The organism is Maribacter zhoushanensis (assembly GCF_029350975.1).
In the GTDB taxonomy this organism is placed as follows: domain Bacteria; phylum Bacteroidota; class Bacteroidia; order Flavobacteriales; family Flavobacteriaceae; genus Maribacter; species Maribacter zhoushanensis.
The window spans coordinates 230,299-287,969 of sequence record NZ_JARKMR010000002.1 but is presented as its reverse complement, the minus strand read 5'-3'; the positions used below and the strand labels follow the sequence as shown (position 1 = coordinate 287,969).

Here is a 57,671-nt window from a genome sequence, read left to right as displayed (position 1 = left end):
TGAGCAAAATCGGCTATATACTTATCATCGGTAGCACGCTCCTTATCTTCTTTGTTATCACTTATTGTAACTAGAACAATGGTAATCTGATCTTTAAGCTTTTTTGGAACTAGTTCATGATAAGCATCTATAAACTGCCACCCGTCCATAACAGGCATTCTTAAATCTAACATGACCATACATGGCAATTCTAATTGCTCTTGACCTTTACCAAGAATGAAATCAATAGCTTCTTGACCGTTTAAAGCAGAATTGATATTCACGTCCATATCCAATTTATTGATGAAGATGGAATGTAAAAAGTTACTTGCATCATCATCATCTACCAATAAAATAGTATTTAACCTATCTAAATTATTCATTTGAGCTGTTATTTAAGTTATCATCTAGCTTTGCACCCCAAAGTACAAACTAAATATAAAGTGTTTAATAAATATCTAACTTACCACGCTATGCTTTTATTGCCCAAATCATCTAATATTTTATTACAAGACGAAAAATGTTGATTTCCAAACCAATATCCGCGATTGGCACTTAGCGGTGAAGGATGACCAGATGTCAATAAAATATGCTTTTTTGCATCGATTAGTTTTGCTTTTTTCTTAGCAAAACCTCCCCACAACATAAAAACAATGTTTTCACTATTTTCTGAGAGTTTTGATATAACTGCATCGGTAAAAACTTCCCAACCATGTTTTTGATGGCTTCCAGCTTCATGAGCTCTTACGGTAAGCGTTGCATTTAATAACAAAACACCTTGTTCAGCCCATCTTTCCAGGTTTCCGCTTTCTGGATAAGGAATATTTAAATCGCTCTCTATCTCTTTAAATATATTGATTAATGATGGCGGATGTTTTATACCATCTTTTACTGAAAAACATAAGCCGTTAGCCTGATCGGGACCATGATAGGGATCTTGCCCTATAATTACAACTTTGGTTTCTTCAAACTTACAATGATTAAATGCCGAAAAAATGTCAGTATACTGTGGATAACATGCATGTGTTTCATATTCATGTATTACAAACTTTGTTAAACCTTGGAAATAAGGCTTTTCAAATTCTTGTGACAACTGTTTCTTCCAACTACTATCCAAATCAGAATTCATCATATATTTATTTTCTAGCTCCGCACCAAATTTACCATTAACCTTTTGAAAATTCAATTTCAGGAAATCATTGACACGCTAAAACTAATTATTATGTTTTATAACCTAATTCAAAATCGGATATGTAAGCATTTATAAGAATTTCATTGTCAATGCGTACCTTTGCAGCTCATTTAATTAGAACGTGGCAAACATACATTCCAAAACATTACAAGATTTAGAATTCCCTTCTGTACTACAACAAGTTTCAGCTCGTTGCCATACGGAATTAGGCAAAGAAGCGGCTCTTGAAATTGCTCCGTTCATTACAGACGAGTTCATCAAAATAGAGCTTGGTAAAACAGCAGAATACCTATCATCACTTATTAGTGAAAACCGGATTCCTAATCACGGGTTCGATGCCATTAATGCCGACCTGAAACTGCTGAAAATTGAAAACACAACACTAGAGCTACAAGGGTTCAAAAGAATTGCAAGTATCTGCACTACTGTAGTCCAACATCAAAAATTCTTTAAAAAGTTCAAGGAATACTACCCCCTATTTTATGATTTCGCTTTAAAATTGGAGCAAAACACTGAAATACCTGTTTTGATCAATAACGTAATTGACAGATTCGGAGAAGTAAAAGACAATGCATCTAATGAGTTATTTGTTATCAGAAGGCAAATAAATGCCGTTCGTGGAAAAATCAGTCAAAGCTTTGGTTCTGCCTTAAATTCTTATCAATCATCTGATTATTTGGACGAAATAAGAGAGTCTGTTGTTGAAAATAGGCGCGTTTTAGCTGTTAAGGCAATGTATCGCAAGAAAGTGAAGGGAGCCGTAATGGGGACTTCAAAAACCGGAAGTATTGTTTACATTGAACCTGAAGCTGCTTTAAAATATAGTCGCGAACTCAATAATCTAGAATTTGAAGAGAAAGAAGAAGTACAGCGCATACTAAAACAATTAACGAACCAAATAAGACCATTTAGAGCGCTTTTAAGCGATTATCAAGATTTTCTGATGCAAGTGGACGTTATTGCCGCAAAAGCTAAATACGCAGAAGATATTAACGCTTTATTACCAAAAATCAACTCTAACAACAGATTGTTCTTAAGGGACGCCTTTCATCCTCTGTTGTTTCTAAATAACAAACGAAAGGGAGAAAAGACTTATCCCCAAACCATTGAGCTGCATGATGAAAATAGAATTATAGTTATTTCTGGTCCTAACGCAGGTGGTAAGAGTATTACACTAAAAACTATTGGCTTACTTCAAGTAATGCTTCAAAGCGGAATGTTAATTCCTGTTCACGAAAGAAGTGAAGTTTGTTTCTTTAAAAAGATTTTAACAGATATTGGAGACAACCAAAGTATTGAAAATCATCTAAGTACGTACAGTTACCGTTTAAAGAACATGAACCAATTTTTAAAGCGTTGCGACAACAACACTTTATTCTTAATCGATGAATTTGGTACAGGTAGTGACCCAGAACTTGGCGGTGCACTTGCAGAAGCCTTTTTAGAGGTTTTCTACGAAAGGGGCTCATATGGTGTAATTACAACCCACTACGCCAATTTAAAAGCACTGGCAAACGAGTTACCACATGTAACCAATGCAAATATGCTTTTTGATGGCAAAACGTTAGAACCTACTTTTCAATTAATTTTAGGGCAAGCTGGTAGTTCTTTTACTTTTGAAGTCGCTCAAAAGAACGGTATCCCCTATTCATTGATCAATAAAGCCAAGAAGAAAATAGAGCGAGGCAAAGTTAGATTTGACGCCACTATTGCCAAACTACAAAAAGAGCGTAGTAAAATGGCACAAACCGGCTCTAGGTTAAAAGAAGAAGAAGTCAAGGCTAGGGAAGAGAATGAAAGGCTAGAAAAATTAAACGCCAAAATAAAATCAAAACTTGAAAACTACCAAGAACTCTACGATCATGATCAACGTATGATACAACTGGGCAATAAAGTAAATGTTGCCGCAGATAAATATTTTCAAGATAACAAAAAACGACCTTTAGTTTCTGAGTTATTAAGAATCGTTGAAACCGAGAATAGCAAGCGAAAGAAGAAAACTGCGAACCAGGCTAAGGCTGAAAGAGCTAAAAAAGCAAAAGTAGCCCAAGAGGTCCAAAAAGAGGTCAAGGTAATTCGTGAGAAAAAGAAGGTTGAAAAGAAAAAGGCTATTTTCAAGGAAAAGAACAAGCCTAGACCTGTATTTAAAATAGGGGATCGTGTACGTATGTTAGATGGGAAGGCCGTTGGTAGTATTGATTCACTTGAAAAAGGCAAAGCTATTGTCAACTACGGCATATTCACTACCAATGTTAGTGTAGACCAATTGGAAATGGTTCAAAAAAAGAAATAACTCTCTATTACAACAAGTTACAATTAATCGTATACGATTAATTAGAGTGTAAAAACCAGTAATAGCCCATCATTATAAGATTATTTGTAACTATTTCTTGAAACAGATTTTATAAAAATGTTATGAACGGTTGTTTAAATATTGTTTTAATTTTGTCCTGTGAATTCTAATAAAAAAATCATTCTTTTTGATGGTGTATGCAACCTATGCAACAGCAGTGTTCAGTTTGCTATTAAGCGAGATGAAAATGATATTTTTAGATACGCTGCCCTACAGAGCGAAACAGGTGAAAAATTATTAGCTGAACGTAATATCGATACTAATGAAGTAGACTCCATAATTCTTATTGAACCTAATATTGCCTATTACACAAAATCTACGGCAGCGTTGGAAATTGGTAAGGACCTGAAAGGACTTCGTACAATTTCCTCCATTTTACTATGGCTTCCGGAGTCTTTCAGAAATATCGTATACGATTTTGTTGCCGCAAATAGATACAAATGGTATGGTAAAAAAGAAGCTTGCATGATACCTACCGAAGAATTAAAGAGCAAATTCATTTAGAAATTACTATAATATCCTCTTAAAGCTATTTTTAATCCTAATTTCAAAACTTTTACCCCTATCACTTTTTAACTCAACACATTTAATTTCAATTATTTATCTTATGTCGGTAGGTGATAAAGATTAAATTACATGAGTAAAGAACACAAGAAAAGTTATAAAAAAAAGAGATATGTGATTCCGGCAGTTTTAATTATACTGCTTATTGTAATACGTCTATCCCTCCCCTATTTTGTAAAGGATTACGTTAATAAAGTTTTAGCAGACATACCTGGTTATAACGGTCATGTTGAAGATATTGATCTATCTATTATAAGAGGAGCATATACCATACACGGTATGTATCTGAACACTGTAAACGGTAATAGCGAAATTCCTTTTTTAGATTTTAAGAAGACCGACATATCCGTTGAATGGAATGCCCTTTTACATGGAAAAATAGTCAGCGAAATTGAAATGACAGAACCTACTATTCTCTATGTATTTGAAGACCAACAAGACACAACCGGCGTAGCCGACACGGAGGATTGGTCTAAAGCACTTACAGATCTGGTCCCTATAAACATTAACCAGCTTACTTTAAAAAATGGAAAATTCGCTTTTTTACAATTACAAGCGGATCCAAATATTGATTTACACTTATCTAATGTTGAACTATCAGCATCTAATCTTAGGAACGTAGTTGAAAAAACAAGAACCCTACCTTCTAACCTACATGCTACCGCTACATCTATAGGAAATGGAAACGTCATTTTAAACGGAGATATGAACTTGGTTAAAGAGATTCCTGATATGGACTTGTCATTTAGTCTAGAAAATGCCAATGCAAATGCTTTAAACGACTTCACAAACTTTTACGCGGGTATCGACTTTGACGAAGGTTCTTTTGATCTATTTGGAGAATTAGCTATTGCCGATGGTTATATGAAAGGTTCTTTTAAACCTATTTTAAAAGATGCCAAGCTCATTGGAAAAGAAGACGGATTCCTGAAAACACTATGGGAAGGTTTTGTAGGCTTTTTTAAGTTTGTTTTAAAAAACCACAAGAAAGATACCCTAGCTACAAAAATACCTGTAGAGGGAGACCTTAACAACGTTAAAACAAAGATTTGGCCAACAGTCTCTAGGATATTTAGAAACGCTTGGGTACAAGCCTACAAAGAAGTTGTAGATGACGATCTTAACTACGAAGATGCTACCAAAGGTGCTGACAAGTTAAACGATAAGAAATCTAAGTAAAAAGTATCTATTTCTTATAGTTATCATCCCAATTCTTAACTTTTGGCTCGTTTAGTTTACCAACGGATTTTGCTACCATCATAGAAACAGATGCATCACCAGATACGTTTATAACCGTTCTGCACATGTCCAAAGGTCTATCAACAGCAAAGATCAAAGCTAAACCTGCTTCAGGGATTCCCGCTTGAGCAAGCACGATAACCAGCATGACCATACCTGCTCCCGGTACCGCGGCACTTCCTATAGAAGCCAATGTTGCAGTGACAATGATTCCCAATTGTGCGGATAAACTTAACTCCATACCAAAAGCTTGTGCTATAAATACCGCTGCAATAGCTTGATACAAACTTGTTCCATCCATATTTATAGTCGCCCCAATAGGCAGTACAAAACTTGTTACTTCTTCGTCTACGCCCAAATGTTCTTCAACCCTTTCCATAGTCACTGGCAAAGTCGCAGCACTTGAACTCGTAGAAAAAGCAAGGAGTTGGGCAGGTGACATACCTTTCATAAAAGTACTTGGTGAAGTTTTAGTAAATAACCAAACCATAATAAGATACACCCCTAACATCAGTGAAAGTCCTAAAATAACACAGAATGCATACCATGCCAATGCTTTAAACAAATCTAAGCTAGGCGATTCTACAATCAAAGCGGCTAACAAAGCAAATACACCGTATGGTGCAGCCAGCATTATCAAATCTATCAGCTTTAATATTACCTCATTAAATCCATCAAAGAATTTTTTAACAGGTGTTGCCTGTTCTTCAGGTATCAATATTAATCCTATACCGAAGAAAATGGCAAAGAAAATTACTTGTAACATGTTGCCATTATCAGAGGCTGCTGCAAAGATGTTACTTGGAACTAGGTCTTCTAAAGCCTGTAAAGGTCCGGCTTCTTTCTGTTTATCTGCCTTACTTTTAATAGCATCTGCATCGCCTTTATAGTTTTCAACTAATTCCATTCTAGTAGCCTCAGTAATAGATGATCCTGGTTTTACAATATTAACAACACCTAAACCAATAGTAACCGCTATAACTGTTGTTGCGATATAGATACCGATGGTACGACCGCCCATTTGAGAAAGTTTGGAAATATCCTTTAAATCGGACACCCCTTTTATCAAAGAACCCAAAATAAGAGGAACGGCAATAAGCTTTAATGAGTTGATAAAAATATTACCAAAAGGTTTGATCCAATCTGAAATAAATTTTGGTCCCCAATCTAATTGAACCATGGCTAAAGCAAATAAAACCCCTGCTAACATTCCGATTAGAATTTGCCAATGCAACTCAAGCTTCCTCATATAATAATTAGTTTAGGGAAGTAAGATAGTATTTTGCTAGGAAAAGTGCTAAAAACGCAACCTATAATTTTATAGTGCGGTTCAATAGGGTATAATCTGCTAAAACCAATGCAGTCATAGCCTCAACTATAGGCACGGCTCTAGGCACCACACATGGATCATGCCTACCTTTACCTTGTGTTTTAACCGTATTACCTTCTTTATCAATTGTTTCGTAACCCTGAATAACGGTTGCAACAGGTTTAAAAGCTACGTTGAAGTAAATATCCATTCCGTTACTTATGCCGCCTTGTATACCACCACTATAGTTGGTTTTTGTAGAACCATCTTTATTAAATTGATCGTTATGCTCACTACCTTTCATCTTAACGCCTTCAAATCCGCTTCCGTATTCAAAGCCTTTAACTGCGTTTATGGACAACATCGCCTTGCCTAATTCAGCATGAAGCTTATCAAAAACCGGTTCTCCCAAACCAATCGGTACATTTTTGGCAACACAGGTAATAATTCCACCAATGGTATCTCCATCTTTTTTAATAGACTTGATATAATCTTCCATTTTTAAAGCCATTTCTGGATCAGGACAACGAACAGCATTAGATTCTGTTAATGACAAGTCTAGTTCCGTATAATGCTTACCCAAACTCATATCCCCAACTTGAGATACAAAAGCCTGAATTTCTATACCTTTTAAAAACTGTTTTGCAATGGCACCTGCCACTACTCTACTGGCAGTTTCACGTGCAGAACTTCTACCACCACCTCGGTAATCTCTAAATCCATATTTCTTATCATACACGTAATCTGCATGAGATGGTCTATAAGAATCTTTTATATGCCCGTAATCTTTAGATTTTTGATTAGTGTTATGAATTGCAAACCCAATTGGGGTTCCCGTAGTTTTTCCCTCAAAAATTCCCGAATAAAATTCTACTTCATCTGGTTCTTTTCGTTGGGTAACAATAGCAGACTGACCTGGCTTACGACGATTTAGATCATTCTGTATGGCATCAAAATCTAACGCTATCTCTGACGGACAGCCATCTATAACTCCACCAATTGCCTTTCCATGTGATTCTCCAAAAGTGCTTACCCTAAATATATTCCCAAAGGTATTTCCGGCCATAATACGTACGTTCTAATATAATATAATGCAGTTTGTAAAACTTACAATTCAACTGACATCAAAGGTAAATGTTAAATGCTGGAAAGAAAAATTTAAAAAGCGCTTAATATTAGCTTAACCTTACTCTTTTGTGATAATGATTATTTAACCTTATGATTAAAAATTGTTGACCAAGTAAGTAGCTGTCACGCATGCCTTTAGGTTTAATTTTGCCTTAAAAATTATCCCCTTGAAAAAACGCCGTCTTGAAATAGCTGTTTTATCAGATGTTCATTTAGGTTCATATGCATGTCATGCAGAAGAATTATTGACCTATCTATCTAGTATAGACCCAAAAATTCTTATTCTAAATGGTGATATACTTGACGCAAAGAAAATGCGCAACAACTACTTTCCCCCTTCCCATTTAAAAGTAGTAAAGAAGATATTCTCCTTGGCTGCCAAAGGTACCGTTGTTCATTATATTACCGGTAATCGTGATGAGCCTTTTCGTAAGATTGACGACCTTTATATGGGAGCAATCCAGGTATCCAATAGACTTACATTAAAACTTAATGGAAAAAACACACTATTCTTTCATGGTGATATTTTTGATTTTTCATTTCGTCACTCCCAATGGCTACTAAATTTTGGAGGTGCAGGTTTTGACATTTTACTAAAACTTGCAAAACTTAAGACCAAAGCACTGAAATTATTTGGAAAGAAAAACAAACCGTTTTCTAATCCAGATTTAGAACATGGTAATCGTGACCCTGAACAAATTGCACTATTTGAAAAGAACGTAGCCAAAATGGCTATTAAACAGCATTATGACCATGTAGTATGTGGACATAGCCATGCACCGAACAAACAACTTTTTGAAACAAAAAAAGGAGAATGCCTATATCTAAATTCCGGAGATTGGGTAAAACATATGACAGCCCTTGAATATTCTTTTAAACGTTGGAAACTCTACCGTTATGAAAATGACAAGCTAGCTTCATTTTATATGGATGAGGAACTTAAGTCTATGGACATGAACGAACTCATTGCAACAATAACCGATCGTAAAGAAAGAAAACTAAAAAATAAGAAAGAGAAAGGCGGACTAACAGATTAATAATTACACTAAAGCTTCTTTCAATATACTTACCGGGTGTTTTGCTATTCTCTTAGTACCATCAAATATTTGATGTCTACAACTTGTACCATTGGCTGCAATTATTGTTTCTGCCGATGATTTGTTAACTGCAGGGAATAATTTTAACGACCCAATTTTCATACTAGTTTCATAGTGGTCCTCTTCATAACCAAAAGAACCAGCCATACCACAACAACCAGATGCTATAATGGTCACCTTATAGTTTGTAGGTAGATTCAAAACATCAAAAGTTACTTTTTGATTACTCAATGCTTTTTGATGGCAATGATTATGAATTTTTATATCTCTAGCTTCATCCGTAAAATCAGACGAGCTTAAATTACCATCAGCTATCTCTTGTGCTAAAAACTCTTCAATTAAAAATGAGTTATCAGCTATTTTCTGCGCTGTCTCTTTATCAGCTGTCATACGCTTGTATTCATCTCTAAAAGATAAAATGGCCGACGGCTCCAAACCTAAAACAGGTAAACCTGCATCTGCAAACTTCTTTAATTCGTTTACATTCTTAACCGCCAATTTTTGAGCTTGTTTTAAAAAGCCTTTAGAAAGGAAAGTTCTTCCACTTTCCGCATAATACAATTCTACATTATACCCAAGAGCGGTTAATAGCTCAATAGCATCTTTACCTACCTCTATATCTAAATATTTGGTGAATTCATCAATAAACAAGACTACTTTTCTCTTCAACTTAGTATTTTGATTACAAGTTTTTTGAAGATGTTTATTGAAATTAAAACTATAAACTTTTGGCAAACTTCTTTCTTTTGCAACTCCGCTAGTTTTTTTCAGCAAACCTCCAAAAAAGTTAGAGTCGTAGATAGCATTCGTAAGTCCAGAAACCTTACTTCCCAATCCGTTCAGCTTGGTGTTATAAGCAAACAACTTACCCCTTAAAGAGTAGCCATTAGCCTCTTGGTATTGATATAAAAATTCTGCTTTTAAAGTAGATACATCTACATTACTTGGACACTCACTTGCACAAGCCTTACAACTTAAGCAAAGATCAAATGCTTCTTTAATTTCAGGACTATCGAAACTATTTTTAGCAGCACTATTTGGGTTCGTTAAAAACTCTCTTAATGTATTGGCCCTACCTCTAGTAGTATCTTTTTCATTTTTAGTAGCATGGTAGCTAGGACACATACCACCGTTCATATGATGTGTTTTTCTACAATCACCACTTCCATTACACTTTTCAGCAGCTTTGAGTATACCCTCACTATCAGAAAAATCTAGTAATGTCTTAATCTCAGGCTCTTTGCGGTCTACTTCATATCTAAATGACTTATCCATTGGGTAAGCATCTACTATTTTCCCTGGATTAAAAATACCATTTGGATCAAAATACGACTTGACCCTTCTCAATAGCTGGTAATTATTATCACCGATCATTATGGGTATAAACTCTGCACGCACAATGCCATCGCCGTGTTCACCACTAAAAGAGCCTCTGTATTTTTTTGTAAGTCTGGCAACGTCTGTTGTAATATCCCTAAAAAGACCTACATCGCTAGATTTCTTAAGATTCAATATTGGACGCAGGTGCAATTCACCCGCTCCTGCATGGGCATAATACACTGCACTTTGCCCGTAACCTTTCATAATAACAGAAAATTCTGCAATGAAATCCTTTAAATCTGGCAAGGCAACCGCAGTATCTTCTATACAAGCTACAGCTTTCATATCCCCTACAATATTACCTAACAAGCCCAGACCTGCTTTACGCAATTCTATAGCTTTGGGTATTTGATTTCCATACAATACAGGATTAGCATAACTAAGCCCAGATTTAGCTATGGTCTGCTGTAACGAGGCCACAGCTTCATTTAACTCTATTTCTGTATGCGCCGATACTTGTAACATCAGTAACGCAGCTGGATCACCTTCTACAAAAAACCGATTAGCCAATTGCGCACGGTTATTCTTGGTACAATCTAAAATGACCTTATCCATCATTTCACATAATTGTAACGGGTGTTCCATTACTGGAACCACATCCATTAAACAATCTTCTAAAGACGTATAATGAGTAACCACCATTGCCGATAATGCCGGTGGAAGGTCATCTAATTGAACGGTAATTTCAGTGGTAAAAGCCAGTGTTCCCTCACTACCACATAATAATTCTGCCATATTGAAATAAGGCAATTCACCACCTAATACATCTGATTTCAATAATTCATCTACCGCATAACCAGTACTTCTTCTATGAATTTCAAGCTTTGGAAAATGCTCTCTTATTTCAGATGCTATATTACTATCATCAAGTTCTTTAAATACACTATTGTAAAGTGATGCTTCAAATGTGTTTTCTTGTTGTTTTTGTTTAAATTCAGCCGTAGTTATTCTGCCAAACTCGGCTTCACTACCATCTGACAAAATAGTTTTCATTGAAATAACCTTGTCTCTTGTTACCCCATATTGAATAGATGTGGTACCAGAAGAATTGTTGCCCACCATACCACCGATCATACATCTATTTGATGTTGATGTATTAGGTCCGAAAAACAAACCATATGGTTTTAAATATTGATTTAACTCATCCCTAATTACACCCGGCTGAACGGTTACTTGTTTTTTATCTTGATCTAAGCTTATAATTTCTGTAAAGTGTTTAGACACATCGACCACCAATCCATCGCCCACACATTGCCCTGCTAACGACGTACCTGCCGTTCTAGGTATGAGTCCTATTTTTTCATTGTTGGCAAATTGTATAATTTTTTTGATATCCTCAACACTTTTTGGGAAAGCGGCCCCTAAAGGTATTTTTCTATATACAGACGCATCTGTAGCATAGATTGTCTTGGTAAGATTATCAAATCGTACATCTCCCTCTATATCTTGTCGTAACTTTGACAGCGAATTATTATCCAACGTAACACAATTTTGATTGCTAAATTAAGTTTTATTGTGTGAGCTACATTATAAATTGGCTCATTTTTCATCACAAAAAAGAATAACTATATGAAGATTTTAAAAGGTATTACGGTATTCATTTTTATGGCAACCTGTTCGCTATCTGCACAAGAAATATCTAATCATGCCCTAGGACTACGATTAGGGGATAGTGACGGATTCGGGGCTGAAGTCAGTTATCAAAAGTCACTTACACGTGACACTAGAATGGAATTTGACCTAGGATGGAGAGATAGCAGGAATTTTAACGCTTTTAAAATAGCGGGACTATATCAATGGGTGAGACCTATTGAAGGTGATTTTCAATGGTATTATGGCGTTGGTGGCGGATTAGGAAGTGTTGACTTCCCTGGAGATGACGGCGGATTATTTGTGTTTGCCGCTGGTGATGTGGGTATAGAATACAATTTTGACTTTCCTTTAATTCTGTCATTGGATTTTAGACCTGAGTTGGGCGTTGTAGGTTATGACGGCTTCTCCGATAATTTTGATTTTGATATTGGACTAGGTATACGCTACCAGTTTTAAGCTTAATAATTGTAATATTAAAAAGACCTTTAACCATTGCGTTAAGGGTCTTTTTTTATATCCTATATATAAGTACATTTGTAACTTAATCTAAGTGAAATTTATGAAAAATAGTATTTTAATACTGCTTGCAGGAGTCTTATTGTTCAGCTGCAACTCAAAACCAGAAAGCTTTACTTTAAACGGTAAGTTGAGAGGTGAAATGACAGATGGCACTCGTGTTTTCTTGAAGAAAATAGGAGAAAACAATCAACCGATGGAAGTAGATACCGCTACAACTACGAATGGTGAATTTACTTTTACCGGTAAATCTGATATCCCTGAGCTTCACTACATTTTTGTTGAACAATTACCAGGTTACACTGCCGTAATTCTTGAAAATGGAGAAATACAATTTAGCGCACAAAGAGATAGTATGGGGTTTGCCGATATTAGCGGTACTTTTCAGAATGACACTTTTGCAGACTACATGGAGCAATCAAGAGAAATTTCTCTTCAGGCACAATCTATTCAACAAGATATGAAAGCTGCTTCAGGAGAATCAGCATTAGCATTGCAAGATGAAATGAAAGAACTTCAAGAAGAGTACAAAACCTTTGAGCTTGATTATGTAAAAAGTCATCCTAAAGCATTAATATCTGCTTTGGTACTGGATAGAGCTGTTGCGACTAAAGCAGTTGAATTAGAAGAAGCAGAAGAAATTTATACAACACTTTCAGAAGAAATAAAAAACTCTAAACCTGGTAAACAAATACAAGAAGGTATAGAAAAATTAAAGGCTTCTGAAGAAGCTGGCAAAAATTCAAGCATTGGCGCTAAAGCTCCAGAATTCTCAGGACCTAGCCCTGATGGAACTGAACTTGCCCTAAAAGATGTTATGGGAAAAGTAACCTTAATCGATTTCTGGGCAGGATGGTGTAGACCTTGTAGAGCAGAAAACCCTAATATTGTTGCAGTTTACAATAAGTATCATGATAAAGGATTAAACATCTTAGGTGTTTCTTTAGATAGAACTGATGAAGCATGGAAAAAAGCAATTGCAGAAGACGGATTGGTTTGGAATCATATCTCTAACATTGCATACTTTGACGATAAAATTGCTAAGCTTTATAATGTTGACGCAATACCTGCTGCATTCTTATTAGATGAAAACGGAGTTATCGTTGCTAAAAATTTAAGAGGACCAGCTTTAGAGGCTAAAGTTGCCGAACTACTGAACTAAACCTTATATCACAAAATTAAAAAGCCCGAACAGCAAATGTTCGGGCTTTTTTTATATGTTTAAAATTGATTGATTAGAATGAACCCCTAACATCTCTAAAGGTTCCTTCAACCGCAGAATTAGCTCCTCGGTTAACCCTTCCAAAGATATTTACCACAGAATCATCTCCTATAAACTCTATAGTAGCACCTTCATTAAGATTAAGATCTCCATAAATGGTCAAGTTACCTTCTACCCTTAATGTTGCTCCAGAATTGATGGATACATTTCTTTGCCTGTTATTTCTACCAACAACCAACGTTCCACTCATTTCAAATAAACCACCGGTATTTAAATTAACACCATTTTGTACAGTCCAAGATCCGCAAAGCAGCAAATTACCGCCTATATTCATACTATTGAACCTCTTTGACCCTCTATAAGCAAAATTGTCTCCGCTATTTACGTTTAAGTTTGAACTACCTGAATAAGCATTCAAATCCTCACAACGTGCTACCAAACTATCATCTGGTCTATTTAATTTTATAATTTGAAAACCTTGTTTTCCGGAAGCAGCAAAAATATAATCACCTTTTGTTGCCACATAGTTTATTGAACCTGTTAACTCAATTACACCAACACCAACAGTATTATTATCATTAGTTTCAGAAAGACTTAATCCGCCAGCACCATTTGCCATTAACAGCACATTTTCATTCACTGCTACACCGTTAGTTACAATTTCACCTGGTTCAGCATTTTCCGGACTTGTTAAAATTGGCAGGTATTCTACAAAGCTACCTGAGGTTGCGTTATATACACCGGCTCCTTTTATCCCTTCCGAAACAACTATATTTTGATTAAAGAAATCTAATGTACGCTTAGCATCTATTCCAAAATCGGAATCAATAGCTATACTACGGGTAGTGTTTAAATTCTGATCCAAAAAACTAACACCTTGAGCAGCATCTAAAACAGCCATCTCATTACCGTTATATGCTACTGAACGTAAATCTGAAAATGCAGCTTCGTTCAACACACTTAAATCATTTTTATCATAGACAACTACAAAGCCATCCTGTCCGCTGGTTACTACCGCTTTATTATCTATAATACGCACATCAGTAGCATTAAAGCCTTCTTGAAAACCATAAGTAATGTTAGACGTATTCATTCTGCCACCACTTACCGCAATTTTTGCAACCAAAGAATTAGCCGTAGCCGTTACCGATTGCTCTGCATCTACACCACCTGCAACATAAACATATCCATTATCATAGGCTATAGAATTTAAATCTGCATTGGTATAATAAACTCGTGAGGTTACCCTTGGACTTGTAGGATCACTAATATCAATGACATCAATAGCACCAACATAGTCTTGACCAACCGTATTATAGGAGACATAACCATAATCACCATCTAAGGCAACATGAGTAGCAGCTAAGTTTTCTCCGTTGGTAAAAGTTGGCGGTTCAATTTGCGCAACTAGAGAAAGTGGATAATCTCCTGCTTGCTCATCTTCATCTTTTCCTGTAACACTTGTTCTTTTTGCACTAGCTATTGGATCTTCAAAAATATCCAAGACACCGGCTTGTTCAAAACTAACGCTATTATCTAGCTTAGATTGATCGGTTTCACTTACTAAATTATCTTCAGGATTTTCAAAAACAGTAGTTTCATCACTACAACTTGCTATAAATAAAGACGCAGTTACAGCAGTAAAACATACTTTTCTTACAGATAGGGGTAATTTCATTTTGATCGGGGTTTTTGCAATAACGACCCGACCTTTGCGATTGTTGTCTATACACAGGGAAATACGATGAAATGCACTTTATTAGGGTAAATCATACACTTTATCCATAAAATATTGTAAAGTAGCTTAAATCTTACCCATTTTTTCTAGAACTAATAACAATACAATTGGCAAAGCCAATAAGCCCACCATAAGAGTATCTGTCTGTAATAAACTTGGCATAAATAAAAGTGTGGTTAAATAGCCACCTATTGCACCGCCAAAGTGTGCAGTATGCCCAATGTTACCCAATCTTTTCTTCATTCCATAAATTGAATACAATAGATAACCTATACCCACAACATATGCAGGGACAGGAATTGGTATAAACATAATACCTAATCTCATATTTGGTTGAAGAAGAATTGCCGAGTACAAAATACCGGTTACCGCACCACTTGCCCCAACTGCAGAATAATATGGTTCATCTTTATGAAAACTTAAAGCCAACAAGCTACCTCCTAAAAGGCTTACGGCATAAATGATTAGAAATTTTGTAGTATCAAACCAATTAATTACAACGCCCGCGAAGAAATATAAGGTTAACATATTAAAAAGCAAATGAGAAATATCTACATGCAAAAAACCTGAGGTTGCCATACGGTCCTTTTGCCCTGCCTTAATAGCACCAATACTGAATTTATACCGTTCAAAAAATGAGGTATCATTGAATCCCTTCATTGACACTAATACATTTGCCGCTATTATTGCTATTGTCGCTATATCAATGTTGTACATTATCTGCCCTTTATTTGGCGTCAAATATAACTATATTTGTCCATAATTTTTTTGAGAATGCAACTATTGGCCTTTGTTTTAATCTATCCATTTTTATGGGTCGTTTCCATTTTGCCACATCGTCTATTTTACGGTTTATCTGATATTGCCTGTTTCTTTATATATCGTGTTTTTGGATATCGAAGAAAAGTGGTTCAAGAGAACTTGAATTTGGTCTTCCCAGACAAGACAAAGGAAGAAATTCACCGTATTGAAAAGGATTTTTACAAACACCTTTGCGATATGTTCTTAGAAATGGTAAAAACCATGAATTTAAGTAAAGAGGCGGTCGCTAAAAAGTACCAACTTGTTAACCCAGAAGTTTTATTGGAAATAGAAAAAGAACGCAGTATTATAATTTTATGTGCTCATTATGCCAATTGGGAATGGAATGTAAGTATCAATAATTACGTGAACTCTAAAGGATATGCCGTTTATCAAAAAATAAATAATTCTTATTTTGATAAATTCATTAGAAAAGTAAGAGCCCGATGGAACACCACATTAATAACACAAGGCCAAACCGCTAAAACGGTTATTAAAAATTATAGAAATAATATACGATCAACTTATGGTATGGTCAGCGACCAATCTCCACAGGCACATAGAGCACATTATTGGACGGACTTTATGGGCATTACCGTTCCAATTTTTAACGGCGGAGAAGCTTTGGCTCGCAAAACAGGGTTAGCAACGGTATTTCTGAAAGTCAGTAAGATAAAACGTGGTTACTACAAAGCAGAATTTATTCCTATAGCCGTAAACAGCAAAGAGACTGAAGAGCATGAAATTACAAATACTTTCTTAAGGCTCACAGAAGAACAAATAAGAGAAAAACCAGCGTATTACCTATGGACTCACAAACGCTGGAAGCACAGAGGTAAAAAACCTGCCGCGTTTGCAGAAGTAAATTAATATTATAAAATAAAAAGCCGAAAGCAGTTGAACTACTTTTGGCTTTTTTTATTATTGACAAGGCTCGGTAATTACAAACCTGCAATCGCTTTTATCTCACCAATAATTCTATCCGCTAGAGCATCAGCCTCTGTTTGACTTTTAGCTTCTGTATAAATTCTAATTATAGGCTCCGTATTCGATTTTCTAAGATGTACCCAGTTTTCTGCAAAGTCAACCTTTACACCATCAATCGTAGAAATTTCTTCATCGGCATATTTTTCCGCCATGGACTTCAAAATTCCGTCAACATCTAAACCTGGAGTCAACTGAATCTTCTTTTTACTCATAAAGTAACTTGGGTAGCTAGCTCTTAGCTCAGCAACCGTACCACCTTTTTCTGCCATCAACATTAAAAACAAAGCTGTACCAACCAATGAGTCACGACCATAATGACTTTCAGGGTAGATGATACCACCGTTACCTTCACCACCAATAACCGCATTATTGGCTTTCATTTTAGTGACAACATTAACCTCACCAACAGCAGCAGCTTCATACGTTCCACTATGCTTTTGAGTAATATCACGTAAAGCACGAGAAGATGACAAGTTAGAAACGGTATTACCTTTTGTTTTTCCTAATACATAATCTGCACAGGCAACTAAAGTATATTCCTCACCGAACATTTCACCATCATTACTTATAAATGCCAAACGATCTACATCTGGATCTACTACGATACCGAAATCAGCTTTTTCTTCAACGACTAAATCGCATATATCTTTTAAGTGCTCTTTTAAAGGCTCTGGATTGTGTGGAAAATGTCCTGTTGGCTTACAGTACAACTCCACTACTTCTACACCAAATTCTTTTAATAGTTTTGGTATGGCTATACCGCCAGTAGAATTTACACCATCAACAACAACTTTAAACTTCGCTTTCTTTACCACTTCAGCATCTACCAAAGAAAGGTTTAAAACTTCATCTATATGAATATCAATATAACTGTCATTTTTGTTAATAACACCAAGATCATCAACATCAGAAAAATCAAAATCTTCTTTTTCTGCGATTTCCAAAATTTTAGCTCCCTGGGCCGCATCTAAAAATTCTCCTTTCTCATTTAAGAGTTTAAGCGCATTCCATTGCTTAGGGTTATGGCTTGCCGTTAAGATAATTCCACCATCTGCATTTTCCATGGGTACCGCTATCTCAACAGTTGGCGTTGTGGACAAATCTAAATCTACCACATCTATTCCCAAACCTACCAATGTAGAAACTACAAGGTTTTGAATCATCCCGCCAGACAAACGTGCATCACGACCAATAACAACTTTTAACTTCTCCTTTTTAGAATAGTCTTTCAACCAGATTCCGTAAGAAGCAGCAAATTTCACAGCATCAATTGGTGTAAGATTGTCTCCTGGCTTTCCTCCAATGGTACCTCGTATTCCGGAAATAGATTTTATTAGTGTCATATAATCTTAATAAGTTTTTTGCAAATATAAACGTATCATACTTATCACTATTGCCCTTCTTTGTAAATTCGAACTACTAAGCATAATTTAGGCGAATGAATTTTTTAGCTCATATTTATCTTTCTTTTAACGATAAAGAAATTACTATAGGAAACTTTATAGCAGATAGTATACGCGCCAACAAGTTCGATCACCTACCAATCAATGTACAAAAAGGCATAAAACTGCATCGTCATATAGATACCTATACAGACACGCACCCAATACCTAAAATTAGCAGCAAGCGCTTACATGCCAATTACAGTCATTATAGTAGGGTCATCGTCGATATTTATTACGATCATTTTTTAGCTAAAAACTGGTCGAAATATTCTGACATGCCATTAGATGTTTTTGTGGATCAGTTTTATGACCTTCTAGAAGACAATTACGAGATACTACCTATAGGTATTAAAAAAATGATGCCCTATATGATTACTGATAATTGGATTTTCAACTACTCTATAATGGATGGAATTGCTCGTGTACTGAACGGTATGAACCGTAGAACCAACAATAAGTCCAAAATGAATTTTGCAATAATCGACCTAGAAGAACACTATGAAGCCTTTGAAGCTGAATTTACAGAGTTCTTTGAAGAACTTATAACTTTTTCAAAGCAAAAATACACTTCTCTCATATCTATTAAATAATCATTAATTACCTATAACCAATATTTTAAACTCATTTATATAAATAATTAAATTAACTAACTATGAACCAAACTAAATTGATATTCATGCTAGCTGCATTTGTAATTTTAGGCAGTTGCAAAGAGAATCCTGCTGCACCAACAGGAACGGTTACTGATAAAGCAATGGTTGTTTCGGCACGTGAAGAAGCTTCTAAAATAGGTAGTGATATTATGGAAAAAGGTGGCAACGCTTTTGATGCAATGGTAGCCACAGAAATGGCTTTGGTTGTCACATATCCTTTTGCAGGAAATCTTGGCGGTGGCGGATTTATGGTATATAGAAAAGCAGACGGTGAAGTTGGCGCTCTAGATTATAGAGAGAAAGCTCCTTTATCAGCTCATAAAGACATGTATTTAGATTCATTGGGCAATGTAATTCCCGGTAAAAGTACCGTAGGCGCAACCGCTGTAGGAGTTCCAGGAACAGTTGCCGGTATTATTGAGGTGCATAAAAAATTTGGATCTCTACCCTTAGAAGAAATTATGGCTCCGGTTATTGCTCTAGCAGAACGTGGCGTTGTCGTTACCGCTAATCAAGAAAAGCGATTGGCCAGTCAACGAGATAAGTTTATTGAAGTGAACAGTGACAGCACAAAGTTCGCCACTGTATTCAAAACCAATGACACTATTAAATACCCTGCATTGGCAAATACGTTTAGAAGTATTGCAAAAAATGGTAGAGACGGATTCTACAAAGGTGAAGTTGCCAAAAAACTTGCAGCATTCATTCAAGAAAAAGGTGGTTATATTACTGAAGAGGATTTAGAAAAATACCAGGCGGTATGGAGAGACCCAATTACTTTTGACTACAGAGATTTACACATCATTTCTATGAGTCCGCCTAGCAGTGGCGGCGTAACCATCAATCAAATATTCAAGATGATGGAAAAGCATGACGTTGCTAAACTAGGTCATAATTCCCCAAAAATGGTGCAATTATTTACAGAAGCCTCTAGAAGAGCTTATGCTGATAGAAATTACTTTCTAGGTGATCCTGACTTTGTTGAAATTCCATATGACAAATTATTAAGTGATGACTACCTAGCCGAAAGAATGGCTAATTTCTCTTTTGAAAAGGCAACAAAATCATCTGAGGTTGAACATGGGAATATTGAGATAGTAGAAAGTATGGAAACTACCCACTACTCTATTGTAGACCAGGAAGGCAATGCCATATCGGTTACCACAACACTTAACGGTGCTTATGGCTCAAAACTATATTCTGATGAACTTGGCTTCTTTTTAAACAATGAAATGGATGATTTTAGCTCTAAAGCGGGCGTACCTAATATGTTTGGACTTGTTGGTGCCGAGGCAAATAGTATTGCCGCTGAGAAAAGAATGTTGAGCAGTATGACCCCAACAATCGTTGAACGTGATGGGAAATTGTGGATGGTTGTTGGTACCCCAGGAGGATCTACAATTATTACCGCCGTGGCACAAACCATTTTAAACAGTTATGAGTTTAAAATGAGTATGCAAGAAGCGGTTAACGCCCCCCGTTTTCACCACCAATGGTTACCTGATATGGTAATTTTTGAACCAGACGGATTTCCTTCTACTTTAAAAGAAGAGCTAAAAACTAAAGGGTATATAATTAACGAAGAAAGAACTCCTATAATTGGTAAAGTAGATGCTATTCGTATTCTTGATAACGGTAAACTTGAAGGTGGTGCCGACAAACGTGGCGATGATGATGCTGTTGGCTTTTAATCAAATTTCCAATAAATTTAATTTTAACTTTTTAGTAAATTACAACATTTTACTAATTAATTATTTAAAGGCACTATGTTAAAGAAATTGTTTAAATTATTAGGTATACTTATTTTATTGGCTGCTATAGGTTACGGTATCTTATATTACCTCTATAACGAACCTATACCTTTAGGAGAATCTGGACCAGAAGCAGACGCTTTAGCATACAGAATGTTCGATGCCTTAAATTATAAGAATTACAATAATACTAAGGTTTTAGAATGGTCTTTTCGTGGTGACCACAATTACAAATGGGACAGAGAAAAAGAAATAGTTACCGTTTCTTGGGATGATACTGTAGTAAATCTAGATTTAATAACCCCATCCTCTAGTACTGCTACAATCAATAATGAATCCGCATCTTATGAAAAAACACAAGACCTAATTGAAAAAGCACAAAGCTATTTCAATAATGATTCTTTTTGGCTTGTAGCTCCTTTTAAGGCATTTGATCAGGGAACCGAGCGATACTTAGTAGAAATGGAAGATGGATCAGAAGCATTATTGGTAACATACACCCTAGGTGGTGATACCCCAGGTGATTCTTACATGTGGATTATTGAGCCTAGTGGAAGACCAAAAAGTTTTAAACTATGGACTAAAATCATCCCTATTGGAGGTGTAGAAGCTACTTGGGAAGATTGGATTAAAACAGAAAGCGGAGTCTTTTTACCAACACAGCATAAAATGGGTCCGCTATCCATTTCAATGGGTGAAGTTATGGGGTATTAAACATCTATTTACTTTTAAAATTAAAATATAATACGGTCAATACAGTTATATAAATTCACCAACAGAAAACTATTTCATGTAAGACTATAAATTTCCTTTAGATTTTACATTCCATATCGGTACACTATCCAATGATTTTTCAGCCGTAGATGCAAATGGTAAAATGGTGGCTTATGTAAAGCAAAAGCTATTTAAATTCAAGGAGAATGTAGGAGTTTATGAAAATGACAGTAAAACTAAATTACTATACAATATAAAAGCAGATAGATGGATCGATTTCTCTGCATGCTATTCTTTTTCTGACACTACAGGTCAGGAGTTTGGAAAAATCGGACGTAAAGGATGGGCTTCTTTATGGAAAGCACATTATGAAGTGTTTGATCAAAACAAACAGTTAAAATATACCATAAGAGAAGAAAATGCTTGGGTTAAAGTAATGGATGGTCTAGTTGGCCAAATTCCTATTATTAATCTATTTACAGGCTTATTTCTAAATCCGACTTACTTGGTTATAAATGGAAATAATGAGACCGTAGTGCGCTTATCTAAAGAAAAATCTTTGGTTGGTCGTCGCTTTAAAGTAAGTGAAGTCAAAAAACTAAACGGAAATGACGATGATATCATCATTCTAAGTTTAATGATGATGGTGCTGCTTGAACGAAGAAAAGGCTAAAATTCTGCCAATCCATATTCATTAAGTACAATATCCCATTCTTCGGTTTCCACAATTTCAAGAATTCGCTGAGAAATACGCTGCTCTAATTCTATATGCGTTTTAGGGAGTCCGAAGGCGTAGAACTGTATATCAAACTTAACGGGTAACAGCTCTAATTTACTCAACGTAGAATCTCTTTGAATGGCATATTTTAAAATGGGCTCATCATACATGAAGGCCTTAATATTTCCATGATCCAAATCTCGTAGTCCTGACGGTACGTTTTCATAGGTGTTGATATTCTTGAAAAAGTGCTCTGACAAGAAGTCTTCTGTTCCAGAATTATGAATTGTACCCACTGCCCTATCCTTAAATTCATTAAAACCATCTGGATTATTTGTCAACTGATTAACAGTTAAACTAGATGCTATACTTGCTGTTAATCCTGAAATAAACAGAAGTCCGCCAAACATTAGAACCAAAGCGGTAACCTTACCTAATTTGGTCACCGGGGCTTTATCTCCATAACCTACGGTAGTTAATGTTACTGCAGACCACCACATGCCATCCCACAACCCTCTGCTACCTGGTCTAAATACATTAGGATTCATTTTACGTTCAAAGAGCCATCCTAACACACCGAAAAGAAATATGATAAATAGCAAAATTAACAATCCACTTAAGAATCCGAAATTAAAAAATCCGCCAACAAACAACTTAAACTTGTCAAAAGAAGACACTTCGGCAATAGCTATTGTGGCATTTGATGCATAGAAAGAATGCGTAAACTCCATTTCTTTACTCCGCTGACTTGTAATGGTTAACGGGTTAATACTTAAATCAATTCCACCAGAACGAAGAGAATCCAACATTGGCGAAAACTGCATGGGTATCATCTCATACTTCAGATTTAAATCATTAGCCACCCTTTTCCATAACCACACATTAAGTCCTTCAATATGCTCACCGTTTTTCACTATAAACGGCGCTGCTGACGTATAGCCAATACGTAATTTTTCACCCTCGGTCTGACTATTTATAGAGGATGAAAAAAGCAATACGGCAACTAATAATAGTGTTCTCATATTTAAGAGGAATTTCAATTCTCTTAATATAATCATTTTAGAATGTTTTAGCGGATTACCTAAATCATGAAAAATGAAGTAATTTTAAGTTCTTAAAGAAAATTTAAGGATATGGAAATTAAATTAATCACACTTAACGAAGTTACTTCAGACCTACAATCTCAACTTACGGAACTCTACAAACAATTAAATTCAGAGTTGACACAATTAGATATTGCGAGTGCATTATCTGACTATAACACTACTGAAGTCGTAATCTGTTTGGATAATGATAAATTAGTTGGCATTGCTATGATGGCAAAATATAAGGTAGTATCCGGGCATAAAGGTATGATAGAAGACGTAGTTGTTTCCTCTGATTATAGAGGTCAAGGCATTGGAAGAAAGCTCATGGAAAAACTATTAGAACAAGCAGAAGCATCTAAACTAGATGATGTTTTATTATTTAGTGGACACCATAGAACTGCAGCAATTTCACTTTACAAAAGTTTAGGATTTAAGCTGAAAGAAAGCGGAATGTATATAAAAAAGTATTAAATCTATACTTTAATTAACTTTCTTAACATGCTGTAATTGATCTTTTAACTCTTTCATTGACTCTTGCAACTGACGTAAGAGTCCGCTATCAGTAGTTGCATCTACATTAAATGTAATTTTACTACTTACTTCCCAAATTTCTTGAATCTGAAAGGGCTTTATATCATAAGGCGGATATGTTTCATTCAAAGAGATCAACGTTACATTATTTGAATTGGGCCTTTTCTCTACTTTTTTCACCATTATAGAATCTTGCAAAACTACAACGTACATTTTATTAGCGCTAACGTAATCAATATGTTCAATTGCTCTTGCTAAAACCCACTCACCAGGATGCAAATTAGGCAACATACTATCTCCCTCAACTTGAAAACCACGATAGGTTGCATTTCTAAACTCTGGAATAGGTAAATCAAAAGCAGGTAATTGCTGATACCAACTGGTATCAGAGATATTTTGCGGATAACCTGCAGCAGCTTTTGCGTTTACCAGAACCATGTTATCACGGTTAGCAGAATCTACCGTTACTACTTTAGGTATTACACTTGTCTTTGAAGTCTCTAAATATTGCTCTTCACTTTCTCCAAACAACCACAACGGATTAATCTTGAATTGCTTTAACAATTCTGACACAACTTTGCCCGATAATTTGGTTCTACCCCTTTCTATATCAGCAGTAGTACTAGAAACACCTATTAAAGCTGCAAAATCTGCCTGTGTGTACCCAAGTTCTCTTCGTAAATCTGTAAATCGTTTCAAGGTCAATTCGTTCTCCATAATAATAGCGTGGTATCAATCAAGCACTTAACGTTCTCGATACATCAAATATAGTGAATATGGATTATATCCAAAAAATAATTTGGATTATTTCCATAATTAGGATTTATTCCATAATTTTGGATTAATTACAAAAACCTATGGATTTTAATCGAATCAAAGAAAAATTAAATATTTTGGCAGATGCAGCCAAATATGACGTGTCTTGTTCAAGTAGCGGCAGTAACCGTAAGAACAAGGATAATGGTCTAGGTGACACTGGTAATGGAATTTGCCACACCTATACTGAAGACGGTCGTTGTGTTTCTTTACTAAAGATTCTACTAACCAATCATTGCATATTTGACTGCGCCTATTGTGTTACACGTAAAAGTAACGATATACAAAGAGCTGCCTTCAAAATACAAGAGGTTGTAGATTTAACCATCAATTTTTACAGAAGAAATTACATAGAAGGTCTTTTTTTAAGTTCAGGTATTTTTAAAAGTCCCGACCACACTATGGAACGTTTAATTGCGGTTGCCAAAAAGCTTAGGGAAGAAGAAAATTTCAATGGTTACATTCATTTAAAATCTATACCTGGTGCAAGTGATGAACTAATGTATGAGGCCGGATTATATGCTGACCGTTTATCGGTAAACATTGAAATCCCTACTATATCCGGCCTTAAACTATTAGCTCCAGATAAAAAACATGAAGATTTTATTAAACCTATGCAAAAGGTAAAAGATGAAATCATAAGGTATTCTGAAGAACGTAAAATCATAAAAAGTACCGCTAAGTACGCACCTGCCGGTCAAAGCACACAGATGATAGTTGGAGCTACGGGAGAAAGTGACAAAGACATTATGTATTCTGCAACCCACTTTTATAAGAATTACAAAATGAAACGCGTGTATTATTCTGGTTATGTGCCTATTTCTACAGATAGCAGATTGCCTTCTTTAGGTTCTGAAGTTCCAATGCTTAGAGAAAACCGATTATACCAAACAGATTGGCTACTTCGCTTTTACGGTTTTAACGTAAATGAAATCTTGGATGCAGATAATCCTAATTTAGATATGGATATAGACCCAAAATTAATGTGGGCACTTAGAAATTTAAATCATTTCCCAGTAGATATAAATAAAGCAGAACCAAGAATACTAGCTAGAATACCGGGCATAGGAATGGGCTCTGTCCATAAAATAATTAGCGGTAGAAAATACCGTAGTTTAAATTGGGAACATTTAAAGAAAATGGGAATAGCACTGAACAGAGCAAAATACTTTATTGTATGTAACTCTTCAGACTGGGAACGTAGAGATTTAGAAGCGTCAAAGATTAAAGGTATGATTTTACAATCACAGAATAGTAAATTTAAAAACCAATTTACCAATCAGTTATCTCTATTTAATTAAATCTAAACTTTATATTATTTAATATTATGAACAACACTGAGAATCCACTACAAAACCATGATTTAACTTTAATAAATGTTGCTATTGAACGTAGTCAAAGTCAGGTTTTAGCCGCTGGATACAAGTGGGTCAATTTTAAAAGTAATATAAAGAAGAAGCTGAAAATAATCATCAAAAAAGTATTCCTCACCTTTAAAACAATATTATGAATACACAAAAAACATTGGTTTATGATGGAAGTTTCAACGGTTTTTTGACCGCTGTATTTATTGGTTTTGAACAGAAACTCATTCATGCAGATATTCAAAAACAAAGTAAACTACAAAGTGGTCTGTTCACTGAAACCGAAACCATATTTACTAATATTGATAAAGCGCAACGGGTTTGGAAAGGAGTTAGAAACAAAAGTAACTCTGCAATTAAAAACATTTATTTTGCATTTCTAAGCGAGCAAAAGGGTACAGAAGCACTTCTCTACAGATATATTAGAAAATTAATGGGTAGTAAATTTTTAGGTGCTACTGACTTTAGTGACGATGCAGTTTTAAAAATTAATCAGCTAGCACATAAAGTTGGTAGAGAAAAACACAGAATGGAAGCATTTGTTCGTTTTCAATTAACGAAAGATGATGTATATTTTGCTAACATTGAACCAGATTACGATGTTTTACCATTAATTTCTAAACATTTTAGAAATAGGTATGCAGATCAACATTGGATTATTTACGATGTAAAGCGTAATTACGGTATCTATTATGACTTCAAATCTGTTGAAATCGTTTCTTTGGATTTAAAGGACATCTACACTAATAAAACAGTTAAAAGTGAAGTGTTTACAGAAGGTGAATATGAATATCAAGACCTTTGGAATAATTATTTTAAAAGCACCACTATTAAAAGTAGGATAAATCCAAAACTTCACGTTCAACACGTTCCAAAACGTTATTGGAAATATTTAAGCGAGAAAAAAGTTTCTTAAATATATCAATACCTGTTCAATTATTTTTTAAACTTTTGATTGAAAATTTTACACTCAAAATTTTAAATGTTTTACAGTTTTACAGAACTTTGTACCAAGTAGAATATTTTTTTTAATTCTATATGAAATTAGCAAGGTATCGTGAAAAAAAGTAAAGCACTACGTACTTTTACAATAATTGCAGTCTTAATAATACAAATTGCATTTTTACTGTTTATTGCCAAAAGCCATTATGATTTAAATAACAACATTAGTATTATTATACTAATAGGTATAATAATGTCAGTCTTATTAGGCCATTATGTTTTAGATCTTCATGAAAAGGATTTGGAGCTTGAAAAGTTATCCGTTGTTATTTGGGTACCATTCGGTGCAATGTGCTGCTATTTACTGAATAGTAAAACAGGATTAGGTAGTGTAATATCCGCTGGTGCCATTGGAACTCTGGCTTCCTTTTTACCTAATATCAACAAACGCTCAAATTATTTTAAAAAGATATCACCAGCCATATATTGTGGTGTCTTTGTAGGTATGTCAAGTACAGTCGTTTCGCCTTCTATGGCTTATGTAGTTACTGCAAGTATTATTGCTGGGTTATTTCTATTATTATCCAAAAATCTTTTTACCGGGTTTGGTGGCAAATTAGGAACAATGGCTTTTATGGGCTTATTCATAGTTTACCTTATAAAATTAGTTTCATAATGGATCAGGCGATTATAATCTTAACTGGCATATTAGGTGCCACCATAACATTTTTTGTTAGTCACCGTTTTAACCAAGGTCCGGTTAGAGCTTCTGCCCTATTATCACTTATTATTGGTTTGTTCTTCTATTTTTTTCCTCATATTTTAAATACTTATTTATCAAGCAACATTCCTGTAGTTTTTATTGGAACCTCTTTTATTGGAATGTTATCAACAACTACCAAAAGAAGCTATGTTCATTTAACTATAGCAGGTTTGCTTTTCAGTGTTATATATATCAATAAGAATAATCAATTTGACGGATTTGGTGGTGCTTTGGGTGCTCTTGCCTTTATAGCCTTACTCATAACCTTTGCCTTTTCGTTCGCCTTCACAAAAGGCATTCATAGATTAAAACTGTTGTTGAAAGTCAAAAAGAAAAATAGATAATATTTTCAAAGGCATTATATCCTGTATTAACTACATTTAAAACGAAAAACAGACAGACCTGTCTATTTTTTAAAATATTATTCTATATTTGCCCTATGAAACATGCCGAAGTACGAAATAGAATTACTGAAACCGCCTCTGATTTATTTTATAGGAATGGTTACAATTCTACTGGTATAAATCAAATTATTGCAGAAGCAGGCATTGCTAAAGCTACTTTATACAATCATTTTAAATCTAAAGAAGAGATTTGTCTAGCATATTTAAAACATAAAAATGTAAGTTTTTTAAAGGATTTTGAAGCGTATACTACATCAAAACCAAAAGGAAAAGAACAGTTACTAGCCATTTTCGATTTTCTTCAATTATTTTATCAAGAAAAAGATTTTAACGGTTGCTGGTGTATAAAAACGGTATCTGAAATACCTAAGGACAATGAACTTATTAGATATGAGATTCAGTCACAAAAAAACGATTTCATTGCCCTTATTACTAAATTGATAAATACTAATCTTGAAGATGTAAAGGAAACACAAGTAAATTCATTGGCACGACAAATCTATTTACTTTATGAAAGCGCTGTGGGCGAAAGTCACCTACATCAAGAAGATTGGCCTATTTTAGAATCTAAAAATTTATGTGAAAAAATAATATCCTAAAAAAATTTTACTGTAAATAGACAGACTTGTCTGTCTTTATTCAAAAACTATGAAGAAAAAGAATATTACAAACAGCGCACACTCAAAAATAGAATTAGGTGCGTTTAAAGATTTAACGGCAAATACATTTCAGCCTAATCCTGATTTTAAAATTGAAGGAAAGCGCTTTGTAAAAGATGAATTGGGACTTACCGGAACAGAAATGTCTTTCAATACCATGCTACCCAACACCGCCATTCCCTTTTTACATAAACATAAAGAAAACGAAGAGGTGTATATAGCTATAAAAGGGCAAGGACAAATGATTCTTAATGATACTCATGTTGATATGACCGAAGGAACTGTTATCAAGGTTGCTACAGATACAGAACGAGCCATAAGAAATAATAGTAATGAACTTTTTAGCTATATCGTAATACAAGCAAAAGAGAATTCTCTTGAAAATAGTACGGTATCCGATGGATATGGAATAGAGAAAAAACCAAATTGGAATTAATCAATAATTATAAATAAAAATTAAAATGGAAAATTTAGAAAACAAAGTAGCTTTAGTAATTGGAGGAACTAGTGGAATTGGAAATGCGACAACTAACGCTTTATTGGCAGGTGGTGCTACGGTACATGTGGTAGGCAGAAATACTGATAAAATTGCAGATGCCCCTAATTTAATCAAGCATACCGCAAACATCTCTAATACTGAGGAAGTTGAAACCTTACTATCAAAAATAGATGCATTAGATAATCTTGATTATTTGGTAAACGCCTCTGGTATTTTTGGTCCTAAGCCATTTTTAGATCACACCATGGAAGATTATAATTCATACTTGGATTTAAACAGAGGATTTTTCTTTATAACACAAACTGCAGCTAAGAAAATGAAAGCTACCAAAGGTGGATCTATTGTTAACGTTGGCTCTATGTGGGCTAAGCAAGCAGTAAAGGCTACACCTTCTTCGGCATATTCTATGCAAAAAGCAGGTTTACATTCACTAACACAACATTTAGCTATGGAGTTGGCTGAGGACAACATTCGTGTAAATGCAGTATCTCCTGCCCTAGTGAATACGCCGGTATATCATGGTGTTTTTGGTGGTGAAGAAGCTGCTAAAGAAGCCTTAGTTGGTTTTAACGGTTTTCACCCAATTGGGCGTTTTGGTGAGTCTGAAGATATTGCTAACAGCATCTTATTCTTATTGTCTGACAAAGCTTCTTGGGTTACCGGTGCTATTTGGGATACCGATGGTGGCGTAATGGCTGGTAGAAACTAAAAAATTATATAATTAAAAGCCATAGCCTTTGAAAGAGGTTATGGCTTTTTATCTCATTCGTGGGCGATAACGTTCACAACTATTAGAATTCATATTATGAAAAATTTCATTATCACTTTAAGCATTATACTCTTTTCTTTTAGTCTCTTAGGGCAAACTGCAGCTGAAAATATTAAGACGAATACAAACAATATAAAATACAAAACATCCACTGTTGACGGAGTTACGATTGCTTACAGGGAAGCTGGTAATACTAATAACCCAACGATTGTTTTACTACACGGTTTTCCGGCATCTTCGTATCAATATCGAAAAGTACTAAATCAGTTAGCCGATGAATATCATTTGATTGCTCCTGATTATCCAGGTTTTGGAAATAGCGCCTTTCCAAACCCAGAAAACTACACCTATACTTTTGACAATATAGCCACAACAATCAACTCATTTTTAGAGCAACAGCATATTGATTCTTATGCTATTATGATTCAAGATTACGGTGCACCTATAGGTTTTAGGCTAGCCACGGCTCACCCAGAAAGAATAACCGCTATCATAAACCAAAACGGTAATGCATACGAAGAAGGTTTAGGAGAAGCTTGGGCAGGTATCAAAAAACTTTGGAAAAACAGAACACCACAAACAGAAGAGGCTTTATTACCTGCCTTTTCCTTAGATGGTTTAAAATGGCAGTACACCCATGGCGTACGCGATACAGAAACCGTAGACCCAGACACCTATAACTTGGATTTTTATAGATTGAGCAGACCTAAAGCGCATGCAGTAAACCTAAATTTGTTTTATGACTACCAAAACAACGTAAAACTATATCCTAAATGGCAACAATATTTAAGAGATAATCAACCTCCACTATTAATTGTTTGGGGAAAGAACGATGCCTTTTTTCCTGAAAGCGGTGCCGAGGCTTTTAAGAAAGATGTGAAAGATATTGATTACAATATTTACAACACTGGGCATTTTGCTTTAGAAGAAGATGGTGATGCCATTATTAAAAAAATTAGAGGTTTTATGCGAAAGCTTAATAAATAAACGACCATATCTTTACAAATCTTAAGCTGTACCTATGAAACATTATATTGCGCTACTTATATTAACACTAACGTTATTTGCATTTACTGATGCAAAGGAGCATAAATTGAACGTACAAAAAACGGAATACGTTTTACCTCCTTCAACTACCTATAACTACGCAAAAATTGATAGTGTACAGCTTTTCTACAGAGAAGCTGGAGATATCACCAAACCAACAATTGTATTGTTGCACGGTTACCCTTCATCTTCCCATTCCTATAGAAATCTAATTCCTTTGCTGGCAACCCAATACCATGTTATTGCTCCAGATAATTTAGGTTCTGGCTATAGTACTCATTTAGACCCTGAGACTACTACATATACATTTGATTTGTTGGCTGCTTATTCCGAAAAGCTTCTTAATCACCTAAAAATAGACAAGTATGTGATGTACATGCAAGATTTTGGAGCTCCTGTTGGATATAGAATGATGATGAAAGACCCTAGTAGAATTAAAGCCTTAATAGTCCAAAATGCAAATACTTACTTAGACGGATTAACACCACAGCGGCAAGACTTTTTTAGAACTGCACAAACAGATACCTCGAAAGAAAAATATGATTTTTTGTATAGTTTAACTGGCAGAGATGCTATTATCAACAAACAATATTTGTTTGATTTGGATAGTACAAACATCAACATTCAAAGTCCGGATGCGTGGGTGCATGACCTTGCCTTTTTAACTTCAGATAAAGACCGTAAGATTCAGGTACAGCTTTTCCAAGACTATAACACCAATTTAATCCGTTACCCTAAATGGCAAAAAATGCTAAGGGAAACACAACCAAAAACGTTGATTGCTTGGGGTAAAAAGGATTTGAAATTCAATTACAAAGGTGCAGAAGCTTACCTTAAAGATGTACCAAATGCTGAATTACACTTGCTCGATGCCGGTCATTTTGCAGCTGAGGAGAAAACTAGAGAGATAGGAAAGCTCATTTTAGATTTTTTAAGTAGAAATTAATACATATTACCAAATCATATAACAAATAGCGACTCATGAAAAGTGCCATAATTTCAAAATCAATTAACGCGCCATTTACTGAAGTTTATGAAACAATACGTAACAACGTTTTATCTAGCGGCTTTCTATTACTTCATGAAATCGATACTCAAAATATAGTTAGTAAACACGGTGTTGTTATTAAGCCTTTAAAACAACTATTATTTTTTCATCCCGACTATATTCAAAAAATTACAGCGCAAGACATCTTAGCTATTAATGAAATTCCAATCAAGGTAGTTGTTGCAGAAGAGGATAATGGCTCTATAAACGTTAGCTTCCCAAATCCCGTACTAAATTTGAGTGAATACAATATAGAACACAGTATAGCAAAAGAGTTATTGGAACGTACCTTAAAAATTATCGATATTTAATTAGGCCGACCTTAAATATCCTGCTTAATGCAATGCATTGGTTTAACGTACAAACCTACCCGAAATATTACCCTCTATAATTCTAACAACATCATCGACATTACTATAATTTACATCACCTTCGTAAGTATGTTTTAATGCACAGGCCGCACATGCAAACAACATAGCCTTGTAATCATCATAATGCTGTAAACCATATATCAGACCTGCAGCAAAAGCATCTCCTGTACCTATACGATCTACTATGTGGGTGATATCCAAATCTTCGGTTTCCCTAAATTCTATACCGTTCCACATTCTTGCCCTGATTTTATGCCAAGAAGCATTTAAAGAGGTCCGTATTTTATCGAACACTTTTTCTATGGAAGGAAACTCTTTCATAAGCTCTTGACTGGCTTCTTTGAAATCTTCATTAGAGTAACTGTAATTTGTACCCAACACCTCATTTATTTCGTTGATACCACCAATGAAAATATTTGAATAATGCAATAACTCGGTCAAAGCTTTTTTAGGATCTTCTCCGTAATTCCAAAGACCACTTCTGTAGGTAGGATCCGCAGAAACCGTTATTCCCTTTTCCCTTGCCAATTTTAACCCTTCTTTTAAAGTATCATTAGCACCTTTTGTTAATGCCGGTGTTATACCGGTCCAGTGCATCCAATTTCCTTTTCTTAGTGCTTTTTCCCAGTCTACCATAGCGGGCAAAATTTCAGAAAATGAGGAATGCGATCTATTATATGATATTTGGCTAGGTCTCATGACCGCCCCAACTTCTAAAAAGTATACGCCCAAAGGTCTTCTAGAACGTACAATCGAGGAAGTACTTACTCCAAATTTTCTGATATATGATATGGCAGTATCACCAATAAAATCTTCGGAAACTGCACTTATATGCTTTACGTTACCCCCAAAATTAGCAATGGATATACCCACATTCAATTCTGTACCACCAAAATAAAATTCTGCAATATTAGATTGCATAAACTTTTTGTTGCCTCTTGGCGATATGCGCATTAGTACTTCGCCGAACGTAATTATTTGACCCATTTTCTAATTTTTACCTAAAATAACCATTGAGAAATAAAAAAACCATCGTTCTTAAAAATATCTCAAAACAGCACCGAATTGAGCATTTTTAAGAAAAATGGTTATTCTTTAAAGTTGTAGCCTCCTAATCCTTCAAAGAACAAATTATTTACCAGACTTTTCTCCTACAAAATGGTCACTTTTTGCTTTAAAAAGAACATTAAAAGTGGTTAAGCTTCCGTAGATTCTTGTAATGTATTGTTGTAAATCTATTTTTTCTTGATCATCTAAATTCTTACTTGAATTTATTTTCTGTTCCATGACACGTATACGGTCACGTACCATCACTATTTTATGAAAGAAAGTATTGATCGGGATTTCTTTATTGCTCATCCCTGCTTCACCTGGCTCTAAAATTAGATTCCCGCCTTTCCATTTATCTGCAATGGCAACACGCTGCGTAGCATCACTCCATTTTTGTAAAATAGAGACTAAAGAGCTCTCTACATCAAAAAAGCTAACCGTGTCAATTTCACCATCTATAGCCTCTATTACTTCAAAATCAGAATCTACTTCTATAGTCTCCAATCCCTTATCCATAAACGTTACCCAATACATATTACTAGATACGTTTGTAATAACGCCTTTTCCATATTCAGCATGTAATATTCTAGAGCCTATACCTAATATTTTCATTTTTTACAGTTTTAAATTTATGCTAATTTAATAGCAGTTTTTATCTATCGCAAAAGAATTCTGCTTTTTACTAACTTACTTATTCTTCTAATTTTTTTTGCCATCTTAACTCGTTCATGTACATTTAAAGCAAACATATTATATCCATAATAAATTCCTTTATGAAATATTTAATTGCAGTTGTTCTATTATCCATTAGTATGGTTTCATGCGGCAAGAAGAAGAAAGAAGTTGTACAAAACGAGCAAGCTCCAGTAAAATTAAAAGCATTAATTATTGACGGAACAAACAATCATTATGTCTGGCCTAAAACTACCATGATGATGAAAGATTATCTAGAACAAACAGCTATTTTCACTGTTGATGTATACCGTATGGATTCCGTTTGGCTAGGAATGAAATACAACCAAAACAGACCGGAAAGCTATAATTCATTTATAGAAACTTATCCACTTAATGATAAGACCTATCATTTATCTAATAGCCCAATTAAAACATCGACTTTTAAATTTGACTTTAACGACTACGATGTTATAATCTCTAACTTGGGTGAAAATTCCCCACTATGGCCAGAACAAACCAGGAAGAATTTTGAGGAATATATGAAAAACGGTGGTGGTTTAGTTGTAATTCATGCAGCTAATAATGCCTGGGGAAAATGGGAAGAATATAATAAAATGATTGGCCTAGGAGCATGGGGCGGTCGTGATGAGAAAACAGGACCTTATGTTTATTACAATGAAGCAGGCGAATTAGTAAAGGACCCTTCTGAAGGAGTTTGTGGTTCTCACGGACCTGAATATGAATTTGTTTTAACCACAAGAGCACCAGAACACCCTATAATGAAAGGTATTCCTGAAAAATGGTTACATACGCCAGATGAAATGTACGAGCGCATGAGAGGTCCATTTGAAAATGCAACAATATTAGCGACCGCATTTGCTGACGTTGAAAAAAATGCACCACCATGGGACCCAAATGTAACAGGCTTAGGACAAAACGTTCCTCAACTTATGACAATCAACTATGGTCAAGGAAGAGTTTTTCATTCTACACTTGGACATTTTGACTATTCTATGGAATGTGTTGGGTTTATTACTACTTTACAAAGAGGTGCAGAATGGGCAGCTACCGGACAAGTTACACAAGAGCTACCTAAAGATTTCCCCTCTGTCAACGCTACTAGTTCACGAACTTGGAAATAGATTATTCGCTTTTAGAAGGAGCAGAATCACAATCTTCTCTTCTTCTAGAATCAACCAAATAAATGATTTTCCAAGCATCTTTTTCTTTAAATAGCTGAAATGAATTAACACCGCAATGACTGAATTCACCATTGTACCAAAATTCATACGGTACCCAAACATGAGCCATGCCGCCATCTATTTGAATTTTATAATCCAGTATCTTTTCATGAAAGGGTATAGAATCTGGCGTGGTTATCATGAAGTTTATTAAATCATTAAAATTCGTATTTCGAACAATCATATTACCTAATACACTTAAATTTACCGTTTGCATTTTTACATCGGTATCTACAACACCTTTCATTGCAAATTCATTTTTACCATTTAATGCGTAAAAAAAGGTCTCAACTGCGTACTTAACTTTTACTTCTTCATCTATTTGTGCATTAATTATGTTTACATATAAAAATGGCAATAACAAAGCGAAATATTTCATAGGTCCTTATAAAAAGTTGGTTGCAGCAAAAATAATCAAATTCTAAAAGAACACTTTTAAATGGATTCTATTTAGGTAGCACTAATTCTCATTAAAACTCCTTACTTTTATGGCTCTTAATCAATAATAGAATATGTCTGTAGCTAAAAAAGAATATAAAAGAGTCACGGTAAAATCATTAGTGGAAATGAAAAAAAATGGAGAGAAAATTTCCATGCTTACCGCATATGATTATTCAATGGCCAAAATTGTTGATGCGGCCAAGGTAGATGTAATTTTAGTTGGTGATTCTGCCAGTAATGTAATGGCCGGTCACGAAACAACACTGCCTATCACTTTAGATCAAATGATTTATCATGCATCTTCTGTTATTAGAGCTATAGACAGGGCTTTAGTTGTTGTTGACCTACCCTTTGGAAGTTACCAAAGCGACCCTAAAGAAGCTCTACGTTCAGCCATTAGGATTATGAAAGAAAGTGGTGCCCATGCCGTTAAATTAGAAGGTGGCGCAGAGATAAAAGAGTCGGTTAAAAGAATTCTTGCTGCTGGTATACCTGTTATGGGGCATTTAGGTTTAACCCCACAATCTATCTATAAATTTGGAACATACACTGTTCGTGCCAAAGAAGAGGAAGAAGCAGAAAAACTAATGGAAGATGCAAAACTACTAGAGAAACTAGGATGTTTTGGTTTGGTACTAGAAAAAATACCTGCTCAACTTACCAAAAAAGTTTCTGAAAGCTTAACCATACCAACCATAGGAATTGGCGGTGGAAAGCATGCTGACGGACAAGTATTGGTTGTGCACGATCTTTTAGGAATGACCCATGAATTCAACCCTCGCTTTTTACGTAGATATATGAATCTTTACGAAGAAATGGGTAATGCAATTTCTAATTATGTTAGTGATGTAAAAAGTCAAGATTTTCCAAATGACGAAGAGCAATATTAAAAAATAATATACTTTTTGAGGCGTTCTAAAAACTTTAGTAAGTTCTTGATTCTAATCATTGTTTTAATGACGGTTGGTTGTGATCAGGTATCTAAAGAATTAACTCGCCAAAAAGTAGAACCAGAAGTTTTTATACCTGTCATTAAAAATCATTTAATCCTAACAAATGTTGAAAATACAGGAGCAATGTTAGGTTTTGGACAAGACTTCTCTCCTATTTTAAAAAGATTACTTCTACAGGCATTACCAATGTTATTGTTATTGATAATGCTCTACAGAATAATGAGTAAACCAAACTTAAATCTTTTATTGCTTGTTGCGTTTGCCTTGGTAATAGGTGGCGGACTAGGAAATCTAATTGACCGTATTGCATATGGTTCTGTTACAGATTTCTTTCAATTTAGGTTAGGTATTTTTAGAACGGGTATATTCAATATTGCAGACGTCGCCGTTACTATTGGTGTTTTTATGTTTGTATTTTTAATAGCAAGAGGAAAGAAACCGGCAATTTAAGTAGTTCAAACGATTAATAAGATAAGACAGAAATTTGTCAAAAAAACAACATTCTACCGTAAATAATCTTCAAGTATTATTAGAAGACAACCATTTGATTGTTATTAATAAACGTCCTGGAGATATTGTACAAGGCGACAAAACCGGAGACATACCATTAAGTGACACTGTTAAGGCTTACCTTAAAAAGAAGCACAACAAACCGGGCAATGTATACTTAGGTGTTGTACATCGTTTGGACCGCCCGACATCTGGTGTTGTAGTTTTTGCCAAAACATCTAAAGCATTACCTAGGTTAAATAAAATGTTTGCTGAAAAAGATGCCAAAAAAACCTATTGGGCTATTGTAAAAAACAGTCCTAATGTTCCAGAAAAAAGACTGGTACATTATATGAAGCGAAACACAAAACAAAATAAATCTTACGCTAACATTAAAGAGGTTCCTGATAGTAAAAAAGCAATTTTAACCTACCGGATTTTAAAAAAACTAGATCGATATTTTCTTTTGGAAGTTGATCTTGAAACTGGTCGCCATCATCAAATAAGATCACAGCTTACTGCAATTGGCAGCCCTATAAAAGGGGACTTAAAATACGGTTTTAACAGAAGTAATGCCGATGGCAGTATACATTTACATGCCAGAAAACTGAGATTGATGCATCCTGTAAAGAAAGTGCCTCTAGAAATAATTGCTCCTCCGCCAAATGACCCCATTTGGAATGCGTGTCTTTAATTTTCTTACTTTTAGCACAAACACTATAACCATGTTAAAGAAATTTTGTGCCTTAAGTTTATTGTTTGTGATCACATCTTGCGGTAGTTACAATTCTATTGATACTTTTTATAACGCCCATAAGAATGATAATCAAGTAACGGCTGTACGTGTCCCCCAATTTATGCTATCTATGATCAGTGAAATTTCTCCTGAGATGAAAGCTATGGTTGGCAATACTAAAGATTTAAGATACATGCAGTTTCCAAGTACAACTTCTAGTAAAACCCAATTTTTAAATCAACAAATGAACGGAATTACAGGAAATTCTTTTATTGAAGTTTTTAGAAAGAATGACGATTTAAAACGTAACGTAGTTTCAATTAGGGAAAAAAAGAATTTGGTCAAAGAAATACTGATTTATAATAACGATAGCCAAACCGGTTCATTTTTATACTTCAATGGTGATTTTGACCCTGTAAAAGTCAGGGAAATGGCAAAAAACGAACAGTTTACCAAATTTGGAGATAATATCATCAATCAGTTCGGAGCCAGAACACCAGGTATTAATTCTCAAAATTAAATCAAAAAAATCAAGTTGGTTTTTTTGAACGGATACTTTCAATTACCACAGAACTTAAAATCAATATTCCACCCAAAACAGTAGTACCTTTTGGTATTTCAGATAGAAAAATAGCTCCTATTAAAATACCATAAACTGGCTGCACGCTGCTTAAAATACTTACTGTAGTAATATTAAAATGTTTGAATGTCATTAAAAACATGGTATGACCTATAGCCGTTGTTAATACCGCAAGTGCAACCAATACTTCCCATTGATTAAGTATTGCATTTGCTGGTATGGTAAACAAAAAAGGAAACAATATAATCCCCACAATTGCAGTCTGATATGTCATCAGCATTGAGCCATTATATTTTGAAACTTTTTTCTTCAATATAATATTACGCAGGGCATATGCCAGGGCTGAAAACACTCCAAAACCAATAGCTATGGTATAAGAATTTTCAAAATCTAAAGTAGGACTTAGAAAATACATTCCCGTGAGCACTAAAACAGCAAGGAATAAATGTACTAACTGAAACTTAGTCTTAAGAAGTATAGGTTCTAAAAACGCCGTAATTACCGGGTAGGTAAATATAGATAGCATACCAATTGCCACATTTGATAATTTCAACGCATAGAAATAAGTTACCCAGTGAACACCCATTAATATTCCACTAAGAAGAATTACGGGAATATCTCTGCTATCTATTTTTAAACTGAACCCCTTCCATTTACAGTATAGAAACAATGCTACAAAAGCCAATATTGCCCTAGCCCCTATTGCCACTGGCACAGGCAACTGAACATAACGACCTAGCGCACCAGATGTAGCTATAAAAAGCATGGCAAGGTTAATTTCCAATAAGTGTTTTAGGTGATTATTGTTCATCCCCATAAAATAACCTAACGTGATTTTGCCAACGCTTTTTCTCGCATAATTTGAGATACCGGTTTATTCTGTAAATGACTCTCTAACCAAGATAAAATGTCTAAATACAAGAAAGCTCTTTTTTCGTACGGATGATCTTCGTACTTTTTAAGTTCGTTATACAACTTCTGAAATTCTGCTTTTAACTGATTTGGATAGATACCGCCTAAGCTTCTAAGAAACTTTATCATCTCTTTTTGAACGGCATGCATATCATCCATCTTCAAAAGAAACTTATACGTACTTTTTAATTGAACCTCTAAATGATAGTCCATACCCGCCTCATAATGAGCAACTAAACTTAATACACGTGCAAAGCACATTAAGTCTTCACGCATTTTTAAATTCTTATTTTCAATAATCTTTTTTAAATATTGAATACAAGTTTTATTATCTCCAATACCAAAATATAAACATGCAATTTTATAGTACAGTACCATCACATGATGAACATCTATTCTATCGCGATGCTTATTTATACCATATTCAATAATCTTCACCAAGTACAACCCTTTCTCAAAAGTACCTTCAAGAAAATGAAGGTTTAGCTTATTGGCATTTAAATACATAAAAACCAATGAGTTAATATTATCGTTATCAGGAAAATCTTTCTCTTTAATAGTATTTTCTAAACGTTCTAGCACCTCTTTAAACTGAGAACTATACTGTACATAAAAAAGAGATTCCAACAAATAATGATTCCCTTTCAAGAAGAACACCGGGTTTAGATAAATCATATCTTTATGATCATAGAATAGATCTACCCATTTGCTGGCATATTTAAAACATGATAAGAAATCTTGGGTTAAAAAACTATACCATAAATGTGCTTTATACAACCAAAGTTTTTCCCTAAAACCTAAGTCTTCTATGTTGTATAATGGCAGATGGTCGTTAAAATAGGTTTTTACTTTTTGGTAATCTTCATCACTACGTACATAACCAACTTTCAACATCATACCATAAAGCTGTAATGATAAATTTGACAGCTTACTGGTCATTACATTATGTCCAGATAATTCTTTTGCCTGAATAGCCAGTTCATTTGCACGGTCTGGTATACTTCTCGTAATATATTGAGTTTCAATTATCTTTTCTAACTCAACAATTTCGTATGCTATATTCTTCTCTTCATTCTCTATAGCAATACCCTTTACCTTATCCAAAATTTTTAAGCTTTGTTTATAAAGTCCTTTTTGATACAAAATAGTAGCAAAATCTAGCTGCTCTCGTATTTGAACCCTTATATTTTGATTAACAGGATTCAACCTAAGGCTAACCAAAATTTGCTTGTATAAGTGTGCTTTTAAATTAGAAAGTTGCGCTTTCTTAACAATACCGCTTTCCAGTATTGTTTTCTCATCATATTGTTTAATTTTATCCAATAAATTGAACAGCGCCAAAAATTTGGCGTCGGTATTCACACCTAATCTGCCCACATAAAGCTTAAATTGACGCTTCTCAGATTTAGAAAGTGATTTAACTAAAACGAACAAAGCATCTTTATGCGCATTTGTCATCGTAAAAAAATGAGTTTAAATAATTGAAATTCAATGTTTTATACACCTAAAAAACTCACTTAACATTGTAAACATGTTTACAAACATTATAAGCATTATGTTTTAGGTTATATATTCGTTTGACGAGTAAAACTACGTAAATAATATGAGTAAAGATATCGTTCAAATATTTGACACTACTTTAAGAGACGGAGAGCAAGTACCGGGCTGTAAATTGGACCGTGAACAAAAATTGGTCATTGCTGAACGCCTAGATGTACTGGGGGTTAATATCATTGAAGCAGGTTTTCCTGTTTCTAGTCCTGGAGATTTTCAATCTGTTGAAGCCATAGCCAAGCTCGTTAAAAATGCTACGGTCTGTGGATTGACCCGAGCGGTCAAAAATGACATTGAAGTTGCGGCCGAAGCTCTTAAGTATGCCAAAATACCAAGAATACATACTGGTATAGGCACATCTGACTCTCATATAAAATATAAATTTAACTCTAACAGAGATGCCATCATTGAACGTGCAGTATCTGCCGTCAGTTATGCTAAGACCTTTGTAGAAGATGTTGAGTTTTACGCGGAAGATGCGGGGCGTACAGATAACGAATTTTTAGCCCGTGTGTGCGAAGCGGTCATTAAAGCAGGTGCTACAGTACTGAATATACCAGATACTACAGGGTATTGCCTACCAGATGAATATGGTGCTAAAATTAAGTACCTACGCGAAAATGTAAAAGGTATAGACAAAGCTATTCTGTCATGTCACTGCCATAACGATCTTGGTTTGGCTACGGCAAACTCAATTGCCGGCGTCATTAACGGAGCAAGACAAATTGAATGTACCATTAACGGTATTGGCGAGCGTGCAGGTAACACTTCTTTAGAAGAAGTAGTCATGATTATGCGCCAGCACCCTAACTTAAATTTAGACACTACCATAGACAGTAAATTACTTTATGACACCAGCTTAATGGTTTCTCGTAAAATGGGTATGATGGTGCAACCTAATAAAGCTATCGTAGGTGCCAATGCATTTGCCCATAGCTCTGGAATACATCAAGACGGTGTTATTAAAAATAGAGAAACATATGAAATTATTGACCCTGCAGATGTAGGTGTCACTGAATCCTCAATTGTTTTAACCGCTAGAAGTGGTAGAGCCGCCTTAGCCTATAGAGCTAAAATTGTAGGTTACGAATTAACAAAAACACAACTAGATGACGTATATCAAGAGTTCTTAAGATATGCGGATACTAGAAAAGAAGTAAAAGATGACGATATTCATCAAATCATAGAGACTTCAAATATAGATTTACAAAGTATAAGCTGATTATGCATTTAGATATTGCTGTTTTAGAGGGAGATGGAATTGGACCTGAGGTCGTTGCACAATCTATTAAGTGCCTACGTTCTGTTGAAGAAACTTTTGGTCATAGCTTCACCTTTAAAAAGGGGCTTATTGGCGCTACAGCCATTAAACAGACTGGTAGCCCATTACCTAAAGAAACTTTAAAACTATGCAAAAGTACAGATGCCACTTTATTTGGTGCATTGGGTTTACCCGAATTTGATGATGACCCAAAAGCAAAAGTTTGGCCTGAACAAGGTCTTCTTAAATTGCGTAAAAAATTAGAATTATTTGCCAACATTAGACCCGTAAAAGTTTTTCCTTCATTGGTAAAACAATCGCCACTTTCCAAAACTCAAGTACAGAATACAGATTTAGTAATCTTTAGAGAGCTTGCCGGTGGAATATACTATGGAGAAAAATCTGTTGATGAAGATAAGAACTCTGCAACCGATACCTGTACATATACCGAAGCTGAAATAAGTAGAATTGCACATTTAGCTTTCAAATCTGCTCGTTCAAGAAAAAAGAAAGTTACATTGGTAGACAAAGCCAATGTACTAGAAACATCTCGTTTATGGAGACGGGTTGTTAGATCTATATCTGAAAGCTACCCAGACGTTACGCTTAACTGCCTATTTATAGACAATGCAGCGGTACAGATGATTTTAAACCCATCTCAGTTCGATGTTATTTTAACTGATAATATGTTTGGTGACATTCTTTCTGACCAAGGCAGTGTAATAGCCGGTTCTATAGGACTTTTGCCATCGGCATCAGTAGGACTTGAACACGCTATGTTTGAGCCAATACACGGTTCTTATCCTGACGCAGCTGGTAAAAACATTGCAAACCCTGTAGCTTCCATTTTAAGTATGGCCATGCTATTACAGCATTTTAAAATGAACGAGGAATCTGATGCAGTCGTTGCAGCAGTTTTAAAGTCATTTTCCAAAAAAATTGTTACTCCAGATATTTTAGGAAGTTCTAAATACGGCACTAATTATGTAGGTGATTTTATAGCCGACAATATTATGGAACTAGATGGTAGCTTCAATATAAACGATGAAAATATCGGGTTAGGAAAATCTACGATTATCTAACCTACTCAGCACTCAATTCAGTAATTAACGTATCAAAATCCGATTTAAATTCCTCATATTTTTCACCGGTAGCCGGACCGTTGAAACCCGTATGAATTTTTCGAACATCTCCTTTTTTATCAATAAAAATGGTGGTAGGATAAGAAAGTACATGATTCAACATTGGCAACTTTTCTTGAGCTTTTTGCTTATCATAAGTCCCGTATTGCGCTAATAAAATTGGATAGGTCACTCCCACCCTATCTCTCAATCTTTCAATACCCTTTATTGCAATTTCTTCAGTTTTAGCAGATTCAAATGCTAGTCCTATAACTTCAACATAAGGGTTGTCTTTTAAATAGTTTACCAAAAACTTAGTTTCATCCAAGCAATTTGGACACCATGTACCCATCATCTGAACAACAACTACTTTATCTTGATATTTTTCATCATTTAAAGAAATCATATTTCCATCAACATCAGGAAATGTAAAAGCCAATTTATCATATCCTTCTTTTAGAAAAGTTAAAGAATCTGGATCAGGTAATTCAAACCCATCATTTCTAGTAGCAACAAAAGGCTCCTTAAAATGGTTCCCAGAATAGAAAACACCGTTCATAGTAGAATCGGTGATTTTTGCATTAAATAGAAAAGCATGAGCCCCATCAAAAGCTGATAATTTCAATGAATCTCCATCAAGAATGCCATCTAAAAATCTATAATCTCCTGTTGTGGTTCTAAAAGTACCAGTAACATTATTACCTTCTTGCAAAAAGATACCTTTACCAATATACTCTTCTTCTAAATCCTTACTAAAATAGGTTTCCCAAATGCCTGAAACATTTCTATCTGTGCTTTTATTCTTAGCCATAAATCTATCTTCAGCACCATAGACAGCTTTAAAGGGTACAATTCTGTCTAAACTTTCCTTAACAAACTGACCTTGAATAGAATTTTCAGTAAAAGTACCTGCCAAGTAACCTTCAAAAACAGGTGTCTGCATAATCACCGAATCTCCCTTAATTTTAATTTCATCGACATCTATAACTTCTTCTGCATTAAAAATTTGCATTGCATAATCACCATCATCATTTTTAGCTACCTTAAGATTAAAAGGTAATATTTGGTTGTCCATGATATCTAGCTCTACAAGCCAAATACCTTCAGACAAATTCACCTTAGGCCTATTCTCCTTACAACCAACTAATAACATTAAAACGGATAGTACTGCAATACTAAATCTCATAGTTCTTATTTAATTTAACTCCTAATAAACAATTAAAAAAGCACAATTAAAAATTAAAATAAACACTTCATAGCTTATTGAATGTATACGGGCATTGTTTTATCTTTGCAACCTATAAATTTTTTGAATGAAAATATCATATAACTGGCTTAAACAGTTCATACAAATAGATTGGGAATCACAGAAAACCGGAGAACTTTTAACCGATTTAGGTCTAGAAGTAGAAGGAGTGGAAAAATTTGAATCTGTTAAAGGCGGATTAAAAGGTATTGTTGTTGGTCATGTATTAAGTTGCGAAAAACACACCAATGCAGACAAGCTTAATGTTACTATGGTAGATATAGGCTTAGAAGCGCCCGTACAAATAGTTTGCGGTGCAAAAAATGTTGCCGCTGGCCAGAAGGTACCCGTAGCTACGATCGGCACTACTCTATATACTGCTGAAGGTGAAGCTTGGACCATTAAAAAAGGAAAAATTAGAGGAGAAGAAAGCTTTGGTATGATTTGCGCCGAAGATGAGTTAGGTCTTGGCAATAGTCATGAAGGTATAATGGTGTTAGATAAAGACCTAAAGGTTGGCACACCATGTTCAGAAGTTTTTGACATAGAAGAAGACGAAGTTTTTGAAATTGGTTTAACTCCAAACCGAGCAGATGCCATGAGCCATTTTGGCGTTGCAAGAGACTTAAAAGCAGGACTTAAGCAAAAGGAAATCACAAAAGAGCTGATTACCCCTTCTACTAGTCATTTTAATATAAACGATAGGTCATTAAAAATTGATGTTGATGTTTTAAAAACTGAATTAGCTCCACGTTATTGTGGTGTAACTTTAAGTAATTTAATAATTCAACCATCACCTACTTGGCTACAAAACAGACTAAAATCTATAGGTCTTACCCCTAAAAATAATGTTGTAGACGCCACTAATTATGTTTTACACGAACTAGGGCAACCTCTGCATGCTTTTGATGCCGCAAAGATAAAAGGAAACAAGATAGAGGTAAAAACATTACCCCAAGGCACTAAATTCACTACACTTGACGGGATCGAAAGAACTTTACATGAAGATGATCTTATGATATGCGATAGCGAAAAACCATTGTGTTTAGCTGGTGTATTTGGTGGATTAGGTTCCGGAGTTACAGAAGAGACTACTTCAATTTTTTTAGAGAGTGCATATTTTAACCCTGTATCCATAAGAAAATCAGCTAAGAGACATGGTTTAAATACAGATGCATCGTTTAGATTTGAACGTGGTATTGATATTGAAAATGTAGAATACAGCCTAAAACGTGCCGCTCTTTTAATTAAGGAGATTGCTGGCGGGGAAATAACTTCTGATTTATACGACCTATACCCTAAAAAGCATCCTAATTTTCAAGTGTTCTTGGCTTTTGAAAAAATCAATAAGCTGATTGGGCAAGAAATTCCGCAAGACACTATTAAATCAATATTGGCATCTTTAGACATAAAGGTTAAGAATGTAACTGAAGCAGGCATGGGTCTTGAAGTACCTTCATACCGTGTAGATGTTCAGCGTCAAGTAGATGTAATCGAAGAAATTCTAAGGGTTTACGGTTATAATAATGTGGCTTTTAGCCAAAAATTAAATGCATCTATAGCAACTACAGAAGCTGCGGCTGATCATACTATACAAAACACTATAGGTAATGCTTTAGCCTCAAAAGGGTATTATGAAATTCTAACCAATAGTCTAACGAACCCTGACTACACTTCTTTGTTAATAGATAAAGACGAGGAGTACAAATCTATTGAGATTATCAACCCACTTAGTGGTGATTTATCCATATTGAGAAGAACTTCATTATTTTCTGCTTTAGAAGCGGCGAGTTATAATATTAACCGTAGAAGAGCTAACCTTAAATTATTTGAATTTGGTAAAACTTATTATGCTAAAGGTGACAAAAGAATTGAACCTAAATATTTAAGTATACTTATTAGTGGTGATTCAGTTCCAGACAGTTGGACTAATAAAGCAGTTACCACAAACTTTTTTGAATTAAAATCTATAGTTAAATCCGTTCTTTTTAGATTAGGTTTATCTGACTTAAAAAGTGCACCAACTACTTCATCTATATTTTCTGAAGGATTATCATTTACCCACAAGAAAAAAGAAGTGGTCTCTTTTGGTCTAATTAAGAAATCTATATTAAAACATTTTGACATTAAGCAAGATGTTCTGTATGCTGATTTTGATTGGGGCGCTGTTTTAAAACAAATAGAAACCACACCAGTTACTTATAAAGAAATACCTAAGCACCCAGAAGTAAAAAGAGATTTTGCGTTATTACTAGATAATAAAGCTACCTACAAGGAGCTGCATGACCTTGCTTTTGGTGCAGAACGCAAGTATTTAAAAGACATGACACTCTTTGATGTTTATGAAGGCAAAAACCTTCCTGAAGGCAAAAAATCTTATGCAGTAAGTTTCACTTTACAAGATGATAAAAGTACTTTAACTGAAAAGCAGATAGAAAAAATTATGTCAAAGTTACAGAATACTTACGAGCGTAATCTAGGAGCTACACTACGATAATTAAAGCATTTTTTCTGGAACAAAAACGGTATCAACTTCATGAATGATGCCGTTAGATTGATTTGAATCTGCGGTGGTTATAGTTGCGCTGTTTCCAGATACGTCTGTTAGAACAATATCTATACCTTGCATAGTAGCTGTAATCTTTTCTCCTTGTATGGTAGTAAATTTTGCAATGCCATTACCCCTACACATTGCTTTTAACATTTTAGAGGCAGATAATTTATCTGCTATGATATGATAAGAAAGCATATCTTTTAATACCTTCCTATTTTCAGGGTCATATAACTTATCAATAGTAGCCTTAGATAGTTTTTCAAACGCCATATTAGAAGGTGCAAAAATTGTAAATTCTCCTGAATAATCTAAGACCTTGTCTAAGTTTGTTGCCCTAAGTGCGTTTAATAAAGAAGAATGATTTGCAAAAGACTCAGTTCGTTCCAAAATGGATTTTTCAGACTTTATATTAGAGATAAGATTCTGGAATTTAAATTCAATTGCATTGTCCTGTGCAAAGGTTTGTAGCCCTAAAAAAAGGGTGCACAGGGACACGAGGGATGTCCATTTTTTCATAATAGGTGGTTATTAAGGGGCTAAATGTTCTAAAAATCGATAAACGGTTCGATTTCTTGGTCAAGATACAATTAGATGTCTTTGACACCTAGTATCAATTAAGCGATAGAACAATTTTAACATTTTATTAACTTTTAATTAAGTTAAACAAGATTCTGACAAAATCACTAATTGATTAACTTTGAGTGTATTGCTAAAAAAAGAATATGTTTCTACCTAAAACAAATATTGAACAAAAACTCTCTAATTATAGAAATAAGCAGATTAAATCTGACGAAACAAGAATGAAAGAGGTCTATGACATTCTTACTAATCTTGATAATGAATTAGAGAGAATTGAAGATAATATTTCAAACAGCAGAGGTGCCCTACATAACAATTTCAATATTGATTTATTAGCAAGTTCCAAGATTTATCATATTGACGAAATCAAGCAAATTTGTATTGATTATAGATTACGTTTTTTAGATACTAAGTATTTTAAAGGGCAAATTCCTGCAGAAGCTTTATCAAAAATTAAAACGCTGGAAAAAGAACATGAATTAGAAATTAAAGCCTTCAAAATTATAGCTCCGTCTAAACTTTTTAAACTTGAAGATAAAGATGATCCTCTGCTTTTTGCACCAATAGGTAACGGATATCATTATTTGGTACATCAGTGGGGTAATGACCTTCATCCATTACGCAAGTTATTAATGTGGCCTTTTAAAAGTATTGTAAATCTGGCCTTATTAGTACTTTTAATAAGTTTTGCAACCACAATGCTAATACCAGACGGTTTGTTCTCCAAATCAAGTTCAAATGCCCAGTTTTGGATTCTTTATTTCTTTATGTTTAAATGTATAGCCTCGGTAGTAATATTTTACGGATTTGCAATGGGCAAAAACTTTAATCCGGCTATTTGGAACAGCAAATATTTTAACAGCTAAACCTACAATTCTATTTTACGAATATGGTTTTAGGCACTCCATCTAAATCAATATTATCAATTAATTTAAAATCTGGTGCCGGAGTTATTCTTAGAATACCACCTTTATCGACTTGACCATTTTTCTCGTAACCTATTAAAACATAGTTATTCTTTTCATCGTAAGTAATTGCAGATGTATTGGCTATATTATATTTCACTTTTAATTCTGTCTCTGTCAAGAAATTTTCAAATAAATAGACTACGGTGCTATTTTTTTCAAAATCATAAATTGCCGGAACCTCTACTATCTCTGCTGTTGGCACATTCTTCTGAAAATAAAACTTACCATTGTTATCCATATAGAAATCGGTCGTTGTAATAAATCCAGGCTCTGTATCCTCGCCATAAGTAGTGTACGATTTATCTAATGAAACAGGATCTAAAATAGTGTGTAATTTTGGATAACTAATGATAACATCACCATTGCTATTAGTAAATAACCGTTGTGCATCTAAACCTAAATCTAGCTCCATTACTGCTTCGTTAGTATTCAAATCAATTACAGACAAATGAAATTCATCTGTAATGAATTCATTCAATGTCAGCACAAATAATTTATTGGTAGAAAAAACGACATCAACTGGTTTCTTATCCAAAGATATTTCTAATGGATTACCAACTGGCTCAATTAGCGAATTTACACGAACCACATACTGCTTATCCTTGCCCAACAATTCTCTTTCATATGCTACTGCTGCAATTTCATTTGAACGAGCCATTGCAAGAACATTTATGTCACACGCATCTATATCATCAAAAAGAGCTACGGATGTAGCTACAGAACTTTCTGAATTATACCATTGCAATGTTGCTTGACAATTTGTGGTAGCATAATAACTTATATCTGTTGCGGTTCTATGTGTTATAGCATTAAAAGGAACACTATTAAATGAACTCAACGTGCTTTTTACGGCAAATTCTTCATTACTAGACGCCACAACAACCCCGTTCAATAAATTATTATTCTGTAAAAAAACGGTGTACTCAACTTGTGCACTTGTAACTATTTCCTCTTCAACTTGTTCAGAAGATTTTTCACATGCGAAGAAACTAAAGGCCAGCACAAAGAAAGCCACATATTTGTAGGTTTTCATAAAACATCGATTTGGGTTAATCTATTCTATGTTTATTCAGCGTACATTTTGTTACGCTGATCTTTCAATGCCTTATCAGACATATATTCATCAAACGTTGAATACCTGTCAATGTTGCCTTTAGGAGTTAATTCTATGATTCTATTTGCTACAGTTTGTGCAAACTCATGATCATGTGTTGTCAACATTACAGTTCCCTTAAAGTTCTTAAGAGAATTATTGAATGCTGTTATACTTTCCAAATCTAAGTGATTTGTAGGCTCATCTAACATTAACACGTTGGCACGCATCAACATCATTCTACTTAGCATACAACGTACTTTTTCTCCTCCAGAAAGAACGGTACATTTTTTCAACGCCTCTTCGCCACTAAATAACATTTTACCCAAGAAACCACGTATGTATACTTCTTCTCTTTCTTCTTCTGTTTTAGCGTATTGACGTAACCAATCTACCAAGTTGATGTTACTTGTAAAAAAGTCTGAATTATCTGCCGGCAAATAAGATTGAGTAGTTGTTATACCCCACTGAAAAGTACCTTTATCAGCCTTTTTATTTCCATTTATGATATCATAGAACGCTGAAGTTGCTCTAGAATCTCTTGAAATAATGGCAATTTTATCTCCTTTTGCCAAGTTGATGTTTACGTTGTTGAACAGCACTTCCCCTTCTTCAGTTGAAGCCGAAAGTCCTTCTACGTTTAATATTTGATCACCAGCTTCACGTTCTCTATCAAAAATTATAGCAGGATATCTACGGCTAGATGGTTTAATATCATCTACCTTTAATTTAGACAACATCTTTTTACGAGAAGTAGCTTGTTTACTTTTAGCAACATTCGCACTAAAACGAGCAATGAATTCTTGTAGTTCCTTTGCTTTTTCTTCTGCTTTCTTATTTTGCTGTGCACGTTGGCGAGCAGCTAATTGACTACTTTCATACCAGAATGTATAGTTACCAGAGTATAAATTTAGTTTACCAAAATCTATATCACCAATATCTGTACAAACAGTATCTAAAAAGTGACGGTCATGACTTACTACAATTACCGTATTTTCATAATCTGCCAAGAAATTCTCTAACCAACTAATTGTTTCATAATCCAAGTCATTGGTAGGCTCATCCATTATCAACACATCTGGATTACCAAATAAAGCTTGCGCCAAAAGCACACGTACTTTCAATTTTGAGTCTAACTCAGACATCAATGTAAAATGTAAATCTGCGTTTATCCCTAAGTTAGACAACAACGCAGCTGCATTACTATCTGCGTTCCACCCGTTCATCTCCTCAAACTTCACCTGCAACTCCCCTATTCTATCTGCATTCTTATCATCATAATCAGCATAAAGGGCATCTATTTCTTTTTTGATTTCGTAAAGTGGTTTGTTTCCCATTACCACTGCCTCTAGTACCGTAAAATCATCTGCAGAGTTATGATTTTGTTCCAATATGGACATTCTCTTACCTGGCTCTAAATGAACGTGGCCAGAAGTTGGGTCCATTTGCCCCGCAAGTATTTTCAGAAAAGTAGATTTACCGGCTCCATTGGCACCAATAATACCGTAACAATTACCTTGAGTAAAAGAAACGTTTACTTCATCGAACAACACTCGTTTTCCAAATTGGACAGAAAGATTAGAAACAGATAACATAGAAACAAAATTTTAAAAATCCGTGCAAAAATACTGAATTTATAAGCTTGAGCTACCTAGTTTAGTATCAAATTCAATAAAAGATTCTTAAGTTAGCGCATCACAACATTTAACTAGCTATTAACAACATCTGGTGATTAGGTTTATTATTTTTGGCTAACACCAGTCCCATATACTATATGACAAGAATTTTACTCTCTACATTTGTAGCCTTATTAGTGGGTTGTTCGTCCACAAAAAAGGATTCTGATACCGTACTTTTTGCTGGTGAGATCGTGAATCCTACGAGTGATCAAGTGATTTTGTTAAAAGGTGGAATTAAGGTAGACTCTGCAAAGCTTGATGATAAAAACCGATTTAAGTTTAAACTTAATTCTATAGAAAATGGGCTTTATCACTTCAATTTAGCTCCTGAACATCAGTATGTATATTTAGAGAAAGGCGATAGTTTAATGGTAAGACTAAATACCATTTATTTTGATGAATCTTTGGTATTCTCCGGTAGTAACGAAGAAACCAATAATTTTTTACTAGAACTCTTTTTAGCAACAGAGGAAGAAGATTCTAAGATGTATTCTGAATATTACAAATTAGAACCCTCTGATTTTTTAGATAAAATCAACTCTTTAAAGCAAGATAAGGTCAATAAATTAGCCGAATTAAATGCCGAAAGTCTTCTATCTAACGAAGCAATGAAATTGTTAAAGGGTAGTATAGATTACACTTACAACAGATATAAAGAGATTTACCCTTTTAGACATAAAAGCAAAACTGCCGAAGAAAATTTTCATGAATTACCTAAAGATTTTTACGATTACAGGAATCAAGTAAACTACGGTGACCATACCCTTACGTACCTAAGACCGTATTATGATTTCATGAAAGCACATTTAGGAAACTTAGCTTACATGAGCTGTTTTAACGATTGTGAAAATGAATATAACAATGAGAGTAGGCAGTTGCATTATAAAAAGCATAAACTTCATCTCATAGACAGCCTTGTTGTTGAAAAAGAATTAAGAGATAATCTTTTTAGAAATGTTGCTTTTGATTATTTACTGAAGAAAAAAGATGCTCCTGAAAACACTGAAATTTTCTTGAAAGAATTTAAGAAGGTTTCCAAAAACAATATGCACCTTGAAGAAATTGAAAACCTATACGAGGGTATTGCAAATCTTCAGCCCTCAAAAACAATTCCTAATTTAGATGTAGTCACTTTTGAAAATGAAAGCAAAACATTAAGAGAGATTGCTGCTAATAAAAAGGTTTTATTTTATTTTTGGTCCGGTACCAACAGTAGACAATACAAAAACATTTTTAAGCGAATAGCCATACTTAAAGAGAAAAAACCTGATCACGAACTTATAGGTATCAATATTAAAACGGAATACGCTCAGTGGAAAAAAATTATAGCTACACTTGGTGTTGACCCCTCTTTACAATATCATAGTAACGACTTTAAAGAACTGACAGAAAAATTAGTTCTATACCCAATGAACAAGGCTATTATTACAGACAACTCTGTTATTGTAGATGGTTTCTCCAATATCTATAAAAACTAAAAGCTTGGTATTACTATTTTCAGTAGTACTTATTAAGAGCTATGCCCCATAAGCAACTTCTCGAACCAACGACCAGGTAGTAGATTTTTTAGCGTCAAAGAGAATTTCTGTATAAAAGACCCCACTTTATAATGAGGTTTCGGATTTTTAGTCTGGATTATCTTTGCAATCTTTTTAGCTACATCAGCTGGATCTCCTCCACTGTCAACATCTGCGTCTATAGCTTTTAAGGTATTCCCATAAGCTTCTTTATAGGCAGAATCTTCGTAAACTGGAGTATGATACCTACCCGAAGCAATATTAGTAGCAAAATCACCAGGTGCAAGTGTAGTAAGATGAACACCAAAAGATTTCGTCTCCATTCTATAACTTTCAGTTACAATCTCAAGAGCCCCTTTTGATGCTGAATAAATTCCTCTAAACGGTAACCCCATATAACCTGCTATAGAAGTAATGTTGATGATAAGACCTTCTTTTTGCTCACGCATTACAGGCAAAACCGTATTCATTACATTTAAAGGACCGTTAAAATTGGTTGCAAATGCTTTTAACACCTCTTCATGAGGCGTTTCTTCCATAGGTCCTGTAATACCAACACCTGCATTATTAATTAATACATCAATTCTATTCTCAAGATTAAGTAATGATGTTATACAACTTTTAATGGTATCTATATCTCTAACATTCATCTCTAAAAGAGGAAAATCTGAAAATGAAGGATATTTACTTTTGCTGCGAGTTGTACCGTAGACTTTATATCCTTTTTTCTTTAAATGTATACCTATTGCTTTGCCAATACCTGAAGACCCACCTGTAATTAGTACTACTTTTGTTTTCATTTTATAGAAAATAAGCGATGCTAAACGTTTTATAGAATTGGTTATGAATGTGTTACCTAAAAAATTAAAATTTCACTTTAGGGCACAAAAAAAGGCAAGCTACCTACATCGCACCGCTACGACCGTATACCCTTGCTGCGTTCCCACCCTGGGGGATTCTACAGGAGCTGGTCGTGTAGGACTTGCCGGGTGCAAATATACAATCTTTTAAAACTTTCACAATCCTTTAGTTTCTTATTTTTATGAATTAAATTGCCTATTAATAACAAGAAAGCTTTCTTGTACTCACATACTACATCAATTAAAACACCCATTTTCTTAATGAAAATTATAAATTATTTCTGTATCGTTCTTATTACCAGCTTATTTACCGCATGTGGCAGTGGCAATCAAAAAGCATCTTCCCTATTCGAAATCAGTTTAGAGAAAAATGCAAACCAGGTTCAAATGAATCAAGAAATTGGAGTAAAAATTAAAAATAAGCAGGAAAAACAAATTCAAAGTGTAGAATATAGCATTGACGGCACGCCTATTCCTCTTAATAATGATAAAATTAAGATCGATTTAACCACTTTAGGAAATAAAGTGTTGACCGCAAAAATCACTTTTGATGGCGAAACCGTAGCTATAAACAAAAACCTTAAAGTTCTTTCTGAGAAAGCTCCGGAAATTTACACGTACACCATTATTAAGGAATATCCACACGACACAAAATCTTACACCCAAGGTCTTGAGTTTTATAATGACACTTTATATGAATCAACCGGGAAAAAAGGACAGTCTTTTTTAAGAAAATTAGATTTTAAAACTGGTAAAGTCTTTGAGCAAATAGATTTGGACGAAACTTATTTTGGAGAAGGTATTACCATATTAAACGATAAAATCTATCAACTTACTTGGCAAAGTGGATTGGGCTTCATTTATGACTTAAACTCTTTTGAAAAATTAGATAATTTTCAATACGGTAAAAGTCGTGAAGGTTGGGGATTAACAAATGATGGCTCTAAAATTTTTAAAAGTGATGGTACCGAAAAAATATGGTTCATAAATCCTGATACCATGACTGAAGATGGATACATTGAAACGGTAACCAACTCCTCTATATTTAATTCAGCCAATGAATTAGAATATGTTGACGGGAAAATATATGCCAATGTATATCAAAAACCTAGCGTTATGATTATTGATAGTAAAACAGGTGCTATTGAAGGGGTTATTAATTTTAGCGGTTTAAGCGATATTATTACAAAAACTGAAAATTGGGATAAAACCAACTATGTGCTAAACGGAATAGCTTATCATCCTGAACGCAAAACATTTTTTGTTACCGGTAAATTCTGGGATAAAATGTTTGAAGTGCAAATTCAGAAAAAATAGCAATATGGCTTTTCAGAAAGAGATAATTGTTTCTCATGATGACCTAGACGATTTAAACCATGTAAACAATGTACGCTATGTACAGTGGATACAGGACATCTCAAAAGAACACTGGCAAACCATAGCGACCGCTAAAATGCAGGAAGAAGTTATTTGGGTTGTACTTACACATCACATAGAATATAAACGTGCAGCGGTTTTAGATGACCCCATAAAAATATCAACCTTTATAGCGTCTAGCTCAGGAGCTAAATGTGTAAGAATTGTAGAAATGAAACATGGCACTACCAACAAATTATTGGTAAGATCAAGTACTGAATGGTGTCTATTGAACAGTAAGTCATACAGACCACTTAGAATCCCCGAAGAGATTAAAGAAATTTTCCTCTAACTTAGATTTGTAAAACCTATTAGCGTGCGACTTAGAATCTTAATTATACTCTCTGCCCTATTTACTCTTCTTTGGAGCACATCATGTAGAAAAGATTTTGAGTACGCAGAAAGCAACGGGCACCTTTCATTTTCTAGAGATACCGTATACCTTGACACAGTTTTCTCAAATATTGGCAGTAGCACATATACTTTAAAAGTTTATAATGACACTAAAGATGACATTATAATACCTAACATATCTCTTAGAAATGGTAATGAGAGCTACTACAGATTAAATGTTGATGGTGTTGCAGGTAAAGAATTTGTAGACACTCCTATTTACGCAGAAGATAGTCTTTTTGTATTCGTAGAAACTACGATAGATATTACGGACAACTCAATCAACGAGTTGCTCTATACCGATGCCATTCTCTTTGATAATGCCCCATTTCAACAAACTGTTGAATTGGTAACACTGGCAAAGGACGCTATATTTCTCTTTCCTGATGATACTAATGAAAATGCAATTGAAACAATAGTATTATATAATGATGAAACAGGAAACCCTATAGCTGTAAATGGTTTTGAGTTATCTGACAATCATTTAAATTTCACAAAAGAGAAGTCTTACGTCATCTACGGATACGCAATTGTACCTAATGGTAAAGAGCTTATTATTGAACCAGGGACTAGAGTTCACTTTCACGAAAACTCAGGAATTTTAGTACAAGAAGAATCTACTTTAACTATTAATGGGGAATTAAGTTCCAATAATTCACTCTTAGAAAATGAAGTCATATTTGAAGGAGACCGATTAGAACCTGAATTTGAAAATATTTCAGGACAATGGGGGGCTATCTGGATTAGCTCGGGAAGTATAAATAACATTATTAATCACTTGACCATCAAAAACGCCGAGCTGGGTCTCTATGTAGAAGGCCAAGCTACAGAAGCAGCTCAAACATTGATTATTACTAACAGTCGCATCTTCAACAGTTCTAGATATAATCTATGGGGTAGAAATGCAAAAATTGATGCCTCTAACATAGTTTTAGGAGCAGCTGGCAATTCTTCACTTGTTATTGAAAATGGTGGTAGTTATTCGTTTACACATGCTACAATTGCCAACTACTGGAATAAAGGTTTTAGGTTTAACACCAGTCTTTCCATAAGTAATACATCAAAAACCAATGTAGAAAACGGTTTTGATCTATTGAATGCAGATTTTAAGAATTGCATAATAGACGGTAACAGCTCTAATGAAATTTCACTTGAAACGAACAGCCAGAATATCTTCAACTATACCTTTCAAAATTGTTTTATAAGGTTCAACGAAAACCAATCTTCATCTTTTGAAAATTCTCTATATAATTTTGAAAATGATGAGTATTATTTTAACGTAATACTAAGTGGAGAATTAGATTATTTTCAACCATTTGATAATGATTACAGAATTGGGTTAAATTCAGACGCAATAAATAAAGGTGACAAAAATACCGCAATTTCTACTCCTTTTGATATCATAGGTTCCACAAGATTACCTAATCCTGATCTAGGTGCTTTTCAAGCAATAGAGAAGGATTTATAGGTATTACTATAATTTAATTGACAGATTTTTCGCTCACAGACCCCGTCAGCACTGATTTTATCAATATATCCTTGGTTTTTATAAGGACATTCTAGGTCTTCCTTTTCTTACCTATGTTTAAATTCGTAGTAAAGAGTATTTTTTTGAATTACACATACACCATAATAGATTCTGATGCTGTTTCAAATTTGCAGTTACATGCATT

General features: G+C 34.6%; 56 protein-coding genes and 1 other RNA gene (2 of these 57 only partly in view). 36 read left to right on the top strand and 21 right to left on the bottom strand.

Annotation, left to right across the window (positions count from 1 at the left end):
• Both PXD56_RS07840 and PXD56_RS07835 read right to left on the bottom strand, forming a co-directional pair.
• Nucleotides 1-362, bottom strand: the 5' portion of a protein-coding gene (locus PXD56_RS07840) for a response regulator (protein ID WP_276492781.1). 67 nt of this gene lie to the left of the window's left edge; 362 of the gene's 429 nt are visible here — the first part of the coding sequence; the start codon lies at nt 360-362; its stop codon lies off the left edge, out of view.
• Between the two features lie 80 nt (nt 363-442).
• On the bottom strand, nt 443-1,108 hold the full coding sequence (locus tag PXD56_RS07835; RefSeq protein WP_276493273.1) for a uracil-DNA glycosylase: 666 nt from the start codon (nt 1,106-1,108) through the stop codon (nt 443-445).
• 184 nt (nt 1,109-1,292) lie between these two features.
• Here PXD56_RS07835 and PXD56_RS07830 point away from each other — a divergent pair, with 184 nt between their 5' ends.
• The 3 genes from PXD56_RS07830 to PXD56_RS07820 all read left to right on the top strand — a co-directional run bounded on the left by PXD56_RS07830 (nt 1,293) and on the right by PXD56_RS07820 (nt 5,267).
• On the top strand, nt 1,293-3,464 hold the full coding sequence (locus tag PXD56_RS07830; protein WP_276492780.1) for an endonuclease MutS2: 2,172 nt from the start codon (nt 1,293-1,295) through the stop codon (nt 3,462-3,464).
• Nucleotides 3,465-3,623: 159 nt separating this feature from the next.
• On the top strand, nt 3,624-4,028 hold the full coding sequence (locus tag PXD56_RS07825; RefSeq protein ID WP_276492779.1) for a thiol-disulfide oxidoreductase DCC family protein: 405 nt from the start codon (nt 3,624-3,626) through the stop codon (nt 4,026-4,028).
• A gap of 132 nt (nt 4,029-4,160) precedes the next feature.
• Nucleotides 4,161-5,267 (top strand): AsmA family protein, encoded by a 1,107-nt coding sequence (locus PXD56_RS07820; protein ID WP_276492778.1) that lies wholly within the window; start codon nt 4,161-4,163, stop codon nt 5,265-5,267.
• 7 nt (nt 5,268-5,274) lie between these two features.
• Here PXD56_RS07820 and PXD56_RS07815 read toward each other — a convergent pair whose 3' ends face one another.
• Nucleotides 5,275-6,576 carry a dicarboxylate/amino acid:cation symporter gene (locus PXD56_RS07815; RefSeq protein ID WP_276492777.1) on the bottom strand — a complete coding sequence of 434 codons (1,302 nt, stop codon included), beginning with the start codon at nt 6,574-6,576 and terminating at the stop codon, nt 5,275-5,277.
• Nucleotides 6,577-6,637: 61 nt separating this feature from the next.
• Nucleotides 6,638-7,702: a chorismate synthase gene (gene aroC / locus PXD56_RS07810; protein WP_276492776.1), complete on the bottom strand. Its 1,065-nt coding sequence runs from the start codon at nt 7,700-7,702 to the stop codon at nt 6,638-6,640.
• A 229-nt stretch (nt 7,703-7,931) separates the two neighbouring features.
• On the opposite strand from aroC, the gene PXD56_RS07805 reads away from it, so the two are divergent.
• Entirely contained in the window at nt 7,932-8,801 is an 870-nt protein-coding gene (locus PXD56_RS07805; protein ID WP_276492775.1) for a UDP-2,3-diacylglucosamine diphosphatase, read from the top strand.
• A 3-nt stretch (nt 8,802-8,804) separates the two neighbouring features.
• Here PXD56_RS07805 and PXD56_RS07800 read toward each other — a convergent pair whose 3' ends face one another.
• Complete coding sequence (locus PXD56_RS07800; protein WP_276492774.1) at nt 8,805-11,720, bottom strand: FAD-binding and (Fe-S)-binding domain-containing protein; 2,916 nt, start codon at nt 11,718-11,720, stop codon at nt 8,805-8,807.
• Nucleotides 11,721-11,810: 90 nt separating this feature from the next.
• Between PXD56_RS07800 and PXD56_RS07795 the strand changes: the two genes are divergently transcribed.
• Both PXD56_RS07795 and PXD56_RS07790 read left to right on the top strand, forming a co-directional pair.
• Nucleotides 11,811-12,290: a hypothetical protein gene (locus PXD56_RS07795; protein WP_276492773.1), complete on the top strand. Its 480-nt coding sequence runs from the start codon at nt 11,811-11,813 to the stop codon at nt 12,288-12,290.
• Between the two features lie 103 nt (nt 12,291-12,393).
• Entirely contained in the window at nt 12,394-13,512 is a 1,119-nt protein-coding gene (locus tag PXD56_RS07790; RefSeq protein WP_276492772.1) for a TlpA disulfide reductase family protein, read from the top strand.
• Between the two features lie 73 nt (nt 13,513-13,585).
• Here the strand turns inward: PXD56_RS07790 and PXD56_RS07785 are convergent, their stop codons facing one another.
• Nucleotides 13,586-15,250, bottom strand: coding sequence for an LVIVD repeat-containing protein (locus tag PXD56_RS07785; RefSeq protein ID WP_276492771.1), 1,665 nt, complete (start codon nt 15,248-15,250; stop codon nt 13,586-13,588).
• A 126-nt stretch (nt 15,251-15,376) separates the two neighbouring features.
• Nucleotides 15,377-16,027 (bottom strand): rhomboid family intramembrane serine protease, encoded by a 651-nt coding sequence (locus PXD56_RS07780; RefSeq protein ID WP_276492770.1) that lies wholly within the window; start codon nt 16,025-16,027, stop codon nt 15,377-15,379.
• Nucleotides 16,028-16,084: 57 nt separating this feature from the next.
• On the opposite strand from PXD56_RS07780, the gene PXD56_RS07775 reads away from it, so the two are divergent.
• Nucleotides 16,085-16,981 (top strand): lysophospholipid acyltransferase family protein, encoded by an 897-nt coding sequence (locus tag PXD56_RS07775; protein WP_276492769.1) that lies wholly within the window; start codon nt 16,085-16,087, stop codon nt 16,979-16,981.
• 71 nt (nt 16,982-17,052) lie between these two features.
• On the opposite strand, the gene glmM is transcribed toward PXD56_RS07775, so the two are convergent.
• Complete coding sequence (gene glmM, locus PXD56_RS07770) at nt 17,053-18,441, bottom strand: phosphoglucosamine mutase (RefSeq protein ID WP_276492768.1); 1,389 nt, start codon at nt 18,439-18,441, stop codon at nt 17,053-17,055.
• 95 nt (nt 18,442-18,536) lie between these two features.
• Between glmM and PXD56_RS07765 the strand changes: the two genes are divergently transcribed.
• From PXD56_RS07765 to PXD56_RS07750, 4 genes are all read left to right on the top strand, one after another.
• Complete coding sequence (locus tag PXD56_RS07765; RefSeq protein ID WP_276492767.1) at nt 18,537-19,133, top strand: acyl carrier protein phosphodiesterase; 597 nt, start codon at nt 18,537-18,539, stop codon at nt 19,131-19,133.
• 62 nt (nt 19,134-19,195) lie between these two features.
• Nucleotides 19,196-20,887, top strand: coding sequence for a gamma-glutamyltransferase (ggt, locus tag PXD56_RS07760; RefSeq protein WP_276492766.1), 1,692 nt, complete (start codon nt 19,196-19,198; stop codon nt 20,885-20,887).
• A 75-nt stretch (nt 20,888-20,962) separates the two neighbouring features.
• Nucleotides 20,963-21,661, top strand: coding sequence for a hypothetical protein (locus tag PXD56_RS07755; protein WP_276492765.1), 699 nt, complete (start codon nt 20,963-20,965; stop codon nt 21,659-21,661).
• 163 nt (nt 21,662-21,824) lie between these two features.
• On the top strand, nt 21,825-22,334 hold the full coding sequence (locus PXD56_RS07750) for an LURP-one-related family protein (protein ID WP_276492764.1): 510 nt from the start codon (nt 21,825-21,827) through the stop codon (nt 22,332-22,334).
• On the opposite strand, the gene PXD56_RS07745 is transcribed toward PXD56_RS07750, so the two are convergent.
• Nucleotides 22,331-23,437 carry a transporter substrate-binding domain-containing protein gene (locus tag PXD56_RS07745; RefSeq protein WP_276492763.1) on the bottom strand — a complete coding sequence of 369 codons (1,107 nt, stop codon included), beginning with the start codon at nt 23,435-23,437 and terminating at the stop codon, nt 22,331-22,333. The genes PXD56_RS07750 and PXD56_RS07745 overlap by 4 nt on opposite strands.
• Nucleotides 23,438-23,512: 75 nt before the next feature.
• Here PXD56_RS07745 and PXD56_RS07740 point away from each other — a divergent pair, with 75 nt between their 5' ends.
• A complete protein-coding gene (locus tag PXD56_RS07740) occupies nt 23,513-23,938 on the top strand; it encodes a GNAT family N-acetyltransferase (RefSeq protein ID WP_276492762.1) in 426 nt (141 codons plus the stop codon).
• Between the two features lie 9 nt (nt 23,939-23,947).
• Here PXD56_RS07740 and PXD56_RS07735 read toward each other — a convergent pair whose 3' ends face one another.
• Nucleotides 23,948-24,715: an XRE family transcriptional regulator gene (locus PXD56_RS07735; protein WP_036154788.1), complete on the bottom strand. Its 768-nt coding sequence runs from the start codon at nt 24,713-24,715 to the stop codon at nt 23,948-23,950.
• Between the two features lie 140 nt (nt 24,716-24,855).
• Between PXD56_RS07735 and PXD56_RS07730 the strand changes: the two genes are divergently transcribed.
• The 10 genes from PXD56_RS07730 to PXD56_RS07685 all read left to right on the top strand — a co-directional run bounded on the left by PXD56_RS07730 (nt 24,856) and on the right by PXD56_RS07685 (nt 32,620).
• Nucleotides 24,856-26,115 (top strand): putative DNA modification/repair radical SAM protein, encoded by a 1,260-nt coding sequence (locus PXD56_RS07730; RefSeq protein WP_276492761.1) that lies wholly within the window; start codon nt 24,856-24,858, stop codon nt 26,113-26,115.
• A 205-nt stretch (nt 26,116-26,320) separates the two neighbouring features.
• Nucleotides 26,321-27,094, top strand: coding sequence for a TIGR03915 family putative DNA repair protein (locus tag PXD56_RS07725; RefSeq protein ID WP_276492760.1), 774 nt, complete (start codon nt 26,321-26,323; stop codon nt 27,092-27,094).
• Between the two features lie 141 nt (nt 27,095-27,235).
• Entirely contained in the window at nt 27,236-27,796 is a 561-nt protein-coding gene (locus tag PXD56_RS07720; RefSeq protein WP_276492759.1) for a hypothetical protein, read from the top strand.
• On the top strand, nt 27,796-28,227 hold the full coding sequence (locus PXD56_RS07715) for an SRR1 family protein (RefSeq protein ID WP_276492758.1): 432 nt from the start codon (nt 27,796-27,798) through the stop codon (nt 28,225-28,227). Before PXD56_RS07720 ends, PXD56_RS07715 begins: the two co-directional genes overlap by 1 nt.
• A 95-nt stretch (nt 28,228-28,322) precedes the next feature.
• Entirely contained in the window at nt 28,323-28,886 is a 564-nt protein-coding gene (locus PXD56_RS07710; RefSeq protein ID WP_276492757.1) for a TetR/AcrR family transcriptional regulator, read from the top strand.
• Between the two features lie 49 nt (nt 28,887-28,935).
• Nucleotides 28,936-29,382: a cupin domain-containing protein gene (locus PXD56_RS07705; protein ID WP_276492756.1), complete on the top strand. Its 447-nt coding sequence runs from the start codon at nt 28,936-28,938 to the stop codon at nt 29,380-29,382.
• A 25-nt stretch (nt 29,383-29,407) separates the two neighbouring features.
• Complete coding sequence (locus PXD56_RS07700; RefSeq protein WP_276492755.1) at nt 29,408-30,154, top strand: SDR family NAD(P)-dependent oxidoreductase; 747 nt, start codon at nt 29,408-29,410, stop codon at nt 30,152-30,154.
• Between the two features lie 96 nt (nt 30,155-30,250).
• Nucleotides 30,251-31,201, top strand: coding sequence for an alpha/beta fold hydrolase (locus PXD56_RS07695; RefSeq protein WP_276492754.1), 951 nt, complete (start codon nt 30,251-30,253; stop codon nt 31,199-31,201).
• 34 nt (nt 31,202-31,235) lie between these two features.
• Nucleotides 31,236-32,207, top strand: coding sequence for an alpha/beta fold hydrolase (locus tag PXD56_RS07690; RefSeq protein WP_276492753.1), 972 nt, complete (start codon nt 31,236-31,238; stop codon nt 32,205-32,207).
• Nucleotides 32,208-32,242: 35 nt separating this feature from the next.
• Nucleotides 32,243-32,620, top strand: coding sequence for a DUF302 domain-containing protein (locus PXD56_RS07685; RefSeq protein ID WP_276492752.1), 378 nt, complete (start codon nt 32,243-32,245; stop codon nt 32,618-32,620).
• A 42-nt stretch (nt 32,621-32,662) separates the two neighbouring features.
• Here the strand turns inward: PXD56_RS07685 and PXD56_RS07680 are convergent, their stop codons facing one another.
• Nucleotides 32,663-33,667 carry a sugar kinase gene (locus tag PXD56_RS07680; protein ID WP_276492751.1) on the bottom strand — a complete coding sequence of 335 codons (1,005 nt, stop codon included), beginning with the start codon at nt 33,665-33,667 and terminating at the stop codon, nt 32,663-32,665.
• Between the two features lie 144 nt (nt 33,668-33,811).
• Nucleotides 33,812-34,342, bottom strand: coding sequence for a hypothetical protein (locus PXD56_RS07675; RefSeq protein WP_276492750.1), 531 nt, complete (start codon nt 34,340-34,342; stop codon nt 33,812-33,814).
• A 161-nt stretch (nt 34,343-34,503) separates the two neighbouring features.
• On the opposite strand from PXD56_RS07675, the gene PXD56_RS07670 reads away from it, so the two are divergent.
• Nucleotides 34,504-35,547: a ThuA domain-containing protein gene (locus PXD56_RS07670; RefSeq protein WP_276492749.1), complete on the top strand. Its 1,044-nt coding sequence runs from the start codon at nt 34,504-34,506 to the stop codon at nt 35,545-35,547.
• A 1-nt stretch (nt 35,548) separates the two neighbouring features.
• Here PXD56_RS07670 and PXD56_RS07665 read toward each other — a convergent pair whose 3' ends face one another.
• On the bottom strand, nt 35,549-36,025 hold the full coding sequence (locus PXD56_RS07665; protein WP_276492748.1) for a nuclear transport factor 2 family protein: 477 nt from the start codon (nt 36,023-36,025) through the stop codon (nt 35,549-35,551).
• 133 nt (nt 36,026-36,158) lie between these two features.
• Between PXD56_RS07665 and panB the strand changes: the two genes are divergently transcribed.
• Genes panB through PXD56_RS07645 form a run of 4 tightly spaced genes read left to right on the top strand, consistent with a single transcriptional unit; the run spans nt 36,159 to nt 38,785 of the window.
• Complete coding sequence (panB, locus tag PXD56_RS07660) at nt 36,159-36,977, top strand: 3-methyl-2-oxobutanoate hydroxymethyltransferase (RefSeq protein ID WP_036154808.1); 819 nt, start codon at nt 36,159-36,161, stop codon at nt 36,975-36,977.
• Nucleotides 36,978-37,022: 45 nt separating this feature from the next.
• Complete coding sequence (gene lspA / locus PXD56_RS07655) at nt 37,023-37,490, top strand: signal peptidase II (RefSeq protein ID WP_276492747.1); 468 nt, start codon at nt 37,023-37,025, stop codon at nt 37,488-37,490.
• A gap of 34 nt (nt 37,491-37,524) precedes the next feature.
• The gene (locus tag PXD56_RS07650; RefSeq protein ID WP_276492746.1) at nt 37,525-38,223 is read left to right on the top strand and encodes an RluA family pseudouridine synthase; all 699 of its coding nucleotides are present in this window, start codon (nt 37,525-37,527) and stop codon (nt 38,221-38,223) included.
• 31 nt (nt 38,224-38,254) lie between these two features.
• Entirely contained in the window at nt 38,255-38,785 is a 531-nt protein-coding gene (locus PXD56_RS07645; RefSeq protein ID WP_276492745.1) for a DUF4252 domain-containing protein, read from the top strand.
• A 10-nt stretch (nt 38,786-38,795) separates the two neighbouring features.
• On the opposite strand, the gene PXD56_RS07640 is transcribed toward PXD56_RS07645, so the two are convergent.
• Together PXD56_RS07640 and PXD56_RS07635 are read right to left on the bottom strand one after the other, a co-directional pair.
• On the bottom strand, nt 38,796-39,656 hold the full coding sequence (locus tag PXD56_RS07640) for a DMT family transporter (RefSeq protein WP_338088441.1): 861 nt from the start codon (nt 39,654-39,656) through the stop codon (nt 38,796-38,798).
• A gap of 14 nt (nt 39,657-39,670) precedes the next feature.
• Nucleotides 39,671-41,215, bottom strand: coding sequence for a hypothetical protein (locus PXD56_RS07635; RefSeq protein WP_276492743.1), 1,545 nt, complete (start codon nt 41,213-41,215; stop codon nt 39,671-39,673).
• Between the two features lie 145 nt (nt 41,216-41,360).
• Here PXD56_RS07635 and PXD56_RS07630 point away from each other — a divergent pair, with 145 nt between their 5' ends.
• Entirely contained in the window at nt 41,361-42,533 is a 1,173-nt protein-coding gene (locus tag PXD56_RS07630) for a 2-isopropylmalate synthase (protein WP_276492742.1), read from the top strand.
• 2 nt (nt 42,534-42,535) lie between these two features.
• Complete coding sequence (gene leuB, locus PXD56_RS07625; RefSeq protein ID WP_276492741.1) at nt 42,536-43,654, top strand: 3-isopropylmalate dehydrogenase; 1,119 nt, start codon at nt 42,536-42,538, stop codon at nt 43,652-43,654.
• Nucleotide 43,655: 1 nt separating this feature from the next.
• Here the strand turns inward: leuB and PXD56_RS07620 are convergent, their stop codons facing one another.
• Entirely contained in the window at nt 43,656-44,879 is a 1,224-nt protein-coding gene (locus PXD56_RS07620) for a TlpA family protein disulfide reductase (RefSeq protein WP_276492740.1), read from the bottom strand.
• Nucleotides 44,880-45,006: 127 nt separating this feature from the next.
• Here PXD56_RS07620 and pheT point away from each other — a divergent pair, with 127 nt between their 5' ends.
• Complete coding sequence (gene pheT / locus PXD56_RS07615) at nt 45,007-47,436, top strand: phenylalanine--tRNA ligase subunit beta (RefSeq protein ID WP_276492739.1); 2,430 nt, start codon at nt 45,007-45,009, stop codon at nt 47,434-47,436.
• On the opposite strand, the gene PXD56_RS07610 is transcribed toward pheT, so the two are convergent.
• Nucleotides 47,437-48,009 (bottom strand): fasciclin domain-containing protein, encoded by a 573-nt coding sequence (locus PXD56_RS07610; RefSeq protein ID WP_276492738.1) that lies wholly within the window; start codon nt 48,007-48,009, stop codon nt 47,437-47,439.
• Between the two features lie 206 nt (nt 48,010-48,215).
• On the opposite strand from PXD56_RS07610, the gene PXD56_RS07605 reads away from it, so the two are divergent.
• Nucleotides 48,216-48,938, top strand: a complete 723-nt coding sequence (locus tag PXD56_RS07605) for a hypothetical protein (protein ID WP_276492737.1) — start codon at nt 48,216-48,218, stop codon at nt 48,936-48,938.
• A 10-nt stretch (nt 48,939-48,948) separates the two neighbouring features.
• Here the strand turns inward: PXD56_RS07605 and PXD56_RS07600 are convergent, their stop codons facing one another.
• Nucleotides 48,949-50,073: a hypothetical protein gene (locus tag PXD56_RS07600; protein ID WP_276492736.1), complete on the bottom strand. Its 1,125-nt coding sequence runs from the start codon at nt 50,071-50,073 to the stop codon at nt 48,949-48,951.
• Nucleotides 50,074-50,105: 32 nt separating this feature from the next.
• Complete coding sequence (locus tag PXD56_RS07595; protein ID WP_276492735.1) at nt 50,106-51,728, bottom strand: ABC-F family ATP-binding cassette domain-containing protein; 1,623 nt, start codon at nt 51,726-51,728, stop codon at nt 50,106-50,108.
• Nucleotides 51,729-51,907: 179 nt separating this feature from the next.
• Here PXD56_RS07595 and PXD56_RS07590 point away from each other — a divergent pair, with 179 nt between their 5' ends.
• Nucleotides 51,908-53,290: a TlpA family protein disulfide reductase gene (locus tag PXD56_RS07590; RefSeq protein WP_276492734.1), complete on the top strand. Its 1,383-nt coding sequence runs from the start codon at nt 51,908-51,910 to the stop codon at nt 53,288-53,290.
• A 32-nt stretch (nt 53,291-53,322) separates the two neighbouring features.
• Here PXD56_RS07590 and PXD56_RS07585 read toward each other — a convergent pair whose 3' ends face one another.
• Both PXD56_RS07585 and ffs read right to left on the bottom strand, forming a co-directional pair.
• A complete protein-coding gene (locus PXD56_RS07585; protein WP_276492733.1) occupies nt 53,323-54,129 on the bottom strand; it encodes an SDR family oxidoreductase in 807 nt (268 codons plus the stop codon).
• An 89-nt stretch (nt 54,130-54,218) separates the two neighbouring features.
• Nucleotides 54,219-54,317, bottom strand: an RNA gene (ffs, locus tag PXD56_RS07580) — signal recognition particle sRNA small type.
• A gap of 133 nt (nt 54,318-54,450) precedes the next feature.
• Here ffs and PXD56_RS07575 point away from each other — a divergent pair.
• The 4 genes from PXD56_RS07575 to PXD56_RS07560 all read left to right on the top strand — a co-directional run.
• Nucleotides 54,451-55,506 (top strand): glutaminyl-peptide cyclotransferase, encoded by a 1,056-nt coding sequence (locus tag PXD56_RS07575; RefSeq protein ID WP_276492732.1) that lies wholly within the window; start codon nt 54,451-54,453, stop codon nt 55,504-55,506.
• A gap of 4 nt (nt 55,507-55,510) precedes the next feature.
• Entirely contained in the window at nt 55,511-55,897 is a 387-nt protein-coding gene (locus PXD56_RS07570) for an acyl-CoA thioesterase (protein ID WP_276492731.1), read from the top strand.
• 24 nt (nt 55,898-55,921) lie between these two features.
• Nucleotides 55,922-57,466 (top strand): hypothetical protein, encoded by a 1,545-nt coding sequence (locus tag PXD56_RS07565; protein ID WP_276492730.1) that lies wholly within the window; start codon nt 55,922-55,924, stop codon nt 57,464-57,466.
• 143 nt (nt 57,467-57,609) lie between these two features.
• Nucleotides 57,610-57,671, top strand: partial view of a LytR/AlgR family response regulator transcription factor gene (locus PXD56_RS07560; RefSeq protein WP_276492729.1) — the 5' end (the start) only. 670 nt of this gene lie beyond the right edge of the window; 62 of the gene's 732 nt are visible here — the first part of the coding sequence; it begins with the start codon at nt 57,610-57,612; its stop codon lies beyond the right edge, outside the window.

Bases quoted from the DNA above. Each gene is read 5' to 3' on its own strand.
- PXD56_RS07730 (WP_276492761.1), top strand. From the start codon at position 24,856: ATGGATTTTAATCGAATCAAAGAAAAATTAAATATTTTGGCAGATGCA.
- PXD56_RS07605 (WP_276492737.1), top strand. From the start codon at position 48,216: ATGTTTCTACCTAAAACAAATATTGAACAAAAACTCTCTAATTATAGA.
- PXD56_RS07570 (WP_276492731.1), top strand. From the start codon at position 55,511: ATGGCTTTTCAGAAAGAGATAATTGTTTCTCATGATGACCTAGACGAT.
- PXD56_RS07790 (WP_276492772.1), top strand. From the start codon at position 12,394: ATGAAAAATAGTATTTTAATACTGCTTGCAGGAGTCTTATTGTTCAGC.
- PXD56_RS07750 (WP_276492764.1), top strand. From the start codon at position 21,825: ATGGTGGCTTATGTAAAGCAAAAGCTATTTAAATTCAAGGAGAATGTA.
- PXD56_RS07685 (WP_276492752.1), top strand. From the start codon at position 32,243: ATGAAAAGTGCCATAATTTCAAAATCAATTAACGCGCCATTTACTGAA.
- PXD56_RS07705 (WP_276492756.1), top strand. From the start codon at position 28,936: ATGAAGAAAAAGAATATTACAAACAGCGCACACTCAAAAATAGAATTA.
- PXD56_RS07645 (WP_276492745.1), top strand. From the start codon at position 38,255: ATGTTAAAGAAATTTTGTGCCTTAAGTTTATTGTTTGTGATCACATCT.
- PXD56_RS07765 (WP_276492767.1), top strand. From the start codon at position 18,537: ATGAATTTTTTAGCTCATATTTATCTTTCTTTTAACGATAAAGAAATT.
- PXD56_RS07695 (WP_276492754.1), top strand. From the start codon at position 30,251: ATGAAAAATTTCATTATCACTTTAAGCATTATACTCTTTTCTTTTAGT.
- PXD56_RS07745 (WP_276492763.1), bottom strand. From the start codon at position 23,437: ATGATTATATTAAGAGAATTGAAATTCCTCTTAAATATGAGAACACTA.
- PXD56_RS07620 (WP_276492740.1), bottom strand. From the start codon at position 44,879: ATGAGATTTAGTATTGCAGTACTATCCGTTTTAATGTTATTAGTTGGT.
- PXD56_RS07735 (WP_036154788.1), bottom strand. From the start codon at position 24,715: ATGGAGAACGAATTGACCTTGAAACGATTTACAGATTTACGAAGAGAA.
- PXD56_RS07780 (WP_276492770.1), bottom strand. From the start codon at position 16,027: ATGTACAACATTGATATAGCGACAATAGCAATAATAGCGGCAAATGTA.
- pheT (WP_276492739.1), top strand. From the start codon at position 45,007: ATGAAAATATCATATAACTGGCTTAAACAGTTCATACAAATAGATTGG.
- PXD56_RS07725 (WP_276492760.1), top strand. From the start codon at position 26,321: ATGAATACACAAAAAACATTGGTTTATGATGGAAGTTTCAACGGTTTT.
- PXD56_RS07585 (WP_276492733.1), bottom strand. From the start codon at position 54,129: ATGAAAACAAAAGTAGTACTAATTACAGGTGGGTCTTCAGGTATTGGC.
- PXD56_RS07710 (WP_276492757.1), top strand. From the start codon at position 28,323: ATGAAACATGCCGAAGTACGAAATAGAATTACTGAAACCGCCTCTGAT.
- PXD56_RS07715 (WP_276492758.1), top strand. From the start codon at position 27,796: ATGGATCAGGCGATTATAATCTTAACTGGCATATTAGGTGCCACCATA.
- PXD56_RS07640 (WP_338088441.1), bottom strand. From the start codon at position 39,656: ATGAACAATAATCACCTAAAACACTTATTGGAAATTAACCTTGCCATG.
- PXD56_RS07795 (WP_276492773.1), top strand. From the start codon at position 11,811: ATGAAGATTTTAAAAGGTATTACGGTATTCATTTTTATGGCAACCTGT.
- PXD56_RS07675 (WP_276492750.1), bottom strand. From the start codon at position 34,342: ATGAAAATATTAGGTATAGGCTCTAGAATATTACATGCTGAATATGGA.
- PXD56_RS07755 (WP_276492765.1), top strand. From the start codon at position 20,963: ATGTTAAAGAAATTGTTTAAATTATTAGGTATACTTATTTTATTGGCT.
- PXD56_RS07600 (WP_276492736.1), bottom strand. From the start codon at position 50,073: ATGAAAACCTACAAATATGTGGCTTTCTTTGTGCTGGCCTTTAGTTTC.
- panB (WP_036154808.1), top strand. From the start codon at position 36,159: ATGTCTGTAGCTAAAAAAGAATATAAAAGAGTCACGGTAAAATCATTA.
- PXD56_RS07630 (WP_276492742.1), top strand. From the start codon at position 41,361: ATGAGTAAAGATATCGTTCAAATATTTGACACTACTTTAAGAGACGGA.
- glmM (WP_276492768.1), bottom strand. From the start codon at position 18,441: ATGACACTAATAAAATCTATTTCCGGAATACGAGGTACCATTGGAGGA.
- PXD56_RS07595 (WP_276492735.1), bottom strand. From the start codon at position 51,728: ATGTTATCTGTTTCTAATCTTTCTGTCCAATTTGGAAAACGAGTGTTG.
- PXD56_RS07665 (WP_276492748.1), bottom strand. From the start codon at position 36,025: ATGAAATATTTCGCTTTGTTATTGCCATTTTTATATGTAAACATAATT.
- PXD56_RS07820 (WP_276492778.1), top strand. From the start codon at position 4,161: ATGAGTAAAGAACACAAGAAAAGTTATAAAAAAAAGAGATATGTGATT.
- ggt (WP_276492766.1), top strand. From the start codon at position 19,196: ATGAACCAAACTAAATTGATATTCATGCTAGCTGCATTTGTAATTTTA.
- leuB (WP_276492741.1), top strand. From the start codon at position 42,536: ATGCATTTAGATATTGCTGTTTTAGAGGGAGATGGAATTGGACCTGAG.
- PXD56_RS07690 (WP_276492753.1), top strand. From the start codon at position 31,236: ATGAAACATTATATTGCGCTACTTATATTAACACTAACGTTATTTGCA.
- PXD56_RS07590 (WP_276492734.1), top strand. From the start codon at position 51,908: ATGACAAGAATTTTACTCTCTACATTTGTAGCCTTATTAGTGGGTTGT.
- PXD56_RS07785 (WP_276492771.1), bottom strand. From the start codon at position 15,250: ATGAAATTACCCCTATCTGTAAGAAAAGTATGTTTTACTGCTGTAACT.
- PXD56_RS07670 (WP_276492749.1), top strand. From the start codon at position 34,504: ATGAAATATTTAATTGCAGTTGTTCTATTATCCATTAGTATGGTTTCA.
- PXD56_RS07575 (WP_276492732.1), top strand. From the start codon at position 54,451: ATGAAAATTATAAATTATTTCTGTATCGTTCTTATTACCAGCTTATTT.
- PXD56_RS07700 (WP_276492755.1), top strand. From the start codon at position 29,408: ATGGAAAATTTAGAAAACAAAGTAGCTTTAGTAATTGGAGGAACTAGT.
- PXD56_RS07610 (WP_276492738.1), bottom strand. From the start codon at position 48,009: ATGAAAAAATGGACATCCCTCGTGTCCCTGTGCACCCTTTTTTTAGGG.
- PXD56_RS07680 (WP_276492751.1), bottom strand. From the start codon at position 33,667: ATGGGTCAAATAATTACGTTCGGCGAAGTACTAATGCGCATATCGCCA.
- PXD56_RS07835 (WP_276493273.1), bottom strand. From the start codon at position 1,108: ATGAATTCTGATTTGGATAGTAGTTGGAAGAAACAGTTGTCACAAGAA.
- PXD56_RS07740 (WP_276492762.1), top strand. From the start codon at position 23,513: ATGGAAATTAAATTAATCACACTTAACGAAGTTACTTCAGACCTACAA.
- PXD56_RS07815 (WP_276492777.1), bottom strand. From the start codon at position 6,576: ATGAGGAAGCTTGAGTTGCATTGGCAAATTCTAATCGGAATGTTAGCA.
- PXD56_RS07635 (WP_276492743.1), bottom strand. From the start codon at position 41,215: ATGACAAATGCGCATAAAGATGCTTTGTTCGTTTTAGTTAAATCACTT.
- aroC (WP_276492776.1), bottom strand. From the start codon at position 7,702: ATGGCCGGAAATACCTTTGGGAATATATTTAGGGTAAGCACTTTTGGA.
- PXD56_RS07775 (WP_276492769.1), top strand. From the start codon at position 16,085: ATGCAACTATTGGCCTTTGTTTTAATCTATCCATTTTTATGGGTCGTT.